The sequence below is a fragment of the Aquamicrobium sp. genome (assembly GCF_023954335.1).
In the GTDB taxonomy this organism is placed as follows: Bacteria; Pseudomonadota; Alphaproteobacteria; order Rhizobiales; family Rhizobiaceae; genus Aerobium.
Window position 1 is genome coordinate 110,301 of record NZ_JAMLIE010000004.1, and the last position, 57,671, is coordinate 167,971.

The 57,671-nt window shown below is 69.2% G+C and carries 49 protein-coding genes (2 of these 49 cut by a window edge); 29 read left to right on the plus strand and 20 right to left on the minus strand.

Going from position 1 to position 57,671, the window contains the following annotated elements; genetic code table 11:
- Positions 1-143, minus strand: the 5' end (the start) of a protein-coding gene (locus tag M9945_RS20155) for a nucleoside deaminase (RefSeq protein ID WP_367945953.1). Its footprint begins 304 nt before the window's first position; the window shows 143 of its 447 coding nt (coding positions 1-143); it begins with the start codon at positions 141-143; the stop codon falls past the left edge of the window.
- A gap of 78 nt (positions 144-221) precedes the next feature.
- Here M9945_RS20155 and M9945_RS20160 point away from each other — a divergent pair, with 78 nt between their 5' ends.
- The 12 genes from M9945_RS20160 to lpxK all read left to right on the plus strand — a co-directional run bounded on the left by M9945_RS20160 (position 222) and on the right by lpxK (position 12,639).
- Complete coding sequence (locus M9945_RS20160; RefSeq protein WP_367945954.1) at positions 222-2,159, plus strand: pseudouridine synthase; 1,938 nt, start codon at positions 222-224, stop codon at positions 2,157-2,159.
- Complete coding sequence (rsmD, locus tag M9945_RS20165) at positions 2,159-2,713, plus strand: 16S rRNA (guanine(966)-N(2))-methyltransferase RsmD (protein ID WP_367945955.1); 555 nt, start codon at positions 2,159-2,161, stop codon at positions 2,711-2,713. Before M9945_RS20160 ends, rsmD begins: the two co-directional genes overlap by 1 nt.
- Before the next feature lie 164 nt (positions 2,714-2,877).
- Positions 2,878-4,239 (plus strand): M16 family metallopeptidase, encoded by a 1,362-nt coding sequence (locus M9945_RS20170; protein ID WP_367945956.1) that lies wholly within the window; start codon positions 2,878-2,880, stop codon positions 4,237-4,239.
- An 8-nt stretch (positions 4,240-4,247) separates the two neighbouring features.
- The gene (locus M9945_RS20175; RefSeq protein ID WP_367945957.1) at positions 4,248-5,618 is read left to right on the plus strand and encodes a M16 family metallopeptidase; all 1,371 of its coding nucleotides are present in this window, start codon (positions 4,248-4,250) and stop codon (positions 5,616-5,618) included.
- Positions 5,619-5,631: 13 nt separating this feature from the next.
- On the plus strand, positions 5,632-6,522 hold the full coding sequence (locus tag M9945_RS20180; RefSeq protein WP_367945958.1) for a patatin-like phospholipase family protein: 891 nt from the start codon (positions 5,632-5,634) through the stop codon (positions 6,520-6,522).
- Positions 6,523-6,615: 93 nt separating this feature from the next.
- Positions 6,616-6,819, plus strand: coding sequence for a hypothetical protein (locus tag M9945_RS20185; protein WP_367928732.1), 204 nt, complete (start codon positions 6,616-6,618; stop codon positions 6,817-6,819).
- A 119-nt stretch (positions 6,820-6,938) separates the two neighbouring features.
- A complete protein-coding gene (locus tag M9945_RS20190; RefSeq protein WP_367945959.1) occupies positions 6,939-8,282 on the plus strand; it encodes a TldD/PmbA family protein in 1,344 nt (447 codons plus the stop codon).
- 4 nt (positions 8,283-8,286) lie between these two features.
- The gene (locus M9945_RS20195) at positions 8,287-9,132 is read left to right on the plus strand and encodes a 3'(2'),5'-bisphosphate nucleotidase CysQ (protein ID WP_367946027.1); all 846 of its coding nucleotides are present in this window, start codon (positions 8,287-8,289) and stop codon (positions 9,130-9,132) included.
- Positions 9,133-9,210: 78 nt separating this feature from the next.
- On the plus strand, positions 9,211-9,447 hold the full coding sequence (locus tag M9945_RS20200) for a DUF4170 domain-containing protein (protein ID WP_367928729.1): 237 nt from the start codon (positions 9,211-9,213) through the stop codon (positions 9,445-9,447).
- A 114-nt stretch (positions 9,448-9,561) separates the two neighbouring features.
- Positions 9,562-10,284 carry a lysophospholipid acyltransferase family protein gene (locus tag M9945_RS20205; RefSeq protein ID WP_367946028.1) on the plus strand — a complete coding sequence of 241 codons (723 nt, stop codon included), beginning with the start codon at positions 9,562-9,564 and terminating at the stop codon, positions 10,282-10,284.
- Entirely contained in the window at positions 10,281-11,603 is a 1,323-nt protein-coding gene (gene waaA, locus M9945_RS20210; RefSeq protein ID WP_367945960.1) for a lipid IV(A) 3-deoxy-D-manno-octulosonic acid transferase, read from the plus strand. Before M9945_RS20205 ends, waaA begins: the two co-directional genes overlap by 4 nt.
- A 4-nt stretch (positions 11,604-11,607) precedes the next feature.
- Positions 11,608-12,639, plus strand: coding sequence for a tetraacyldisaccharide 4'-kinase (lpxK, locus tag M9945_RS20215; protein WP_367945961.1), 1,032 nt, complete (start codon positions 11,608-11,610; stop codon positions 12,637-12,639).
- 63 nt (positions 12,640-12,702) lie between these two features.
- Here the strand turns inward: lpxK and M9945_RS20220 are convergent, their stop codons facing one another.
- The 3 genes from M9945_RS20220 to mutL all read right to left on the minus strand — a co-directional run bounded on the left by M9945_RS20220 (position 12,703) and on the right by mutL (position 15,785).
- A complete protein-coding gene (locus M9945_RS20220) occupies positions 12,703-12,930 on the minus strand; it encodes a DUF2093 domain-containing protein (protein ID WP_367945962.1) in 228 nt (75 codons plus the stop codon).
- A 96-nt stretch (positions 12,931-13,026) separates the two neighbouring features.
- The gene (locus tag M9945_RS20225; RefSeq protein WP_367945963.1) at positions 13,027-13,896 is read right to left on the minus strand and encodes a hypothetical protein; all 870 of its coding nucleotides are present in this window, start codon (positions 13,894-13,896) and stop codon (positions 13,027-13,029) included.
- A 68-nt stretch (positions 13,897-13,964) separates the two neighbouring features.
- A complete protein-coding gene (gene mutL, locus M9945_RS20230; RefSeq protein WP_367945964.1) occupies positions 13,965-15,785 on the minus strand; it encodes a DNA mismatch repair endonuclease MutL in 1,821 nt (606 codons plus the stop codon).
- Positions 15,786-15,960: 175 nt separating this feature from the next.
- On the opposite strand from mutL, the gene M9945_RS20235 reads away from it, so the two are divergent.
- From M9945_RS20235 to M9945_RS20255, 5 genes are all read left to right on the plus strand, one after another.
- A complete protein-coding gene (locus M9945_RS20235) occupies positions 15,961-18,033 on the plus strand; it encodes a putative bifunctional diguanylate cyclase/phosphodiesterase (protein WP_367945965.1) in 2,073 nt (690 codons plus the stop codon).
- A 99-nt stretch (positions 18,034-18,132) separates the two neighbouring features.
- Positions 18,133-18,432 (plus strand): hypothetical protein, encoded by a 300-nt coding sequence (locus tag M9945_RS20240; RefSeq protein WP_367945966.1) that lies wholly within the window; start codon positions 18,133-18,135, stop codon positions 18,430-18,432.
- 90 nt (positions 18,433-18,522) lie between these two features.
- A complete protein-coding gene (locus tag M9945_RS20245; RefSeq protein WP_367945967.1) occupies positions 18,523-19,575 on the plus strand; it encodes a TRAP transporter substrate-binding protein in 1,053 nt (350 codons plus the stop codon).
- 39 nt (positions 19,576-19,614) lie between these two features.
- The gene (locus M9945_RS20250) at positions 19,615-20,133 is read left to right on the plus strand and encodes a TRAP transporter small permease (protein WP_367945968.1); all 519 of its coding nucleotides are present in this window, start codon (positions 19,615-19,617) and stop codon (positions 20,131-20,133) included.
- A complete protein-coding gene (locus tag M9945_RS20255; RefSeq protein WP_367945969.1) occupies positions 20,130-21,452 on the plus strand; it encodes a TRAP transporter large permease in 1,323 nt (440 codons plus the stop codon). Before M9945_RS20250 ends, M9945_RS20255 begins: the two co-directional genes overlap by 4 nt.
- Before the next feature lie 7 nt (positions 21,453-21,459).
- Here the strand turns inward: M9945_RS20255 and M9945_RS20260 are convergent, their stop codons facing one another.
- From M9945_RS20260 to M9945_RS20285, 6 genes are all read right to left on the minus strand, one after another.
- Complete coding sequence (locus M9945_RS20260; protein ID WP_367928718.1) at positions 21,460-21,795, minus strand: TIGR01244 family sulfur transferase; 336 nt, start codon at positions 21,793-21,795, stop codon at positions 21,460-21,462.
- Between the two features lie 90 nt (positions 21,796-21,885).
- Complete coding sequence (locus M9945_RS20265) at positions 21,886-23,037, minus strand: acyl-CoA dehydrogenase family protein (protein ID WP_367945970.1); 1,152 nt, start codon at positions 23,035-23,037, stop codon at positions 21,886-21,888.
- Positions 23,038-23,039: 2 nt separating this feature from the next.
- Positions 23,040-24,242: a pimeloyl-CoA dehydrogenase large subunit gene (pimC, locus tag M9945_RS20270; RefSeq protein ID WP_367945971.1), complete on the minus strand. Its 1,203-nt coding sequence runs from the start codon at positions 24,240-24,242 to the stop codon at positions 23,040-23,042.
- A gap of 10 nt (positions 24,243-24,252) precedes the next feature.
- Positions 24,253-25,434 carry an acetyl-CoA C-acyltransferase gene (locus M9945_RS20275; protein ID WP_367945972.1) on the minus strand — a complete coding sequence of 394 codons (1,182 nt, stop codon included), beginning with the start codon at positions 25,432-25,434 and terminating at the stop codon, positions 24,253-24,255.
- A gap of 29 nt (positions 25,435-25,463) precedes the next feature.
- Positions 25,464-27,554, minus strand: a complete 2,091-nt coding sequence (locus M9945_RS20280) for a 3-hydroxyacyl-CoA dehydrogenase NAD-binding domain-containing protein (RefSeq protein WP_367945973.1) — start codon at positions 27,552-27,554, stop codon at positions 25,464-25,466.
- A gap of 293 nt (positions 27,555-27,847) precedes the next feature.
- On the minus strand, positions 27,848-28,924 hold the full coding sequence (locus tag M9945_RS20285; RefSeq protein WP_367945974.1) for an enoyl-CoA hydratase/isomerase family protein: 1,077 nt from the start codon (positions 28,922-28,924) through the stop codon (positions 27,848-27,850).
- A 224-nt stretch (positions 28,925-29,148) separates the two neighbouring features.
- On the opposite strand from M9945_RS20285, the gene M9945_RS20290 reads away from it, so the two are divergent.
- From M9945_RS20290 to M9945_RS20310, 5 genes are all read left to right on the plus strand, one after another.
- Complete coding sequence (locus M9945_RS20290) at positions 29,149-29,997, plus strand: TIGR01459 family HAD-type hydrolase (protein WP_367945975.1); 849 nt, start codon at positions 29,149-29,151, stop codon at positions 29,995-29,997.
- A gap of 9 nt (positions 29,998-30,006) precedes the next feature.
- Positions 30,007-30,999, plus strand: coding sequence for a bifunctional riboflavin kinase/FAD synthetase (locus M9945_RS20295; RefSeq protein ID WP_367945976.1), 993 nt, complete (start codon positions 30,007-30,009; stop codon positions 30,997-30,999).
- 92 nt (positions 31,000-31,091) lie between these two features.
- Complete coding sequence (locus M9945_RS20300) at positions 31,092-31,892, plus strand: MipA/OmpV family protein (RefSeq protein WP_367945977.1); 801 nt, start codon at positions 31,092-31,094, stop codon at positions 31,890-31,892.
- Positions 31,893-32,169: 277 nt separating this feature from the next.
- The gene (gene ileS, locus M9945_RS20305; protein WP_367945978.1) at positions 32,170-35,082 is read left to right on the plus strand and encodes an isoleucine--tRNA ligase; all 2,913 of its coding nucleotides are present in this window, start codon (positions 32,170-32,172) and stop codon (positions 35,080-35,082) included.
- 188 nt (positions 35,083-35,270) lie between these two features.
- On the plus strand, positions 35,271-35,864 hold the full coding sequence (locus tag M9945_RS20310) for a hypothetical protein (RefSeq protein ID WP_367928708.1): 594 nt from the start codon (positions 35,271-35,273) through the stop codon (positions 35,862-35,864).
- 35 nt (positions 35,865-35,899) lie between these two features.
- Here M9945_RS20310 and M9945_RS20315 read toward each other — a convergent pair whose 3' ends face one another.
- Positions 35,900-36,376: an Lrp/AsnC family transcriptional regulator gene (locus M9945_RS20315; protein ID WP_367945979.1), complete on the minus strand. Its 477-nt coding sequence runs from the start codon at positions 36,374-36,376 to the stop codon at positions 35,900-35,902.
- 150 nt (positions 36,377-36,526) lie between these two features.
- On the opposite strand from M9945_RS20315, the gene M9945_RS20320 reads away from it, so the two are divergent.
- Entirely contained in the window at positions 36,527-37,546 is a 1,020-nt protein-coding gene (locus tag M9945_RS20320; protein WP_367945980.1) for a 1-aminocyclopropane-1-carboxylate deaminase, read from the plus strand.
- 194 nt (positions 37,547-37,740) lie between these two features.
- Here M9945_RS20320 and M9945_RS20325 read toward each other — a convergent pair whose 3' ends face one another.
- From M9945_RS20325 to M9945_RS20355, 7 genes are all read right to left on the minus strand, one after another.
- Positions 37,741-40,077 carry a Tex family protein gene (locus M9945_RS20325; protein WP_367945981.1) on the minus strand — a complete coding sequence of 779 codons (2,337 nt, stop codon included), beginning with the start codon at positions 40,075-40,077 and terminating at the stop codon, positions 37,741-37,743.
- 55 nt (positions 40,078-40,132) lie between these two features.
- Positions 40,133-41,818 carry an ABC transporter permease subunit gene (locus M9945_RS20330; protein WP_367945982.1) on the minus strand — a complete coding sequence of 562 codons (1,686 nt, stop codon included), beginning with the start codon at positions 41,816-41,818 and terminating at the stop codon, positions 40,133-40,135.
- Complete coding sequence (locus M9945_RS20335; protein WP_367945983.1) at positions 41,815-42,843, minus strand: ABC transporter ATP-binding protein; 1,029 nt, start codon at positions 42,841-42,843, stop codon at positions 41,815-41,817. Before M9945_RS20335 ends, M9945_RS20330 begins: the two co-directional genes overlap by 4 nt.
- An 86-nt stretch (positions 42,844-42,929) precedes the next feature.
- Positions 42,930-43,964 (minus strand): ABC transporter substrate-binding protein, encoded by a 1,035-nt coding sequence (locus M9945_RS20340; RefSeq protein ID WP_367945984.1) that lies wholly within the window; start codon positions 43,962-43,964, stop codon positions 42,930-42,932.
- Positions 43,965-44,141: 177 nt separating this feature from the next.
- Positions 44,142-46,106 carry a MacB family efflux pump subunit gene (locus M9945_RS20345; protein ID WP_367945985.1) on the minus strand — a complete coding sequence of 655 codons (1,965 nt, stop codon included), beginning with the start codon at positions 46,104-46,106 and terminating at the stop codon, positions 44,142-44,144.
- 2 nt (positions 46,107-46,108) lie between these two features.
- Positions 46,109-47,317 carry an efflux RND transporter periplasmic adaptor subunit gene (locus M9945_RS20350; protein ID WP_367945986.1) on the minus strand — a complete coding sequence of 403 codons (1,209 nt, stop codon included), beginning with the start codon at positions 47,315-47,317 and terminating at the stop codon, positions 46,109-46,111.
- 216 nt (positions 47,318-47,533) lie between these two features.
- On the minus strand, positions 47,534-48,517 hold the full coding sequence (locus M9945_RS20355; RefSeq protein WP_367945987.1) for an NAD-dependent epimerase/dehydratase family protein: 984 nt from the start codon (positions 48,515-48,517) through the stop codon (positions 47,534-47,536).
- 126 nt (positions 48,518-48,643) lie between these two features.
- On the opposite strand from M9945_RS20355, the gene M9945_RS20360 reads away from it, so the two are divergent.
- The 6 genes from M9945_RS20360 (at position 48,644) to M9945_RS20385 (ending at position 54,899) form a co-directional block, all read left to right on the plus strand.
- Entirely contained in the window at positions 48,644-49,543 is a 900-nt protein-coding gene (locus tag M9945_RS20360; protein WP_367945988.1) for a LysR family transcriptional regulator, read from the plus strand.
- A gap of 390 nt (positions 49,544-49,933) precedes the next feature.
- Positions 49,934-50,554, plus strand: a complete 621-nt coding sequence (locus M9945_RS20365; RefSeq protein ID WP_367945989.1) for a TRAP transporter small permease — start codon at positions 49,934-49,936, stop codon at positions 50,552-50,554.
- A complete protein-coding gene (locus tag M9945_RS20370; protein WP_367945990.1) occupies positions 50,554-51,819 on the plus strand; it encodes a TRAP transporter large permease in 1,266 nt (421 codons plus the stop codon). Before M9945_RS20365 ends, M9945_RS20370 begins: the two co-directional genes overlap by 1 nt.
- Before the next feature lie 28 nt (positions 51,820-51,847).
- Positions 51,848-52,843: a TRAP transporter substrate-binding protein gene (locus tag M9945_RS20375; protein WP_367928696.1), complete on the plus strand. Its 996-nt coding sequence runs from the start codon at positions 51,848-51,850 to the stop codon at positions 52,841-52,843.
- Between the two features lie 157 nt (positions 52,844-53,000).
- Complete coding sequence (locus tag M9945_RS20380) at positions 53,001-54,020, plus strand: Ldh family oxidoreductase (RefSeq protein WP_367945991.1); 1,020 nt, start codon at positions 53,001-53,003, stop codon at positions 54,018-54,020.
- 189 nt (positions 54,021-54,209) lie between these two features.
- Complete coding sequence (locus tag M9945_RS20385; protein ID WP_367945992.1) at positions 54,210-54,899, plus strand: GntR family transcriptional regulator; 690 nt, start codon at positions 54,210-54,212, stop codon at positions 54,897-54,899.
- A 27-nt stretch (positions 54,900-54,926) separates the two neighbouring features.
- Here the strand turns inward: M9945_RS20385 and M9945_RS20390 are convergent, their stop codons facing one another.
- Positions 54,927-55,955, minus strand: coding sequence for a proline racemase family protein (locus tag M9945_RS20390; RefSeq protein ID WP_367945993.1), 1,029 nt, complete (start codon positions 55,953-55,955; stop codon positions 54,927-54,929).
- A 99-nt stretch (positions 55,956-56,054) separates the two neighbouring features.
- Positions 56,055-57,671 carry the 3' portion of an aconitase X gene (locus M9945_RS20395; protein WP_367945994.1) on the minus strand. 84 nt of this gene lie beyond the right edge of the window, so the window shows 1,617 of its 1,701 coding nt (coding positions 85-1,701); its start codon lies beyond the right edge, outside the window; it ends in the stop codon at positions 56,055-56,057.

Here is a 57,671-nt window from a genome sequence, read left to right on the forward strand (position 1 = left end):
TCGTTGAGCTCGCGGGTGCGGTTGCCGGCGCGGGCGAGGATTTCGCCGCCGGCGACCACGATCGCGCCGATCGGCACCTCGCCGCGCCGCGCCGCCGCTTCCGCTTCCGCGAAGGCCGCCTCCATGAAGGGGGATGGTTTCATGCGTCCGCCGCCGATGACATTTCACTCGCAAGGCCATAAAGGCTCTGATAGTTACCCGCGCTGAAAGGCGAGCGCCATATGAACGACGACAGAAAAAAGCCTGCCCGCGGGGGCGGTAATGGCCGCGGCGGCGCTGGCGACGGCGGCAAGCCGCGCTTCGCAAAGCCCGGCGGCGACAAGCCGCGCACAGGCCCACGCACAGGCAAGCCCGGCGCGGGCAAGTGGAAGCCCCGCGAACAGACCGAGGCCGCGGGCGAGGAGCGCCGCCCGCGCAAGCCCTATGCGCCGCGCGATGGCGACGGGCCGAAATTCGACAAGCCGCGTGGCGACAAGCCCCGTTTCGACGGTCCCCGCCAGCCGCGCGAGGATGGCGGCGAGGCGAAAAAGACCTTCCAGCGTCAGGACGGCATGAAGCGCGCCTCCGCCAAGACCGCGGACGGCAGGCCGATGAAGCCGCGCCCCGGCAAGTGGGTGCGCCGCGAGGCGGCGGCGGAAGCCGGAGACGGCGAGCGCCGTGCGCGAAAACCCTATGCCCCGCGCGACGGCGACAAGCCCGCCTATGACAAGCCGCGCTTCGCCAAGCCCGGCGACAAGCCTCGTTTCGACGGCCCACGCAAGCCGCGTGACGGCGAGGCGAAACCCTTCCGCCGGCAGGACGGCGAGAAGCGCGCTTTCGTCAAGCGCGACGACAAGGACGCCGCCCCCCGCCTCGGCCGGCGCGAGCGCGAGGACGCGCAAGGGGCGGAGCAGGAAGAAGGCGGCGAGGAGCGCATCGCCCGCCGGCTGGCGCGCGCCGGCGTCGCCTCGCGCCGCGACGCCGAGGAGATGATCGCCGCCGGGCGCGTCACGCTGAACGGCAAGGTGCTCGACACGCCGGCCGTCAATGTCGGCGCGCGCGACCGCATCGAGATCGACGGCAAGCCAATCCCCGACATCGAGCGTACGCGGCTGTTCCTGTTCCACAAGCCGGCCGGCGTGGTGACGACCAGCCGCGACCCCGAAGGCCGGCGCACCGTGTTCGACGTGCTGCCCAAGGGCCTGCCACGGCTGATGACCGTCGGCCGCCTCGACATCAACACCCAAGGGCTGCTGCTCCTGACCAACGACGGCGGCCTGTCGCGCGTGCTGGAATTGCCGGCGACCGGCTGGCTGCGCCGCTACCGCGTGCGCGTCCACGGCAAGGTCGAGCCGGGGGCGCTCGAAGGACTGAAGGAAGGCATCGCCGTCGACGGCGTGTTCTACGGCGCGGTCGAGGCGACGCTCGACCGCGAGCAGGGCTCCAACGCCTGGCTGACCATCGGCCTGCGCGAGGGCAAGAACCGGGAAGTGAAGAACATCCTCGGCGCGCTCGGGCTCGACGTGACGCGGCTGATCCGCGTCTCCTACGGGCCGTTCCAGCTCGGCGACCTGCCCGAGGGCGAGCTGCGCGAACTGAAGGGCAAGTATCTGCGCGACCAGCTCGGCGAGCGGCTGATCGAGGAATCGGGCGCGAATTTCGACGCCCCGATCCTCAATGCCTTTTCCAGCAAGGACGAGGCGGCAGGCCCCGCACGCAAGGACAAGCCGCGGCCCCACCGTGGCGAGGACGCCCGCGAGGCACGGCGCGAGGACGCGCTCGGCCGGCTCGATACCCGCAAGCCCGCATTCGGAAAGCCGGGCGGCAAACCCGGCGGCAAACGGGATGACCGCGACGGGCGTCCCGCGCCGAAGGGCCGCTTCGGCAAGCCGGACTTCCGCGAGGACCGCAAGGAGGAGCGGCCGCGCTCCCGCACCGCCAATGTGTGGATGGCCCCGGGCGCCAAGCCGATGGGCGAGAAGAAGAAGGCCGCCCTCGCCGAGCGCACAGAAGGCCGCCGCTATGCCGGCAAGCCGCGCCCCGAGGGCAGGCCCGGCGCGAAGGCGGGCGACAAGCCGCGCTTCGGGAGCAAACCGGGGGGGGGCAAGCCCGGTGGAAGCAAGCCCGGCGGCAGGCCCGGGGGCCGTGGCGGCCCGCGCAAGCCGCGCGGCGAGGATTGATGCGCATCGTCGGCGGGAGCCTGCGCGGCCGGCCGCTGGCGGCGCCGCGCTCGGATTCGATCCGTCCGACCAGCGACCGCACCCGCGAGGCGGTGTTCAACGTCATCGCCCACACATGGCCGGAACGGCTGGACGGCGCGCGCGTCCTCGACCTTTTCTCCGGCACCGGCGCGCTCGGTCTTGAGGCGCTGTCGCGCGGCGCGGCGCAGTGCCTGTTCATCGAGGAGTCGGCCGAGGGGCGCGGCCTGATCCGCACCAATATCGAGGAATTCGGCCTTCAGGGCCGCGCGAAAATCTTCCGCCGCGATGCGGCGCGGCTCGGCGAGGTCGGCACCATCGCCCCCTTCGATCTCGTCTTCGCCGACCCGCCCTACGGCAAGGGGCTGGCCGAGCGCGCGCTGCAATCGGCGCTGGCCGGCGGCTGGCTGACGGCGGACGCGCTCGTCATCGTCGAGGAAGCTGCGGCCTCCCCCTTCCAGCCGGTCGAGGGGCTGGCGCTCATCGAACGGCGCGAATGGGGCGACACGAGCGTGACATTCAGCGCCCGTACCTGAATTCGGCCACTGTTGCGAGGGACAGAATCGCCGCGGCCGTTCGCGCGGATACGCATGACTGGCCAGCGCCTTGCGCGCGGGGGTTTGTCAGCGCCTTATGCGCGGTGGTTTGCTTGCGCGGCATCAGGCGCTATCTGTGCGGGCCAGGGAAGAAGGATGTGCTCATGGATGTGATTCGCTCTCAAGGACCGGCAGCCGCCCTGCGCGCCGCGCTCGCCGCCGGCCTCATCGCCCTGACGCCGGTCGGCGCCGTCGCCGAGGGCGCGCCGCTGATCGAGAATTTCGCCCTCGACAACGGGCTCGAGGTCGTCGTCATTCCCGACCACCGCGCCCCGGTCGTCACCCACATGCTGTGGTACAAGGTCGGCTCGGCCGACGAGGACCCCGGCAAGTCGGGCATCGCCCATTTCTTCGAGCACCTGATGTTCAAGGGCACGGCCGAATACGGGCCGGGCGTGTTCTCGGCCCGCATCGCCGATGTCGGCGGCCGCGAGAACGCCTTCACCTCCTATGATTACACCGCCTACTACCAGCAGGTCGCGCCCGACATGCTGCCCGAGATGATGGCGATGGAAGCCGACCGGATGACCAACCTCGTCCTGACCGACGACGTGATCGGGCCCGAGCGCGACGTGGTCATCGAGGAGCGCAACTCGCGGGTGGAGAACGACCCGCGCTCGCTGCTCTCGGAGGAGGTGAGCGCGACGCTCTACCAGAATCATCCCTACCGCATCCCGGTCATCGGCTGGATGCACGAGATCGAGAAGCTGAACCGCGAGGACGCCATCGATTTCTACCGCCGCTACTACGCGCCCAACAACGCCATCCTGGTGGTGGCGGGCGACGTCGACGCCGCGACCGTTCGCAGGCTGGCGCAGGACACCTACGGCAAGATCGCGCGCGGGCCGGACCTGCCGCCGCGCCTGCGCCCGACCGAGCCGGAGCAGAACACCCGCCGCACCGTGACGCTCAGCGACGAGCGCGTCGGCGTGCCGAGCTATTCCGAGCGATGGCTGGTCCCCTCCTACACCACGGCGGAAGAGGGTCAGGCCGAGGCGCTCGACATCCTGTCCGAGGTGCTCGGCGGCGGCGTGCGCTCACGCCTCTATCAGGAGCTGGTGGTCAGGCAGGGCATCGCCTCGTCGGCGATGGCCTACTACCAGGGCACCTCCCTCGACGACACGATGTTCATGGTGCTCGGCTCGCCGCGCGGCGAGGCGACCCTTGAGGACGTCGAGAAGGCCATCGACGCCGAGATCGCGAAGATCGTCGCCGACGGCGTCACCGAGGAGGAAGTGGAGAAGGCCAAGATGCGCTTCGTCCGCTCGATGATCTTCGCCCGCGACGAGCAGGACGGCATGGCGCGCATCTATGGCTCGACGCTGGCGACCGGCGGAACGGTCGAGGACATCACCAGTTGGCCCGATCGCATCCGCGCCGTCACGGCCGAGGACGTCAAGGACGCAGCCGCGCACTGGCTCGACGAGCGCCGCGCCGTCGCCGCCTATCTCTTGCCCAAGGAGTGAGACCGACCATGAGAAACGTGGAAAAGGCCAATCGCTTCGCCGCCCATCGCTTCACGGGCGCGCTGACGGTCCTCCTGCTCGCCGTCGTCTTCCTCACCTTCCCGGCGCTGGCGCCCGCCCGCGCCGAGGTCGATATACAGGAAGTGAAATCCCCCGGCGGCATCACCGCATGGCTGGTCGAGGACTACACCGTCCCCATCGTCACCGTGAACTTCGCCTTCAAGGGCGGCAGCGTGCAGGACCCGGCCGGCAAGGACGGGCTCTCCAACCTGATGGCGGGCCTGTTCGACGAGGGCGCCGGCGACCTCGACGCCGACGCCTTCCAGGAACGGCTCGACGATGTCGGCGCGGAGATGAGCTTCGACGCGCGGCGCGACGCGGTCTACGGCACGATGCGCATGCTGGCCGAGGAACGCGAGTCCGCGTTCGAGCTGCTGCGGCTTGCGGTCAACCAGCCGCGCTTCGATGCCGAGCCGGTCGAGCGCATCCGCGCCCAGATCCTCACCGGCATCCAGCGCGACATGCGTGACCCCAACGCGCTCGGCCGCGAGGAGTTCGCGCGCGCGCTCTATGGTGACCACCCCTATGCCCGCCGCGCCGAGGGCACGGTCGAAACGCTCGCCACCATCACTGCCGACGATCTTCATGCGCTGCATGGCCGCACCTTCGCCCGCTCCGGCCTCAACGTCGCCGTGGTCGGCGCCATCGACGCCGAGACGCTGAAGGCAGAGCTTGACCGGGTGTTCGGCGGCCTGCCGGCCGAGCAGGGCCTCGAGTCGGTCGGCAAGGCGCAGATCAGGTTCGACCAGCGGGTCAACTACGTCTACGCCCTGCCGCAGGCGTCGCTCCAGCTCGTCTATCCCGGCGTCGAGCGCGAGGACCCGACCTTCTTCGCCGCCTTCCTGATGAACCATGTGCTCGGCGGCGGCACCTTCTCCTCGCGCCTGTTCGACGAGGTGCGCGAGAAGCGCGGGCTCGCCTACGGCGTCGGCTCGTCGCTCATCACCAGCGACCTTGCCGACATGCTTATGATCGGCACGTCGACGCGCGCCGACCGGGCGCAGGAAGCCCTCGGCGTCATCCGCGACGTGATCAGGGACGTCGCCGAGAACGGCGTCACCGAGCAGGAGCTCGCCAAGGCCAAGACGTATCTGGTCGGCGCCTACCCGATCAACAACCTCGATTCGTCGACCGCGGTCGCCCGCACCCTGCTCGAACTGCAGAAGGACGGGCGCGGCATCGACTATATCGAGCGCCGCGTCGAGCTGATCGAGGCGGTCACGCTCGACGAGGTCAGGGAAGCCGCCGCGAAGCTGCTGACGGCGGAGCCGGCCGTGCTGGTGATCGGCCCGGAGGCGAATAACGGCGACGGCGGCTGAGGCGAGAAGCCCGATGGGCGAGGCCATGCCGGAAACGATACCGGGAACGGACCATGCCCCGCCGCCCGGCCCGACCTTCGCCGTCGCCTTCGGCGGCGGTGGCGCGCGCGGGCTGGCGCATATCCACGTCATCCGCGCGCTCGACGAGCTGGGCATCCGCCCCGTCGCCATCGCCGGCTCGTCCATCGGCGCGATGATGGGCGCGGCCATGGCAGCCGGCATGCGCGGCAGCGACATCGAGGACCACGCCCGCGCCGTGCTGTCCAACCGCGGCGAGGCGATGACCCGCATGTGGCGCAGCCTGCCGCGCAGCGTCGGCGAGCTGGTGGCCGGCGGCATCCGCCTCGGCCAGTTCGACATCGGGCGCATCCTGCGTGCCTTCATGCCCGAGCCCGTTCCCCAGCGCATCGAGGACATGGAAATCCCGCTCCAGGTCACGGCAACCGATTTCTACGGCCATGACGAGCATGTGTTCGCCGAGGGCGATCTGTTCACAGCGCTCGCCGCCTCGGCGGCGCTGCCGGCGATCTTCCGCCCGGTGAGCCACGAGGGACGCCTGCTGATCGACGGCGGCATCACCAACCCGGTGCCGTTCGACCTGCTGCACGGCAAGGCCGACATCGTCATCGGCGTCGATGTCGTCGGCGGGCCGATGGGCGACGCACGCGGCCGCCCCTCCTCGCTCGATCTCCTGATGGGCGCGAGCCAGATCATGATGGAGGCGATCGTCGAATTGAAGCTGCGCCAGACCCAGCCGCACATCCTGCTGCGCCCGCCGGTCGCGCATTTCGGCGTCCTCGACTTCCTCAAGGTCGAGCGCGTGCTCGGCGAGACGAGCCCGATCCGCGACGAGCTGAAGCGCGAGATCGACAGGGCGAGCGAGCGCCACCTGCGCCGGCTGTGACGGGATCGCGCAATATTACACGCCTTCAGGCGCCGTGACCGAACATTGCCACAATCGTCCCCGATCAATGGACGGGTACGGGAGGTGATGGTCATGAAACGTGAAATTTCCGAAGCGGCGCTTCCCGGGCGGACGGTCGACCTGTGGACCCCGTGGGGCATCCTGCGCCTGACCGACCCGGACGACGCGGCGAGGCCGGAGCGCAAGCCGCGTCCCCGCCTCTGGATGCGCCCCGCCGGCGAAAGGCCGGTCCACGAGCGGCCCACCCGCGAACGGGACATCGAGACGCGCGCCTGACAGCCGCCTGACCGGCATCACGCCCGGCATCACGCATTGCATCAGGGCCGCGGGAACCATAGATGGGAGGCGAAGCCGCAAGGCGCACCGCCAAGCCCCGTGAAGGAACCCGCCGTCCCATGAGCCAGCCCATCGATTCCGCGAGCCTCGTCGATCTCGTCGCGCGGCTGGTCGAGACAGCGCGCCGGGCGGGCGCCGACGCTGCCGACGCGGTCGCCGTGCGCTCCCGCTCGACCGGCGTTTCCGTCAGGCTCGGCAAGGTGGAGAACACCAGCGCGGCGGAAAGCGACGACATCGCGCTGCGCGTCTTCTCGGGCCGCCGCGTCGCCAGCGTCTCGGCCAACGCCCTTTCCGACATCGACGCGCTGGCCGAGCGCGCGGTGGCGATGGCCAGGGTCTCGCCCGAGGACCCCTACCAGCGGCTCGCCGACCCGGCGCTGCTGGCGCGCGAGCCGGCCGATCTCGACCTCTTCGACGCCACGGAGATCTCGCCCGAGCGCCTGCGCGAGGACGCGCTGACGATGGAGGCGGCGGCGCTCGCGGTTCCCGGCGTCACCAACTCGGCCGGCGCCGGCGCGTCGGCCGGCATGGGCGGGCTGGTGCTCGCTACCTCCGACGGCTTCGTCGGGCAGTACATGGCGACGCGGTTCTCCCGCTCCGCCAGCGCGCTGGCCGGCGCGGGAACCGCTATGGAACGCGACCACGACTTCTCCTCGCGCCTGCATTTCTCCGAGCTCGATCCGGCCGACGGGATCGGCCGCAAGGCCGGCGAGCGTGCAGTCAGGCGGCTGAACCCGCGCAAGGCGAAGACAGGCCCGGTCACCGTGGTGTTCGACCCGCGTGTCGCGCGCGGCATCGCCGGCCATCTTGCCGGCGCGATCAACGGCGCGTCCGTCGCCCGTAAGACGAGCTTCCTGCGCGACTACATGGGCCGGCAGGTCGCGTCCGCCGGCATCACCGTCACCGACGAGCCGCTGAAGGTGCGCGGCCAGTCCTCGCGCCCGTTCGACGGCGAGGGCGTGGCCGGGGAGCGCCTCGTCATGATCGAGGACGGCGCGCTCGCCCACTGGTTCCTCTCGACCTCGGTCGCCGGCGAGCTCGGGCTCCGCACCAACGGCCGCGGCGTGCGCGCCGCCTCCTCGGTGGTGCCGTCCTCGACCAACCTCGCCATCGAGCCCGGCGCGCGGAGCCCGCGCGACATGATCGGCGCGCTGAAATCCGGCTTCTACGTCACCGAGGTCTTCGGCCAGGGCGTCGACATGGTGACGGGCGACTATTCGCGCGGCGCGTCCGGCTTCTGGATCGAGAACGGAGAGCTTGCCTACCCCGTCTCGGAGGTGACGATCGCCGGGAACCTGAAGGACATGTTCATGGCCATGGTGCCGGCCGACGATCTCGACCGCAATTTCGGCACGGCCGCGCCGACGCTCCTGATCGAGGGGATGACCCTTGCCGGCGAATGACACGATGAACGACGCGCTCGCCGCCGACCTTTCGCTGATTCGCGACGCCGCCCGCGAGGCCGGCGAGATCGCCATGCGCCATTTCCGCAACGATCCCGACGTGTGGATGAAGGAAGGCGCCTCCCCTGTCAGCGCCGCCGACATCGCCGTCGATACCTTCCTGCGCCGGACCTTGTCCGCCGCCCGGCCCGACTATGGCTGGCTCTCGGAGGAGACCGTCGACACCCCCGAGCGGCTTGGCGCGCGCCGGACCTTCGTCGTCGATCCGATCGACGGCACCCGCGCCTTCATCCAGGGGCGGCGCACCTGGTGCGTGTCGATCGCCGTCGTCGAGGCGGGCGCGCCGCTCGCCGGCGTGCTCGAATGCCCGGCCAAGGGCGAGTTCTACGAGGCGCAGGGCGACGGCCCGGCGCTGCTCAACGGCGCGCCGATAGCGGTCGCGCCCACCCATGCCGACCCGCGCGTCGCCGGGCCGAAGGCGATGCTGCAACAGGCCCCGTCCTGGATGCGCGGCGGGCCTGAGATTCCTTACATCCCCTCCCTCGCCTACCGCATCGCCATGGTCGCCAGCGGTGCGCTCGACGCCACCTTCGTCAAGCCGAACTCGCACGACTGGGACCTCGCCGCCGCCGACCTTATCCTGCGTCGCGCCGGCGGCGGGCTGGTCGAGCGCGACGGCGCGGCGCCCGCCTATGCCGGCGCGAACCCGCGTCACGGCGCGCTGGCAGCAGGCAGCGGCAGGCTGCTGACCGAGATGAGAACCGTGATCGCCGGCCTCGACGGCGATCACGGCGGCAGGACCGAGGCCGGCGGCGGGGAAACCGCATCACGCCACGGTTTCAAAACGTAACGAATTCCTCTAAAGCGGGTCCGTCGCGCCGCCTGCCCTTGCCGCGACGCAGGACCATGATCGAACAGGCGACCGGATATGCCCGAGGAAACCGAAAAGAAGCAGCTTCTCCATCTCGTGTTCGGCGGCGAGCTGAAATCGCTCCACGGAACCGAGTTCAGGGATCTCGACGCGCTCGACATCGTCGGGATCTATCCCGACTATAAATCCGCCGAACTTGCGTGGAAAGCGAAGGCGCAGGCGACGGTGGACAATGCGCATATGCGCTATTTCATTGCCCACCTGCATCGCCTGCTCGAGCCGGACGCGAAGTAGGCCGTCGCCCGCAGCATGGACCAGGAGGCCGCTTCACCCTTGCCCAAGACGCGCTCGCCCCAGACGCGCTCGCCCAGGAGGCGCAGGGATGCCGTCCGCTCCCGGCACAGTCCGCTGAAGCGCCTGTGGATCAAGGTGCGCGGGCCGCTCGCCCGCTCGCGCGCGGCGAATGCGATCCTGGCCAGCCTGCTCACCAGCGCGATCCGCTTCGTCCATCGCACCACCCGCCTCGCCGAGGGCTCGGACGACATCGCGCGCGCCATCGATGCCCACACGCCGGCGATCGCCGCCCTCTGGCACGGCCAGCACCTGCTCGCGCCGGCCATCAACCCGCGCGGCCACAGGATGGCCGCGCTGTTCTCGCGCAGCGCCGACGCCGAGCTCAACGCGCGGGTGGCCGAGCGCCTCGGCTTCGACGTCGTCCGCGGCTCCGGCGGGCGCGAGGGCCGGCACCGGGCCCAGAAGGGCGGCGCGCGGGCGCTGATCGCATTGAAGAAGACGCTCGACGCCGGCACCAACGTCGCCATGATTGCCGACATTCCCCACGGCACCCCGCGCGAGGCAGGGCTCGGCATCGTCACGCTGGCCAAGGTTTCCGGCCGGCCGGTCGTGCCCATCGCCGTCGCCACCAGCCGCCGCAAGGTGCTGGAGAAGACGTGGGACAAGACCACCATCAACCTGCCCTTCGGCCGGCGCGCCCTGGCCATCGGCGAGGCGATCCACGTCGCCGCCGATGCGACGCCGCAGGAGCTGGAGGAGAAGCGGCGCGAGGTGACGGACGCGCTCAACGCGGCGACGCGGCGCGCCTACCGTCTCGTGGATGGCGAGGACCGATGAGCGAACGCTGGGCACGCGCCATGCTGGCCGCCTATCGCTGGGCCGGGGCCAGCGTCTACCCGGTGATCGGCGGCTATGTCGCCTGGCGCGCCAGCAAGGGCAAGGAGGAGCACAGCCGCCGCCGCGAGCGATACGGCCGCGCCGGCCAGCCGCGCCCCGCCGGCCCGCTGATCTGGATGCACGCCGCCAGCGTCGGCGAGACCATCGCGGTCGTGCCGCTGATCGAGCAGCTTCTCGGCAGCGGCATCAACATCGTCCTGACCACCGGCACCGTCACCTCGGCGCAGGTCGCGCACGAGCGGCTGGGGACCCGCATCATCCACCAGTATGTGCCGCTCGATCTCAAGCCGGCGGTGAGCCGCTTCCTCGACCACTGGTCGCCGGACCTCGCCATCATGGCCGAGTCGGAAATCTGGCCGATGACCATCCTCGAGCTCGGCGCGCGGCGGGTGCCGCAGGTTCTGGTCAACGGCCGCCTGTCCGATCGCTCCTTCGCCAGCTGGTCTAAGCGCAGCTATCTCGCCGAGGCGCTGTTCGAGAACCTCGCCCATGTCATCGCCCAGTCGGAGACGGACGCCGAGCGGTTCCGCCACCTCGGCGCGCGGCCGGTTACGGTTTCCGGCAATCTGAAGGGCGACACGGTCGAGCCGCCGGTGAACGCCGCCGAGCTCGCGCGCCTCAAAAGCGAGATCGGCCGGCGCAGGACCTGGGCGGCGATCTCGACGCATGACGGCGAGGAGGCGGCCGCCCTCGACGTCCACCGGCTGTTGCGCCCGCGCCATCCCGATCTCCTGACGATCATCGTCCCGCGCCATCCCGAGCGCGCCGACGACATCGCCGCCGCCTGCGCGGCCGCCGGCCTTTCCGTCGCCCGGCGCAGCGCCGGCGACCGCATCGCGCCGGGCACCGACATCTTCCTCGGCGACACGATCGGCGAGATGGGGCTTTATCTTCGGCTGACCGAGATCGCCTTCGTCGGCCGCTCGCTGACGGCCAAGGGCGGGCAGAACCCGCTGGAGCCGGCCATGCTCGACACCGCGGTGCTGTCCGGCCGCAACGTCCAGAATTTCCGCGACGCCTACCAGAAGCTCGCGGCCAGCGGCGCGGCGCGCTTCGTGCGCGACAAGGAGACCCTCGCCGGCGCGGTGAACTACCTGCTGACCAACGACGCCGAGCGCCACAAGATGATGGAGGCCGGCCGGCGCACCGTCGACGGCATGCGCGGCGCGCTGACGCGCACGCTCCATACGCTCGAGCCCTACGTCAACCCGCTGATCGTCCAGGCACGGCTGGACGCCTCGGCGGGCGGCAAGCGCTGAGGCGATGGTCAGCGAGGCGCCGCCCTTCTGGTGGGGCAAGGCCGACTGGCGCGCCTTCGCGCTGTGGCCGTTCGCGGCCGCTTACGGCGCGGTCGCGGCGAAGCGGATGCGCACCGCGCCGCGCGAGAAGATCCCCGCCCCGGTCCTTTGCGTCGGCAACCTGACGGTCGGCGGCTCCGGCAAGACTCCGGTGGCGATCGCACTTGCCCGGCAGGCCGCGGCGATGGGGCTGACGCCCGGCATCCTCTCGCGCGGCCATGGCGGCTCGGTCTCCGGCCACCCGCATCTCGTCGATCCCGACCACGATAGCGCCCGCCATGTTGGCGACGAGCCGATGCTTCTGGCCCGCGCCGCCCCCGTCGCCGTCTCGGCCGACCGCGCGGCCGGCGCGCGGGCACTTATCGCGCAAGGCTGCGACTTCCTCATCATGGATGACGGCTTCCAGAGCGCGCGCATCCATATCGACTACGCCCTGATCGTGGTCGACGCCCGGCGCGGCGTCGGCAACGGCCATGTCATCCCCGCCGGCCCGATGCGCGCCGGCCTGACAGAGCAGATGCGCTTCACCGACGCCGTGCTGAAGGTCGGCGAGGGCGACGGCGCCAACCGCGTGCTGCGCCAGGCCGCGCGCGCCGGCCGCGCCTTCTTCGAGGCGCATGTGCTCGCGCGCCCGCCGCAGGGCATCGCCGGCGCGCGCTGCCTCGCCTTCGCCGGCATCGGCGATCCGGGCAAGTTCTTCGACACGGTGGCGGCGGTGGGCGGTGAGGTGGCGGTGGCCAGGAGCTTCGGCGACCACCATTTCTACAGCGCGTTCGATGCCGAGGACCTTCTCGCCACGGCCGAGGCGCAGGGGCTGACGATCGTCACCACCGCCAAGGACGCGGTGCGCCTCGACCACGGCGGCGAGGCGATCGCCGCGCTGAAGCGGCAGGCAAAAGTGATCGAGATCGAGGCCGTGTTCGACATCGCCAGCGCCCCGCGCGCCATCGTCTCGGAGACGCTGGAGGCGTGGAGGCGGCGCCGGCTGGAAAAATGATCGACATTCTTGGCGCAATTCCAGACGGAAAAGTGCTTCACACTTTTCCTGGAATTGCTCCGGTCAGCGCCTGCGCAGGTCGGGGTTCAGCTCCAGCTCGCGGGCGAGCGAGATCGCGGCGCTGACATAGGGCTCCTGCCGCGCCACGCTCCAGTATTTCAGGTCGTCGAGCGGGATGGTGTCGCCGGTGACGGCGCAGCGCACGAAAGCGCCGGGCGACAGCACCTGAAAATCCCCGTCGAGATAACGGATGCGCGCTTCCCTGCCGCCGGGTCCTTCGAAACGGTTCATGTCGTCACGCCTTCTGGAGCAGGTCCGTCGGAAGCCGAGATGGCTTCCGGCCCGGAACTGCGATTTTCCCGGTTCCGCCACAAAAGCGCGGCGAGGTCAAGCATCCGCGCCCTGCCCCGTCTCCCAGCCCTCGACAAAGATGACATTCTCCGGCCCGAGGATTTCTTTCAGCGCCTCTGCGATGGCCAGCCCTTCGGCGCGCCACGCCGCCTCGGCTTCCGGCGAGGCGAAATCCGGCCCCTGCGGCACGTCCTCGAGCGTGAACGCCTCCTGAAACACGTCGTCCCAGTCCTCGATACGGAAGCCGAGCGTGCCGTCGTACCAGTACATGTGGCTGAAGCGCTGCCCGGTATCGGCGTCGATCAAGGGATAGAAGCCCTGTCTCGGCGAAATCACGATGCGCGCCGGCGCGGGCACGTCCTCCACATCGTCGTTTGGATCGAAGACGCCGGGCGAGGCCGCCTTCCATGCCATGTGGTAGACGAACCAGAGCCCGAGCCCCGCGGCGGTGAGCGCGGTTCCGACGACGCCGAACGGCTCGTCCCACGGCAGGAGGCGGCCAGTGCCCCACAGCCAGACGACGCCGAGCGCGACCGCGCCATAGAGGATGGCGGCGTTGCGGACCTGCCTGCGCCCGGCCTCGTCGTCGTCCTCCGGCGCGATGAAGAAGCGCCGCGCGCCGCCGATCCAGATCGCCTGGCTCGCCGCGCAGAAGACGAAGAGCGGCAGCGCCCAGCTGCTCATCGTCAGAAGCGCCGCGCCGCTCGCGCCGATCAGCACGGTCGACGCGCCGAGGATCCAGCGCCGCCGCGTCTCGGACGGATCCTCCTTGCCGGCGGACAGGGCGGCCAGCGCCTTGTCGAGCACCGAATCCATCAGGATGGCACGCAGGCCGAGCCAGCCGGCGAACACGTAGAAAGCGCCGATCAGGCGAAAGACGACGTCGATGGCATCCATTGTTCCCATGCCCCATTGCCCGAACCTGCGCTTGACGCGCCATTGCGGCCGGAGCGTGGCGGGTGTCACTCCCCTGCTCAGCGCCGGCCGAACAGCCGCTCGATATCAGACAGCTTGAGCTCGATATAGGTCGGCCGGCCATGGTTGCAGGTGCCGGAGCCGGGCGTCGCCTCCATCTGGCGCAGCAGCGCGTTCATCTCGTCGGGCCGCAGCCGCCGGCCCGAGCGCACCGAGCCGTGGCAGGCCATGGTGGCGGCGATGGCGTCGAGCCGCTCCTTCAGCGTCTCCACCGTGTCGCTCTCGGCGATCTCGTCGGCGAGGTCGCGCACCATCTTCTGCACGTCGACCTCGCCCAGCATCGACGGCGTCGCCCGCACCGCGACCGCGCCCGGCCCGAAGCGCTCGAGCGCCAGCCCGAACCGCGACAGGAGTTCGCCATGGCCGGCGAGCCGCTCGGCGTCGTCCTCGGCGAGGTCGACGATCTCCGGCAGCAGCAGCATCTGCGACGGCACCGGCCGCGCGGCCAGCGCCTCCTTCAGCGCCTCGTAGACCAGCCGCTCATGCGCGGCGTGCTGGTCGACGATGACGAGCGAATCGTCGGTCTGGGCGACGATGTAGTTCTCGTGCACCTGCGCCCGCGCCGCGCCGAGCGGGCGCGCCGTCAGTTCAGGCGCGGCGTCCTGAATGCCTGCGCGGGCGTCGGCGCTCGGCGCGTGATAGGGCGCGGCCGCCTCACTGAGCCCGAGCGGACGCTGGAACGAGGAGCCGGCGTCGAAGGCGGGCGCGGAAGGGCGGGCCGGCTGCCAGCCGCCATGGGATGCCGAGCCTCCACCCGTCCCGGCATAATCATGGGCGCCATTGCCGCCGGGGCGGAAGGCCGAGAGCATCGCCCCGGCTCCGGTGGTCGCCGCGCGGATGCCGGAGCGCGCCAGCGCCTCGCGGATCGAGCCGACGATCAGCCCGCGCACCAGCCCCGGATCGCGGAAGCGCACATCCGCCTTGGCCGGGTGGACGTTGACGTCGACCAGCGCCGGGTCGAGTTCGACGAACAGCGCCGCGACGGCGTGGCGGTCGCGCGGCAGCACGTCGGCATAGGCCCCGCGCAGCGCCCCGGCCAGCCAGCGGTCGCGCACCGGCCTTCCGTTGACGTAGAGATACTGGTGGAGCGAGTTCGCCCGGCTGTAGGACGGGATCGAGGCGAAGCCGGTCAGCCGCACGCCCTCGCGCACCGCCTCGATCTCGAGCGCGTTGTCGGCGAACTCGCGGCCGAGGACCTGGGCGACGCGCTCGCCGTGGCCGCCGCAGGCCGCGAGGTCGAGCACCGTGCGGTCGGAGCCGGATAGCGTGAAGCGCACCGCCGGGAAGGCGACGGCGATGCGCCGCACCACCTCGGTGATCGCCGATGCCTCGGCGCGCTCGCCCTTCATGAACTTCAGCCGCGCCGGCGTGGCGAAGAACAGGTCCCGCACCTCGACCAGCGTGCCGCGATTGGCGGCGACCGGGCGCACCGGCGACACCCTGCCGCCGGTGACGGCGATCTCGTGGCCGGCATCGGCGCCGTCGGTGCGCGAGCGGATCGACAGCTTGCCGACCGAGCCGATCGACGGCAGCGCCTCGCCGCGGAAGCCGAGCGAGCGGATATCGTCGATGTCGTCGGTGAGCTTGGAGGTGCAATGGCGCTCGACGCTCATCGCGAGATCGCGCGCGTCCATGCCCGTGCCGTCGTCACCGACGCGGATAAAGGCGAGCCCGCCGCCAGCCGTCGCCACCTCGACGCGCGAGGCCCCGGCGTCGAGCGCGTTCTCGACCAGCTCCTTGACGACGCTGGCGGGACGCTCGATCACCTCGCCGGCGGCGATGCGGTTGATGACGGTTTCGGAAAGATGACGGATGGCCATGGCCGATCATAACGGGATTCGTCCGGCCGCGTCAGGGGATGGCGCGGCCGCGCAACCCTTCCCTAACCATGAAGGCGACGCGGGCTCGCCGCGCGCGCGCCGCCGCCCCACTTCTTAACCTCTCCATGGTGGAGTGGCACCACGAACACATGCCATTGAAGGGGGGACGGAGTTGATGGCATCGGTCGAATCCCAGGCAATGGGAGCCCGCAGGCTGATCCTGTTCATCAGGACCGCCTACTGGGTTGCGTTGCTGATCGTCGGCGCGATGGCGCTGGCGACCTATATCCTGCTCCAGCACATGATGGCGGCGCACCAGCGCGACGACGCGCTGATGGCGCAGGTCGACACCCAGAAGACGCTGTCGCAGCGCATCGTCTTCCTGTCGAACGCCGCCCGGCAGGCCAACCCCGAGGCGCAGAAGACCCTGATCGCCTCGCTGCGCGACTCGATCCGCCAGTTCGAGGAAAACTACGACTACGTCATCACCGCGACCGAGATCGACGGCTCCTCCCCCTCCTCGGCAACGGTGAGGATGATCCTGTTCAGCGGCCCGCACCATCTCGACCATTTCGCCTCGAACCTCATCGCCAACGGCCTGCGCCTCGCCTCGGCGCTGGAGACCAGCTCCGGCCTCAGCATTCCCGGCGGCGGCTATCAGGGCAGCGCCGAGCGGGCGCTGCTAGACGACACGGTCGCCGGGGCCGCGCTCGCCGGCTACACCGCGCTCGGCGAGCACCTCGCGGCCAACTCGCAGGCCCTGCTCGACCGGATGCTCTCCGTCCATCGCATGCTGTTCTACGCCATGATCGGCGTTCTCGGCTTCGTCGCCCTCTTCATCTTCCGGCCGATGACGGAGATGATCCGCCGCCGGACGAGCGAGCTGGTCGACGCCCGCAATGCCATGGCCTTCATCGCCGCCCATGACGGCCTGACCGGGCTGAACAACCGCAGCTTCCTGCGCGCCAGCTTCGAGACGCTGCTGGCGGCGGCGGCGCGCAAGGGCGAGCGGCTGGCGGTGATCCAGATCGACCTCGACCGCTTCAAGCAGATCAACGATTCGCTCGGCCACGCCGCCGGCGACTTCGTGCTGGTCACCACCGCCCAGCGCATGCGCACCTGCTGCCGCCCCGCCGACGTGTGCGTGCGCCTCGGCGGCGACGAGTTCGTCATGGTGCTGCCGGATGCCGGCGACGACGGCGAGATCGAGGAAATCGTCCGCCGCACCCTGGCGCGGATCAACGAGCCGATGGTCTACGAGGGAACGCCGATCGAATGCGGCGCCAGCGCCGGCATCGCCATCTACCCGGCCGACGCCGACAACAGCGCCGACCTGATCGTTCATGCCGATCTCGCCCTCTACGCCGCGAAGAAGGAGGGCGGCGGCTCGTTCGCCTTCTTCTCGGGCGAGCTGCGCCAGGACATGGAGCATCGCAAGCAGCTCGAACGCGACCTTAGCGAGGCGATCGCCGCGCAGGAGTTCACCGTGCACTTCCAGCCGCAGGTCTCGCTGTCGCAGGGCAACATCGTCGGGGTCGAGGCACTGATACGCTGGCCGCACGCGCGGCGCGGCATGGTGCGGCCGGACGCGTTCATCCCCGTCGCCGAGAAGGCCGGCTTCATGCCGGCGATCGGGCGCATCGCCATGCGCAAGGCCATCCTCGAGGCGGCAAAATGGCACCGCGAGGGCATCGAGTTCGGGCGCCTCGCGCTCAACGTCTCCGGCACCGAGCTGCGCGAGGCCGATTTCATCGATTTCCTCTCCGGGACTCTGGAGGAGGCCGACCTGCCGACGGGCAAGCTGTCGCTGGAGATCGTCGAATCGGTGATCCTCGACGACGACAAGACCGGAATCACCGGCACGCTGTCGCAGGTGCGCGCGGCTGGCGTGCATCTCGAGCTCGACGATTTCGGCACCGGCTACGCCTCGCTCAGCCATGTCAGCCCGAGCGAGATCGACCGTCTGAAGATCGACCGCCGTTTCGTGCAGAACATCGACCGGGGCGGCGAGAACGCCAAGATCGTCCGCGCCATCACCGATCTGGCGCAGGGTCTCGACATCGAGATCGTCGCCGAGGGCGCGGAGACCGAGGCGGAGCTGTCGTCGCTGATGGCGCTGGGCTGCGACCAGGTGCAGGGCTATGCCGTCGCCTTCCCGATGCCGCAGGACGAGGCGCGCGCGTGGCTGGAGCTCCATGCCCTGAAGGGCGGCAAGGCCGGCGCGGAGCCGATGAAGGCGGCGGGCTGAGCCTCGTTTCACCCGTTGGCGACAAGGGCATCCCGGCGTAGAGTGCGCCTCCGTTCCGGCCGACCCTGACGGTGGCGGATCGGCTGTGCGGGGTGGCGAATGGAAGCGGAAGTCACGAGATCCGTCTTTTTCTGGCTGAGCGCGCTGTGGGGCCTCGCCAGCATCGCGCTGCTGATCTCGGCGACGCGGCTGTGCTACCGCATCGAGGCCCGCTCGGGCCGGCCGCTGCTCAAGCACGGCTTGCCGGGCTACGCCAACGTCATCCCCGTGGCGTTGAATGTCCGCGTCGCGCAGGACGAGGAAACGCAGGCGATGCGCTGGCGGATGAACGGGCGCCTGATCGCCATTGTCGCCGGTTTCGCCCTTCTCCACCTTTTCCGATGGGCCGGCGCCGTGTAAGCCAGCGGCAGCATGCGCGAGACTCGAAGGCTGGAACTGACGTTCCCCGCCGGCGGGCTCGTAAACCGTTCTTCGTTCCAGGAGGATGAAATGAAGTTTCCGGCCCCGCGCGTCCTGCTCCGCGCCGCTTCCGCGGCCGTTCTCGGCTGGCTCGCCGCCACGTTCCCCGCAAGCGCACAGGAGGTGACGCTCAGGCTGCACCAGTTCCTGCCGGCGCAGGCCAACGTGCCGACCAACCTGCTGCACCCATGGGCTGACCGCGTGGAAGCCGCATCGGGCGGTCGCATCAGGATCGAGCGCTATCCGGCGATGCAGCTCGGCGGCACGCCGCCGCAGCTCATCGACCAGGCGCAGGACGGCACCGTCGACATCGTCTGGACCCTGCCGGGCTACACACCCGGGCGCTTCCCCACCACCGAGGTGTTCGAGCTTCCCTTCATCATGACCAACGCCAAGGCCGCCTCGATGGCCTATTGGGACATGTTCGAGGAGCATATGAAGGACGGCGAGTTCGCCGACGTCCACATGATCGCGACATGGACGCACGGGCCGGGCGTGATCCATTCCCGCCAGAAGGTGGAAAAGCTCGATGACCTCAAGGGCATGAAGCTGCGCGCGCCGAGCCGCATCGTCAACACGCTGCTCGGCCATCTCGGCGCGACGCCGGTGGGCATGCCGGTCCCGGCCGTCACCGAGGCGCTGTCGCGCGGCGTCATCGACGGCGCGGTGGTGCCGTGGGAGGTCGCGCCCTCGGTCAAGATCGAGGAGCTGGTCGGCCACCACACCGAGTTCGCGGAGGGACAGGCGCTCTATACCGCGACCTTCGTCCTCGCCATGAACAAGGCGCGCTACGAGGCCCTGCCGGATGACCTGAAGAAGGTGATCGACGACAATTCCGGGCGCGAGCTTTCCGGCCTGTTCGGCTGGACGCAGGAGCACTATGACGGCCCCGCGCGCCAGCTCGCTGTCGATCGCGGCAACAGCATCGTCCGGCTGGACGCCGAGGCCACCGCAGCATGGAAAGAAGCCTCGCAGCCGGTGATCGACGGCTGGATCGAGGAGATGAACGGCCGCGGCTTCGACGGGCAGGCGCTCGTCGACGGGGCGCGGGCGCTGATCGCCAAGTACACGCAGGAACAATAGCGCACCGCACATCGCATGGGTCGAGGCAGGAAAGAGGGCGTGGACAGGATTTCGGCAATCGTCGAACGGCTCGCCCGCCTGCTCGCCATCCTCGGCGGACTGGTCCTCGTCGCCGTGACGGTGCTGACCGTCGCCTCCATCACCGGCCGCGCCTTCACGCGGCAGGGGCTGGGGCCGGTGCCCGGCGATTTCGAGCTGGTCGAGGCGCTGACCGCCTTCGCCGTCTTCGCCTTCCTGCCGTGGTGCCAGCTCCGGCGCGGCCACGCCACGGTCGACGTCTTCACCCGCCTGTTCCCTGAGCGCGCCAACCGCCTGATCGATCTCGTCTGCGAGATCCTGATGACGGCGGTCGTCGTCCTGATCGCCTGGCGGCTGTGGCACGGCGTCGCCGACAAGCTGCGCTACCACGAAACGACGTTCATCCTGCAATTCCCGCTCTGGTGGAGCTACGCCGCGGCCTTCGTCGCGGCGGCGGCGGGCGTCGTCGTCTCCGTCTACGCGGTCCTCCAGCGCCTGCGCGAATTCCTAGCGCCCGCCGAGGCAGGGGACGCGCCTTGAGCAACCTCGAGCTCGGCTTCTGGTCGTTTCCGGCGCTGCTCGCGCTGATCTTCCTGCGCGTGCCCATCGGCCTCGCCATGCTCCTGTGCGGGCTCGTCGGCACGTGGCTCGTCATGGGCACGACCGCGCCGATCCTGTCGCGGCTGAAGGTCGAGACCTACTCGACCTTCTCAAGCTACTCGCTGTCCATCGTGCCTTTGTTCCTGCTGATGGGCCAGTTCGCCTCGCTCGGCGGCATGTCGCAATCGCTGTTCAGGGCCGCCAACGCCTTTCTCGGCCACCGGCGCGGCGGCGTCGCCATGTCGGCCATCGGCGCCTGCGCCGGCTTCGGCGCCATCTGCGGCTCCTCGCTCGCCACCGCCGCCACCATGTCGCAGGTGGCGCTGCCGGAGCTGCGCCGCTACGGCTATTCCGGCGCGCTCGCCACCGGCACGCTCGCCGCCGGCGGCACGCTCGGCGTCCTGATCCCGCCCTCGGTGGTGCTGGTCATCTACGCCGTCCTTGCCGAGCAGAACGTCGCCAAGCTGTTCGTCGCCGCCTTCGTGCCGGGCGTGCTCGCCGCCATCGGCTACATGATCGCCATCGCGCTCTATGTGCGGCTCTATCCTGAATCCGCCGGGTCGAGCCCGCGCCAGCCGTGGCACGAGCGCCTTTCGGCGCTCGCCGAGGTCTGGCCGGTTGCCGCCGTCTTCCTCGCCGTCGTCGGCGGCATCTATGCCGGCTGGTTCACCCCGACGGAAGGCGCGGCCGTCGGCGCGGCCGGCACCGGGCTGATCGCGTTCGTCAACGGCGGACTGACGCGGCGCACGCTCGTCGAGGCGATCCTCGCCACCGCGACCTCGACGGCGATGATCTTCTTCATCGTCTTCGGCGCGGCGATGTACAACAGCTTCCTCGCCCTTTCCCAGCTTCCGGCAGCGGCCGCCGCCTTTATCGCCGGGCAGGGGCTCGACCCGTGGACGGTGCTGGTCGGCATCCTGATCTTCTACCTCGTCCTCGGCTGCTTCATGGATTCGCTCTCCATGATCCTGCTCACCGTGCCGATCTTCTTCCCGCTGGTCAGCGGCCTCGACTTCGGCATGGGGGCCGAGGAGTTCGCGATCTGGTTCGGGATCCTCGTGCTGGTCGTGGTCGAGGTCGGGCTGATCACGCCGCCGGTGGGCATGAACCTCTTCGTCATCAACTCGATGGCCAAGGACGTGCCCGTCCTCGCCACCTATCGCGGCGTGACGCCCTTCGTCCTGTCCGACATCGCGCGCACGGTTCTCCTCATCGCCTTCCCGGCGATCTCGCTGTTCATGGTCAGGTGGCTCTACTGAGCCCGCGTCAGCCGTTCTGCTGGCGCACCAGCATGTAGAGGTTGGTGCAGCGCGCGCCCGAGCGGCAATAGGCGAGGACCGGCTTCGGCAGCTCGTCGAGCGCCCTCGCCTGCGCATCGACGTTCTCCTGCGTCAGCGAACCGCTGACCACGGGGATGTAGCGGAACTCCAGCCCGGCCGCGCGCACCGCCGCCTCGACCTCGCCATGCGGCACCGCGCCGTCCTCGGCATCCGGGCGGTTGGAGATCACGCTCCTGAACCCCGCCTCCCTGATCGCGGCGATGTCGTCAACCGCGATCTGCGGCGCGACGAAATAGTCTTCGGTGATCTGGCGGATTTCCATGGCGCGTTTCCCGGTTGCGGGAAAATCATCTAGGCGTTCGGCCGCGCTTTGCCAAGACATGCGGCCAAAGGCAGGCGCGGCCGGATTCTCTCACGCCGCCCGGAACAGGCCGCCCTTGGCCGCCAGCGCGCGCAGATGATGGTCGGCATCGCCGAACGTCGCGTCGATCATGGTCACGCGCTTGAAGTAGTGGCCGACGGCATATTCCTCGGTCATGCCGACGCCGCCATGGAGCTGGATGGCATTCTCGCCGCAAAGCCGGCCGCCGCGCCCGATCTCCGCCTTGGCGGCATGGATGGCGGCCGCCCGCTCGGCCGCGTCGTCGCTGTCGGCCATCGAGGTGGCGTAGAACGCCATCGAGCGCGCCTGCTCGATGGCGACGAACATGTCCACCGCCTTGTGCTGCAATACCTGGAACTGGCCGATCGGCACGCCGAACTGCTTGCGCACCTTGAGGTAGTCGACGGTCAGCGCGTGCATCGCTCCCATCGCGCCGATCGCCTCGGCGCAGAGCGCGGCGATGCCGGCGTCGACCGCGCGACGCGCCAGCCCGAGCCCGCCTTCGGGGTCGCCGAACGCGGCGTCCGCGCCGACGGCGACATTGTCGAACGTCACCTCCGCGCCGCGCTGGCCGTCCTGCGTGCGGTAGCCGCGCACCGAAACGCCGTCCGCGCCAGCATCGACGAGGAAGACGCCGATGCCGCCCTCGTCGCGCGCCGAGCCCGCCGTGCGGGCGGTGACGAACAGCCTGTCGGCGCTGTCGCCGCCGAGCACCACGAATTTCCGGCCCGAGATGCGCCAGCCGGCGCCGTCCTTCGTCGCCGTCGTCTCGACATGGTGAAGGTCGTAGCGCGAATTGCGCTCGCCCTGCGCGAAGGCGAGCTTCAGCGACCCTTCGGCCACCGCCGGCACCAGCTCGGCCCGCTGGGCGTCGTCGCCGCCGAAGCGGATCAGCGCGCCGCCGAGCACCACGGTCGGCAGATAGGGCTCGAGCGCCAGCGCCTTGCCGAAGGCCTCCATCACCAGCATGGTCTCGACCGGCGTGCCGCCGAGGCCGCCGTCTTCCTCGGCGAAGGGCAGCGCCATCAGCCCCATCTCGGCATAGCGGCCCCACATCTCGCCGCTCCAACCCTCCGGCGAGGCCATGATGCGGCGGCGCTCCTCGAAGCCGTAATGCTCGGCGAGCAGCCGGTCGAGCGAATCCTTGAGGATGGACTGTTCTTCTGTCAGGTCGAAATCCATGGTCAGAACCCCAGTACGGCCTTGGCGATGATGTTCTTCTGGATCTCGTTCGAGCCGCCGTAGATCGAGACCTTGCGGTAGTTGAAATAGTGCGGCGCGGCCGGCCCGGCGTAGTCCGGCTCGATCGGCGGCTCGTTGGAGCCGTCGAGATCGTGGGGATGGTAAGGCAGCGCATGCGGCCCCATCACCTGCATCAGCAGATGCGTGGTCGCCTGCTGGATCTCCGAGCCCTTGATCTTGAGGATCGAGGAGGCCGGGTCCGGCCTGCCGGTGCTGCCGCGCCTGGCGTCGGCGGCGACGACGCGAAGCTGCGTCAGCTCCAGCGCCTTCAGCTCGACCTCGATCGCGGCCAGCTTCTCGCGGAACCGCTCGTCCTCGATCAGCGGCCGGCCGCCGGAGAATTCCAGCGCCGCCAGCTCGCGGATGCGGGCGATGCGCTGCTTGGACATGCCGACGCGGGCGATGTTGGTGCGCTCGTTGCCGAGGAGGAACTTGGCATAGTCCCAGCCCTTGTTCTCCTCGCCGACGAGGTTCTCGACCGGCACGCGCACGTCGGTCAGGAACACCTCGTTGATCTCGCGCCCGCCGTCGATGGTGACGATGGGGCGCACCTCGATGCCGGGCGTCTTCATGTCGATCAGCAGGAAGGAGATGCCCTGCTGCTTCTTGGCCTCGGGATCGGTGCGCACGAGGCAGAAGATCCAGTCGGCGTACTGCGCCAGCGTCGTCCACGTCTTCTGGCCGTTGACGATGTAGTGGTCGCCGTCGCGCACCGCGCGCGTCCTGAGCGAGGCGAGGTCGGAGCCGGCGCCTGGCTCGGAGAAGCCCTGGCACCACCAGTCGTCGAGATTGGCGATGCGCGGCAGGTAGTGCGCCTTCTGCGCCGCGTTGCCGAAGGCGCAGATGACCGGGCCGACCATGTTGACGCCGAAGGCGAGCGGCTGCGGCGCCGGCCATTTCTGCGTTTCCTCGAGGAAGATGTATTGCCGCATCGGGTCCCAGCCGGTGCCGCCATATTCCTTCGGCCAGTGCGGCACGGCCCAGCCCTTCGCGTTGAGGATGCGCGACCACAGGACGAGGTCTTCCTTGTTGCCGTAGTCGCCGTCGATCATCCGGCGGCGGATGTCCTCCGGCAGATTGTCGGCGAGGAAGGCACGCACCTCGTCGCGGAAGGCGAGTTCTTCCGGTGAATAGCGAAGGTCCATCGTCGTTCCCTCAGGCGATCTCGAACAGGCCGGCAGCGCCCATGCCGCCGCCGATGCACATCGTCACCACGGCGTATTTCACGCCGCGGCGCTTGCCCTCGATCAGCGCGTGGCCGGCGAGGCGCGAGCCCGACATGCCGTAGGGATGGCCGAGCGCGATGGCTCCGCCGTTGACGTTGAGCTTTTCCGGGTCGATGCCGAGCCGGTCGCGGCAATAAAGGACCTGCACGGCGAAGGCCTCGTTCAGCTCCCACAGGCCGATGTCGTCGACCTTGAGCCCATGGCGCTCCAGCAGGCGCGGCACGGCGAAGACCGGGCCGATGCCCATCTCGTCCGGCTCGCAGCCGGCAACGGCGAAGCCGCGGAAGATGCCGAGCGGCGTGAGGCCGCGCTTCTCGGCCTCCTTCGCGTTCATCATCACGTTGGCCGAGGCGCCGTCGGAAAGCTGGCTGGCGTTGCCGGCGGTGATGGTGCCGCCCTCGCGCACCGGCTTCAGCGCCGCGAGCCCCTCGGGGGTGGTGTCGGCGCGCGGGCCTTCGTCCGCGGCGACCTCGACGTCGCGGTGGCTGACCGCCTTCGTCTCCTTGTCGATCACCGCCATGCGCGTCCTGATCGGCGCGATCTCGGCATCGAACAGGCCGGCCGCGCGCGCGGCCGCGACGCGGCGCTGGCTTTCCAGCCCGTATTCGTCCTGCCGCTCGCGGCTGATGCCGTAGCGCTTGGCCACCACCTCGGCTGTGTCGATCATCGGCATGTAGACGTCGGCGGCCGGGCCGCTCAGCGTCTCGTCGAACAGGCGGAAAGTGTTGCGGTGGTCGTTCTGGACGAGGCTGATCGATTCCAGCCCGCCGGCAATGCCGGCGACGACGCCGTCGTTGCGGATGGCGTTGGCGAGCAGCGCCATGGATTGCAGGCCCGACGAGCACTGGCGGTCGATGGTGGTGCCGGCGACCGTCACCGGCAGGCCGGCGGCGAGCAGCGCCCGGCGCGCGACGTTCAGACCCGTCGTGCCCTCCTGCATGGCGCAGCCCATGACCACGTCCTCGATCTCGCCGCCGTCGAGGCCCGAGCGCGCCAGCGCCTGAGCAATGGCATGGCCGCCGAGCCGGTGGCCCGGCGTGTCGTTCAGCCCGCCGCGATAGGCCTTGCCGACCGGGGTTCTCGCTGTCGAGACGATTACGGCTTCCGTCATTGTCGTTCTCCCTTCAGGTCGGTTCGGTTTCAGGCCGGGCGCGCGGAAAAGCTGCCGCCGGTGTCGGCGAGGCGGCGCAGCGACGCCGCCGGCTCGAACACCTTCTTGCCGGTGCGCGCGTGCCAGTGGTCGAGGCGCTCGACGATGGTCTTAAGCCCCTCCAGATCGGCCCAGAACATCGGGCCGCCCTTGCCGATGGGGAAGCCGTAGCCGTTCACCCAGACGATATCGATGTCGGACGGCCGCGACGCGATCTTCTCCTCGAGGATGAGCGCGGCCTCGTTGATCATCGGGTAGAGCGTGCGCTCGATAATCTCCTGGTCGGAGATGGCGCGGCGCTCGATGCCGCGCTCGGCCGCCTTGTCCTCGATCAGCTTGGCCACCTCGGGGTCGGGCGTGGGCGTGCGCGAGCCGTTCTCGTAGAGATACATGCCCTTGCCGGTCTTCTGGCCGAAGCGGCCGCGCTCGCACAGCGCATCGCCGATCACTGCGGTCTTGCCGAGCGACTTGCGGTTACGCCAGCCGACGTCGAGGCCGGCGAGATCCCACATCGCGAACGGCCCCATGACGAAGCCGAAATCGGTGAACACGCGGTCGATCTGCTCGGGCGCGGCGCCTTCGAGCAGCAGCGGCTCGAGGTCGTCGCCGCGCGCGCCGAGCATGCGGTTGCCGACAAAGCCGTGGCAGACGCCGACGACGACCGGCACCTTGCCGATGCGCTTGCCCACGGTGAGCACGGTCGCCAGCACATCCGGCGCGGTCTTTTCCCCGCGCACGATCTCGAGGAGCTTCATGACGTTGGCGGGTGAGAAGAAGTGCAGGCCGACCACGTCCTGCGGCCGCGCGGTGAAGGAAGCGATCCGGTTGACGTCGAGATAGGAGGTGTTGGTGGCGAGGATCGCGCCGGGCTTGGCGACCTTGTCGAGCTTGCCGAACACATCCTGCTTGACCGACATCTCCTCGAACACCGCCTCGATGATCAGGTCGGCGTCGGCGAGGTCGGCATAGTCGGTGGTGCGCGAGAAGCGCGCGAGCCGCTTGGCCTTGTCTTCCTCCGACAGCGAGCCACGCTGGACGGAAATGGCGTAGTTCTTCTCGATGGTGGCGAAGCCGCGGTCGAGCGCCTCCTCGCTCGCCTCCAGCATCGTGACCGGGTAGCCGCCATTGGCGAAGGCCATGGCGATGCCGCCGCCCATGGTGCCTGCGCCGATGATGCCGACCTTCCTGATCTCGCGCGGCGTCACGTCCTTGCCGACGCCGGGGATCTTGGCCGCCTCGCGCTCGGCGAAGAACAGGTGCCGCTGCGCCCGCGACTGCACGCCGGAGACGAGGCGGGTGAACAGCTCGCGCTCCTTGTTCAGCGCCTCGTCGAAGGAAAGCTCGACCGCGTTGCGCACGGCTTCAGCGCAGGCGAGCGGGGCTTCCAGCCCGCGCGTCTTGGCGGTCGCCTGCTTCACCGCCGCCTCGAAGGCGGCCGGGTCGGCGTGGGTGGCCTCGATCTTCTCGTTGCGGGCGCGCACCGGCAGATGCGGCCCGCCTTCCGCGACCTTCTTCCGGGCGAAGGCGACCGCCGCGCCCGTCAGGTCGCCCTCCGCGATCTCGTCGACGATGCCGGAAGCCAGCGCGTCGGCCGCGCCAATCGGGCTGCCCGAGACGATCATCTTGACCGCCTTCTCCGGCCCGGCGACGCGCGGCAGGCGCACGGTGCCGCCGGCGCCCGGCAGGATGCCGAGCTTGACCTCGGGCAGGCCGACCTTGGCTTGCCTGTCGGCGACGCGGTAATGGCAGGCGAGCGCAAGCTCCAGCCCGCCGCCGAGCGCGGTGCCGTGGATCGCTGCAACCGCCGGCTTCTCCAGCGATTCCAGCAGCGCGCACAGTTCGGGCAGGCTCGGGGTCGCCCGTGCCCTGTCGGTGCCGAACTCGGAAATGTCGGCCCCAGATACGAAGGTGCGGCCGGCGCAGGCGATGACCAGCCCCTTCACGCCCGCATCGTCGCGCGCCGCTTCGATGGCGGCGAAGAGAGGCTGGCGCAGATGCAGGCTCAGAGCGTTGACCGGGGGATTGTCGAGCGTGATGATCGCAATCCCGTCTTCATGGGTGACTGTCACATAATCGGTCATTTTCCTGGCTTCCCTGATCGCTTTTCTCGTCAATCGAATGTCGACCCGCATTGCCCGGTCGGGGCGCGGTCCGTCAATGCCCGCCGCGCCTTATGGGATCGCCGGCGGAACCGGTGTCCGGAAATAGATGAGAGGATAAAATCGGGACGCGCGCAGCCCGGCGCCAGCGCGGTGGCCATGCCGACACTCCCCCTCGCCCGCCTCCGCGTGCGCCATCCCGGCTCCTCCCTCGCAAAACATACTACCGAGTATGTTGCAAAGTCGGACCGAGGTCAATTCCGCTCAGCGAAGATTCATCCCGCGTCGAGCGCGGCAAGGTCGAGCTCGGCAAGGTCAAGTTCATTGGCGAGCGGGGCGAAATAGGCGTCGATGGCGGCGTCGGCGACGTCCTCCAGCCTGTCCGGCCGCCATTTCGGCGCGTTGTCCTTGTCGATGATGACGGCGCGCACGCCCTCGTAGAAATCGACGCCCGCCGGAATGCGGCTGACGATGCGATATTCGGTGCGCATGCAGTCCTCGAACGAGGCGGCCGCCCCTTCCCGCATCTGGCGCAGCGCGATCTTCAGGCTCGTCGGCGATTTCTGGCGGATCGCCGCTGCCTGTTTCGCCGCCCATTCGCCGTCTTCGGCGTCGAGCCGCGCGAGGATGCCTTCCACCGTGTCGGCCGAGAAGCAGCGGTCGATGACGGGCAGCAGCACCTCGGCCGGGGCATCGCTGGCCGGCCTCGTGAACGCGGCAAGGGTCACGTCCGGGTCGCCCTTTTCGGCCAGCGCGTCGACCACCGCGCCGAGATCGGCGGAGGCGACGGCATGGGTGGCGAAGCCGCTCCACAGCGCGTCGGCCTGCCCGAGGCGCGCGGCGGTCAGCGCAAGCCAGGTGCCGGTCCGACCCGGCATGCGCGGCAGGAAGAAGGTGCCGCCGACATCGGGGAAGAAGCCGATGCCGGTTTCCGGCATGGCGAACATCAGCCGCTCACCGGCGACGCGGTGGCTGCCATGGGCCGACAGGCCGACCCCGCCGCCCATGACGATGCCGTCGACCACGGCGACATAGGGCTTGGGATAGCGCTTGATGAAGGCGTTGAGCCGGTATTCCTCGTGGTAGAATTCCAGCATCGCCGGATCGCCCGCCTTGCCCCAGTCGTGGAGCTGGCGGATGTCGCCGCCGGCGCAGAACGCCTTCTCACCCGCGCCGCGCACGACGACCAGCTCGACCGAGGGGTCGGACGCCCAGGCGACAAGCTGCGGATGGATCAGCCGCACCATGGCGCTGTTCAGCGCGTTGAGCGCCTTCGGCCGGTTGAGCGTGACGATGCCGGCGCGCCCGCGCTTTTCGAACAGGACTTCCGCTTCCGTCGCCTGCGTGGTCATGCCTTTGAACCCTCCCTGATCGCCTCGCGCCGCACCATAGCGGCAAACGGACGGACCGGAACATCAAATTCCGCACAACGGCCTTGTCGGGGCATTGCCGGCCGCCGACGGCGACCCCGCTGCCGGGGTAAAAGCTGATGACAGGGGGGAACGCTTCGGCTAAGCCCGGTCGCGGCCGCATCCGGCCGCGACCGGGACTGCGACGAGGATTGGACGGACCGCCGATGGCGAATATGATCGAAACGCTTGCCCAGATCAGCGAAGGCTACGCCGTCGTCCTGTGCGACGTGTGGGGCGTGCTGCACAACGGCATGCGCGCCTTTCCCGACGCCGTCGCCGCGCTGCGCGCCGCGCGGGCCCGGGGGCAGGCCGTGGTGCTCGTCACCAACTCGCCGCGGCCGCGCGCCGGCGTCGCCGACCAGCTCGCGCTCCTCGACGTGCCGACCGACTGCTACGATGCGATCGTCTCGTCGGGCGACGTGACGCGCCGGCTGATCGAGAACGGCCCGCGCCGCGTCTTCCATCTCGGCCCCGACCGCGACTTCGCGCTCTATGACGGCATCGACGTTGAGCTGACCGAGGAGTTCGAGGCTCAAGGCGTCGTCTGCACCGGCATGTTCGACGACGACGAGACGCCGGAAGACTACGCCGAAATGCTGGAGCGCTTCCGCGCCCGCAACCTGCCTTTCATCTGCGCCAATCCCGACATCGTCGTCGAGCGCGGCGACGAGCTGATCTGGTGCGCGGGCGCGCTCGCCCGCGACTATGCAAGGCTCGGCGGCCGCACCGAGATCGCCGGCAAGCCGCACCGGCCGATCTACGAGGCGGCGCTCGCCGCGGCATCCGAAATCCTCGGCCGCGAGGCGGCGAGGAGCGAGGCGCTCGCCATCGGCGACGGCATCCTCACCGACATCAAGGGCGCGGCCGATAACGGCATCGACGTGCTGTTCGTCTCGGGCGGCATCCATGCCGGCGAATACGGCCCGGCCCACGCACCGGACCCGGCCGGCATCGCCGCTTTTCTCGAAAAACACGGCTATTCCCCCGTCGCCGCCATCCCGCGTCTGAGATAAGACAGGTCCATGACCGCCCACACCATCCGGCGCATTCCCCTTTCGGCCGCGCTGCCCGCCCCGTTCCGCGGCGGGGTGGTGGCGATCGGCAATTTCGACGGGGTGCATCGCGGCCACCAGGCCGTGCTGGACTGCGCGCTCGACAAGGCGCGGGCGCTCGGCGTGCCGGCGCTGGTGCTGACCTTCGAGCCGCATCCGCGCCAGCTCTTCCGCCCCGACGTGCCGCTGTTCCGCATCACGCCCGCGCCGATGCGCGCGCGCCTGCTCGGCGCGATGGGGTTCGGCGCGGTGGTGGAGCAGCCCTTCGACCGCGATTTCTCCTGCCTGCCGGCCGAGGAGTTCGTCGCCCGCATCCTCGTCGCCGATCTCGGCATCGCCCATGTCGTTACCGGCTACGACTTCCATTTCGGCAAGGACCGGCAGGGCACGCCGCAATTCCTGATCGAGGCGGGCGAACGCCTCGGCTTCGGGGTCAGCCGCGTCGAGGCGTTCTGCGACGAGGGCGCTGACGCCGTCTCGTCGAGCCGCATCCGCAGTCTTCTGGCCGAGGGCGACATTGCCGCGGCCGCGGGCCTCCTCGACTATCGCTATACGGTCGAGGCCGAAATCTCCCACGGCCAGAAGCTCGGCCGCACGCTCGGCTTTCCCACCGCCAACATGGCCCTGCCGGAGGGGACGGATCTCGCCCACGGCATCTATGCGGTCCGGCTGCGCCGGGAGAACGGGGCGCTGCATGACGGGGTGGCGAGCTTCGGCCGCCGGCCGACCGTGACCGAGAACGGCGCGCCGCTGCTCGAGACCTATCTGTTCGATTTCTCCGGCGACCTCTATGGCGAGACCGCCTGCGTCTCCTTCTTCGGCTTCCTGCGCGGGGAAGAAAAATTCGACGGGCTCGACGCCCTCGTCGCCCGGATGCGGCAGGACGAGGCCGAGGCGCGCGCGTTGCTTGCCGGCGTCAGGCCGCTTTCGCCGCTCGACGCCGCCATCGCCTTCGCCGGCTGAGCGGTCTTTTCGCGGCATTTAATTCAAATTTTACCCAAAAGGCCCACAGCCTGAGGCGTAAAGCCTCTCCTGTATCCGCGTGGGCACCTGACATGAAAATTGCAAGACGGATTGGCGCCGCGATGGCGCTGGTCGCGATGGGCGCGGCCCCTGCCGCCGCCGAAAGCTGGTTTTCCGGCGACTGGTATATCAAGGTCGGCGGCGCGGTGCTGAACGCGCCGAAATTCGAGGGCGCGTCGGGGCGGGTGTTTTCCTTCCAGCCGATGATCTCGATCGGCAAGGCCGGGCCGTCGGCGCGCTTCTCCTCGCGCAACGACAACATTTCCTGGGCGTTCGTCGACAACGGCACCTTCCGGGCGGGCGCGGCCGGCAAGCTGATCTGGGGCCGCGACGACGACACCCACCGCGCTGTCAGGGGCTTGTCCGAGGTACGGTTCGGCGGCGAGGCCGGAATCTTCGCCGAGATCTACCCCACCGATTTCATGCGCCTGCGCGGCGAGGTGCGCCATGGCATCCGCTCGCATGACGGCGTGGTCGTCGACCTGGCCGCCGACGCCTTCATGGACGTGACCGACACCATCCAGATTTCCGGCGGCCCGCGCGCCTCGTGGGCGTCCGCCGGCTATTACGACGCGTACTACGGCGTCGATGCGGACGAGGCGCTCGCCTCCGGCCTTGGGCGCTACGATCCGGGCAGCGGCATGAAATCGTGGGGCGTCGGCGGCGCGGTGACGTGGAAGACCACCGATCAGCTCACCACCAGCGTCTTCGCCGAGTACCAGCGTCTCACCGGCCCGGCCGCCGATTCCAGCCTGGTGCGCCAGCGCGGCTCGAGGGACCAGCTGCTTATCGGCGCCTCGGCCAGCTACCGCTTCGATTTCTCGCTGCGATGAGGCGCGGCGCGGCGCCACGCATTCATCTCTTTATTCCGGCGCCTCTTTATTCCAGCCGCGCCCTCGGATAAAAGCCCCGATCATGACCAAGGGCATGAAACGGCGCGCCGCGTTCCACGCGACCTCGATACGAATTATTGGCCCGGCCTTCCGGGCGGCCTGAGCGGCTGCCGGAAGGTCCGGGTTCCTGCGCGCGTTTTTCGGCGCGCCCCTTCGCCTGAACGAACGAAGCCTCGCCCGGCGGGTCAGCCGACCGGGCCGACGATGCGACGAGACCATGACCGACACCGCCGACAAGATCGACTATTCCAAGACGCTCTATCTGCCGCAGACCGAATTCCCGATGCGCGCCGGGCTGCCCGAGAAGGAGCCGGCGCTGGTCAAGCGCTGGCAGGAGATGAAGCTTTACAGGAAGCTGCGCGAAAGCGCCGCAGGGCGCCCGCTCTACGTGCTGCATGACGGGCCGCCCTATGCCAACGGCAACATCCATATCGGCCACGCGCTGAACAAGATCCTGAAAGACGTCATCACCCGCTCGTTCCAGATGCGCGGCTTCGACTCCAACTACGTGCCGGGCTGGGACTGCCACGGCCTGCCGATCGAGTGGAAGATCGAGGAGCAGTACCGCGCCAGGGGCAAGAACAAGGACGAGGTGCCGGTCAACGAGTTCCGCAGGGAATGCCGCGACTTCGCCCAGCACTGGATCAGGGTCCAGACCGAGGAGTTCCAGCGCCTCGGCGTCGAGGGCGATTTCGACAATCCCTACACGACGATGGCCTTCCACGCCGAGGCGCGCATCGCCGGCGAGCTGATGAAGTTCGCCATGTCCGGCCAGCTCTATCGCGGCTCGAAGCCCGTGATGTGGTCGGTGGTCGAGCGCACGGCGCTGGCCGAGGCCGAGGTCGAATACCACGACTACGAGAGCGACACGATCTGGGTGAAGTTCCCGGTGCTCGGCGCGTCCGGCGATCTGGCCGACGCGCATGTCGTCATCTGGACGACGACGCCGTGGACGATCCCCGGCAATCGCGCCGTCGCCTGGTCGCCGCGCATCGCCTACGGACTTTTCGAGGTGACGGAGGCGCAGAACGAATTCGGCCCGCAGGCCGGCGAGAAGCTGATCTTCGCCGACGCGCTCGCGGAAGACTCCTTCGCCAAGGCCAAGCTCGCCTACAGGCGCCTGCGCGACGTGAAGGCCGACGAGCTTGCCGCGCTCGCGCTTTCCCACCCGTTGAAGGGTTTTGGCGGCGGCTACGGCTTCACCGTGCCGATGCTGGCGGGCGATCACGTCACCGACGACGCCGGCACCGGCTTCGTCCACACCGCGCCCGGCCACGGCCGCGAGGACTTCGATGCGTGGATGGACGCCGGCCGCGACCTTGCCGCGCGCGGCATCGACACGGCGATCCCCTTCACCGTCGACGACGCCGGCTTCCTGACGAAGGACGCGCCCGGCTTCGGCCCGGACCGCGAGGGCGGGGCCGCGCGCGTCATCGACGACAACGGCAAGAAGGGCGATGCCAACAAGGCCGTCATCGACGCGCTGATCGAAAAGAACGCGCTGTTCGCGCGCTGCAGGCTCAAGCACCAGTACCCGCATTCCTGGCGCTCGAAGAAGCCGGTGATCTTCCGCAACACGCCGCAATGGTTCGTCTACATGGACAAGGAGCTGGGCGACGGCACGACGCTGCGCAGCCGCGCGCTCAAGGCCATCGACGACACCCGCTTCGTGCCGTCCGCCGGGCAGACGCGCCTGCGCGCCATGATCGAGGACCGGCCCGACTGGGTGCTTTCCCGCCAGAGGGCGTGGGGCGTGCCCATCGCCGTCTTCGTCGACGAGGACGGCGAGGTGCTGAAGGACGAGGCGGTCAACACCCGCATCCTCGAGGCCTTCGAGGAAGAGGGCGCCGACGCCTGGTTCGCGGACGGCGCGCGCGAACGCTTCCTCGGCGGCCGCGCCAACGAGCCGTGGAAAATGGTCACGGACATCCTCGACGTGTGGTTCGATTCCGGCTCCACCCACACCTTCACGCTGGAGGACCGGCCGGACCTGAAATGGCCGGCCGACGTCTACCTCGAAGGCACGGACCAGCATCGCGGCTGGTTCCATTCGTCGCTGCTGGAAAGCTGCGGCACGCGCGGGCGCGCGCCCTACGACGCCGTCATCACCCATGGCTTCACCATGGACGAGGACGGCCGCAAGATGTCGAAGTCGCTCGGCAACGTTGTGGTGCCGCAGGAGGTGATGGCCAAATCCGGCGCCGACATATTGCGCCTGTGGGTGATGACGACCGACTACTGGGAGGACCAGCGGCTCGGCAAGAACATCCTCCAGACCAACATCGACGCCTACCGCAAGCTGCGCAACACCATCCGCTGGATGCTCGGCACGCTCGCCCATGACGAGGGCGAGGAGGTCGCGCTCTCCGAGATGCCGGAGCTGGAGCGGCTGATGCTGCACCGTCTCGCCGAGCTCGACGAGGTGGTGCGCAGGGGCTACGACGCCTTCGACTTCAAGCGCGTCACCCGCACGCTGATCGACTTCATGGTGGTCGAGTTGTCGGCGTTCTACTTCGACGTACGCAAGGACGCGCTCTACTGCGACGCGCCGTCGAGCCTGAAGCGCAAGGCCGCGCTCGTCGTCGTGCGCCGCCTGTTCGACAACCTCGTCAAGTGGCTGGCGCCGATGCTGCCCTTCACCACCGAGGAAGCCTGGCTCGACCGCTACCCGGAGGCGGTCTCGGTGCATCTCGAGCAGTTTTCCGACATCCCGGCCGAGTGGCGCGACGAGGCGCTCGCCGCCAAGTGGCGCAAGGTCCGCGCCGTGCGCCGCGTCGTCACCGGGGCGCTGGAGATCGAGCGGCGCGAGAAGCGCATCGGCTCGTCGCTGGAGGCCGCTCCGGTTGTTCACATCGCCGACGCCGCGCTGCGCGAGGCCGTCGCCGATGTCGACATGGCCGAGATCTGCATCACCAGCGGTATCTCGATCCAGGGCACGGCCGCGCCGCAGGGCGCGTTCGCGCTCGACGACGTGAAGGGCGTGGCCGTCGTGCCGGCGCCGGCCTCGGGCCGCAAATGCGCCCGGTCTTGGCGTTATACAGACGATGTCGGCTCTGATCCCGAGTTCCCGGAGGTCTCCGCGCGCGACGCGGCGGCGCTGCGTGAATTGCGGGCGCTGGGCCGCCTTTAGGCCGACATTGCCCGGAACGGCCGTTTGCGGTAAAAGCGCGGCGGCCGGATGCCATGATGCCGCCGGCCATCTTGTCGCCGGAATGTCCGGCGACAAGAAATGCGTTCGGCGCGTTGTCGCCCGATTGTGAGAGGCAGTTCGCAGTGAAGACAGATCGCAGTTTGCCGCGTGGCCGTGCGCCGCTTTTCGTGGGCGTATCCGCCGTCTGCGCCGCCGCGCTCTTGTCCGGCTGCATGAGCTCGCCCACCTACGGCACCGACAAGACCGCCGGCCAGCAGCTTTTCGAGGACGTCACCGGCGTCGTCTCCACCGAGGGGCTTACCGGCCGCGGCCGCGAATCGGAGATCGCCTACAAGCCGAGGCCGGAGCTGGTGCGCCCCGCCTCGCTGGAAGTCCTGCCCGAGCCGCAGCGCGACCTCGTCACCGCCGACAATTCAGCCTGGCCGGAATCGCCCGAGCAGCGCCGCGCGCGCCTGCGCGCCGAGGCCACCGCCAACCAGGACAACCCGAATTACCGCTCGCCGATCGTCATGAGCGGCATCGTCACCAGCCAGACCCCCGAGATGACCAAGGAGCAGCGTCAGGAGTTCCTGCGCCGCAAGCGCGAGGCCAACCAGGGCAGCGCCAACGAGCGCAAGTACCTGTCCGAGCCGCCGGTCGAGTACCGCGTGCCGAACGCCACCGCCGCGGCCGACGATCTCGGCGAGGACGAGTGGAAGAAGCAGAAGCGCGGCCAGAAGGCCGCCGGCAAGTCGTCCTGGCGCGACCTCCTGCCCTGGTGACGTGACAAAAGCGTAGCCGCGGGGCGTAACCCCGGTCAGAACGACAGCGGCTCGTTCTCCTTGACTTCCTTGATGACGAAGAAGGTGCGGATCTGGCGCACGCCGGGCAGCGCGATGAGCTGGCGTGTGTGCAGCCGGTTGAAATCCGCCATGTCGCGCACGCGCACCTTGATGAGATAGTCGAAATCACCGGCGACGAGGTTGCAGTCCAGCACCTCCTTCATCCCGGCCACCGCGCCCTCGAACGCGCCGAAGCTTTCCGGCGTCGAGCGGTCGAGCACCACACCGACCATGACCAGCGCGCCGAGCCCAACCGCCGCCGGCGCGACCTGCGCCTTGACCCCGGTGATGAACCCCTCGTCGAACAGGCGCTGCGTGCGGCGGTGGCAGGTGGCCGGGCTGACATTGACCCGCGCCGCCAGCTCGGCATTGGTCAGCCGGCCGTCGCCCTGCAGGGCGCGCAGGATTTTAAGGTCCGTGCGGTCCAGAGCCTGCGCGGAAGAATCTTTCACGATTTCCATTTTTCCTACCTTCAGAACACCGCTCTGCCCGATCATACGTGGAGTTCGAAAGCTTTGCAGGCCGAATTCGAGAGCACCTTTCATCGAAATTCTCCTATCGTTGCGACTGGATAACCAGCCACTCACGGGAGAAATCGGCCGATGTCGCTGCTCGAAAAATTCGAACGCTACCCCCTCACCTTCGGCGTCACGCCGATCGAGCACCTGCCGCGCCTTTCGGCCGCGCTCGGTGGCAAGGTCGAGATCTACGCCAAGCGCGACGACTGCAATTCCGGCCTCGCCATGGGCGGCAACAAGCTGCGCAAGCTCGAATACATCGTGCCCGACGCCATCGCGTCGGGAGCCGACACGCTGGTCTCCATCGGCGGCGTCCAGTCCAACCACACCCGCATGGTCGCGGCGACCGCCGCCAAGATCGGCATGAAGTGCGTCGTCATCCAGGAGAAATGGGTGCCGCATTACGACGCCGTCTACGACCGCGTCGGCAACATCCTGATGACCCGGCTGATGGGCGCGGATTCGCGCCTCGTCGACGACGGCTTCGACATCGGCATCCGCAAGAGCTGGGAAGACGCGATCCAGTCGGTCAAGGACGCGGGCGGCAAGCCCTATCCGATCCCCGCCGGCGCCTCGGTCCACAAATATGGCGCGCTCGGCTATGTCGGCTTCGCCGAGGAAGTGGCTGAGCAGGAAGAAGAACTCGGCTTCAGGTTCGACTACATCGTCGTCTGCGTCGTCACCGGCTCGACGCAGGGCGGCATGATCGTCGGCTTCGCCGCGCAGAACCGCGCCGACCGGGTGATAGGCATCGACGCCTCCGGCACGCTCGACCAGACGCGGGCGCAGGTGCGCCAGATCGTCGACAACACCGCCGAGCTGGTCGGCCTCGGCCGCAAGGTGCGCGAAGACGAGATCGTCATCAATCCCGACTATGCCTATCCGGCCTATGGCGTGCCGTCGGAGGAGACCAACGAGGCGATCCGCCTCGCCGCCCGCACCGAGGCGATGATCACGGACCCGGTCTATGAGGGGAAGTCGATGCAGGGGCTGATCGACCTGACGAAGAAGGGCTTCTTCCCCGAGGGCTCGCGCGTGCTCTACGCCCATCTCGGCGGCGCGCCGGCGCTCAACGGCTACAGCTACTATTATCGCGAGGGGTGAGGTTTGCCGGGGGCGGCATACTCGCACCCCTTTGGCGCCGCCCCTCACCTGCCTGCCGGCATCCTCTCCCCGCAAGCGGGGAGAGGAGAGACTGCCGTGACCTTGCCGCTTCTTCCTTCTCCCCCTTCACGGGGAGAAGGTGGCCCGAAGGGCCGGATGAGGGCGGCGCGGAAGGCTGCGGGTTCTCGCTCCGTCTATTTCGTCTTCATCGCCGCCGCGAGCGCCGCACCCAGCGCGCCCTGCCCGCCGCCGTCGCGCGGCTGGCCCGTGCGGCTCTGCGCCCCCCGGTTGCCGGGCGCGGCATGCGCAGGCTTGTTGCCGCCGGGACGCTCGCCCTGCCTCGGTGCTGGCGCGCCGTCCTTGCGCATCGACAGGCCGATGCGTTTGCGCTTCACGTCGACCTCGACCACGCGCACCTTGACCACGTCGCCGGCCTTGACCACCTCGTGCGCGTCCTTGACGAAGCGGTCGGCGAGTTGCGAGACGTGGACGAGCCCGTCCTGATGCACCCCGATGTCGACGAACGCGCCGAAGGCGGCGACGTTGGTCACGGTGCCTTCGAGCAGCATGCCGGGCTTCAGGTCCTTGATGTCGTCGATGCCGTCGGCGAAGGTCGCGGTGCGGAAGGCCGGGCGCGGGTCGCGGCCGGGCTTGTCCAGCTCGGCGATGATGTCGCGCACGGTCGGCAGGCCGAACCGCTCGTCGGCGAAGACGCGCGGGTCGAGCGCCTTCAGCGCCGCGCTGTCGCCCATCAGCGTGCGCACGTCGCGGCCGCAGGCGGCGACGATCCGGCGCGCCACGCCGTAGGCTTCGGGGTGGACGGCCGAGGCGTCGAGCGGCTCGTCTCCGTCGCGGATGCGCAGGAAGCCGGCGCTTTGCTCGAAGGTGCGCTGGCCGAGCCGGGCCACCTCCAGAAGCGCCTTGCGGCTCCTGAACGGGCCGTTCAGGTCGCGATGGGCGACGATGGCCTCGGCCAGCGACGCGCCGAGGCCCGACACGCGCGCCAGCAACGGCGCGGAGGCGGTGTTCAGGTCGACGCCGACCGCATTGACCGCGTCCTCGACCACAGCGTCGAGCGCGCGGGCGAGGCGATACTGGTCGACGTCGTGCTGGTACTGGCCGACGCCGATCGACTTCGGCTCGATCTTGACCAGCTCGGCCAGCGGGTCCTGCAGGCGCCGCGCGATGGAGACGGCCCCGCGCAGCGACACGTCGAGGCCGGGAAACTCGGCCGCCGCCGTCTCCGACGCCGAATAGACCGACGCGCCGGCCTCCGAGACGATCACCTTCAGCGGCTTGGGTCGTGACTGATCATTCGGCATGTCGGACAACATGTCAGCCACCAGCCGCTCCGTCTCGCGGCTGCCGGTGCCGTTGCCGATGGCGACGAGCTCGACGCGGTGCCTGGCGATCAGCATGGCGAGCTCGCCCTGCGCGCCGCGCACGTCGTTGCGCGGCGGGAAAGGATAGACCGTGGTCGTCGCGAGGAGCTTGCCGGTGCCGTCGACCACCGCGACCTTGACGCCGGTGCGGATGCCGGGATCGAGCCCCATGGTCGGGCGCGAGCCGGCCGGGGCGGCGAGCAAGAGGTCCTTCAGGTTGCGGGCGAAAACGTCGATCGCCTCCTCGTCGGCGCGCTCGCGCAGGTCGCGCATCAGGTCGAGCGACAGGTGGAGCGACAGCTTCACCCGCCACGCCCAGCCGGCCACCTCCATCAGCCAGCGGTCGCCCGGCAGGCTCGCGCCGATCCCGTAGGCGGCGGCGATCGTCCGCACCACCGGCTTGACCGGCGAGGTGTCGTCGGCGTCGACCTCCAGCTCCAGCGCCAGCACGTCCTCGTTGCGGCCGCGCAGCATGGCGAGGGCGCGATGGCTCGGCACGCTCGCCCAACGCTCGGTGTGGTCGAAATAGTCGGAGAACTTCGCGCCGGCCTCCTCTTTGCCGTCGAGCACGCGGGCGCGCAGCACGGCGCGCTCCTTCATATGGGCGCGCAGCCGGCCGATCAGCTCGGCGTTCTCGGCGAACCGCTCGGCGAGGATGTCGCGCGCGCCTTCCAGCGCCGCCTTCGCGTCCGGCACCTCCCCGGCCACATAGGCGGCGGCCAGCTCGGCCGGGTCGGCGGCGCGGGTCGCAAGGATGGCTTCGGCCAGCGGCTCGAGGCCGCGCTCGATGGCGATCTGCGCCTTGGTCCGGCGCTTCGGCTTGTAGGGCAGGTAGATGTCCTCGAGCTCGGCCTTGGTCGGGGCGCTCGCGATCGAGGCTTCCAGCTCCGGCGTCAGCTTGCCCTGCTCGCGGATGGAGTTGAGGATCGTGTCGCGCCGCGCCTCCAGCTCGCGCAGATAGGCGAGCCGCTCGGAGAGCAGGCGAAGCTGGGTGTCGTCGAGCCCGCCCGTCACCTCCTTGCGGTAGCGGGCGATGAACGGCACGGTCGAGCCTTCGTCGAGAAGCCCGATCGCGGCCTTTGCCTGCTGCGGCTTCGCGCCGATCTCCTCGGCGATGCGGGTGGCGAGATGTTCGATGTCTGCGGCCATGGTTCTCACGGAATCGGGACGGGGCCGGCACCATAGGGCGTTTGCGCCGGCGTTCCTACCGGATCAGCGACACGTTCCTGTGGCCCATGGCGTTGAGGAGCAGCCGCACCGCGAGCAGCACGACCATGATGGTGGCGATGATGCAGACCGAGAAGGCCGCCGCCTGGTTGGTCGCGCCGCGATCCTGGAGATAGAGCACGGAAACGGCCGCCATCTGCGTGTTCGGCGTGATCAGGAAGATCACCGCCGACAGCGTCACCATCGAGCGCATGAAGAAGAACACCGCGATGCCGATCAGCGTCGGGAACAGCAGCGGCAGCGTCACCTTGGCGAAGGTCTGCGCCCGGCTGCCGCCCAGCGTGGCCGAGGCCTCGTCGAAGCGGCCGCTGATCTGCTTCATCGAGGTTCCCGAGATCAGGAAGCCGTGGGCGTGGTAGTAGTAGACGTTGGCGACGGCGATGATCACCAGCGTGCCGTAGATGGCGTAGACCGGGTTCGCGGGATTGTTGAAGGCGAGGATGTAGCCGAGCCCGAGCACCATGCCCGGCACCGCCGCCGGCAGGATCGACAGGAAGTAGAGCGCGCGCGTCGCCGGCGACGGGAACTTCTCGATCACATAGGCCGCCGCCGTCACCGCGGCGACGCCGATCCCCGCCGCCATCACCGAGACGTAGATCGAGTTCCACAGCGGCTGGATGCCGTTCTGGACGTCGAAGGCGTAGTGGCGCAGCGAGAAGGTCATCCGGTACGGCCACAGATGCACGAAGGAGGCGAAGACGACGACGAACACGATCGACAGGATCGCCGCCGAGATCAGCACCGCCACGGTGAGCAGCGCGCGGTCGCGCAGCCGGTCCTTCTGCGGGATCAGCGGCTTGGAATGCTCGTTGATCAGCGAGAACTGCTTGGCGCTGACGCGCTTCTCGACGATGGCGGCGAGCGCCGCCGGGATGAGCAGCACCATGCCGATCACGGTGCCCATCTCGAAATTGGCCTGGCCGATGACCTGGTTGTAGACCTCGGAGGCGAGCACCGTGTAGTCGCCGCCGATGACCATCGGGTTGCCGAAATCGGTGATGACGAGGGTGAAGCAGACGAAGATCGCCGCGGCGAGGCCGTAGCGCGTCGCCGGCAGCGTCACCGTGCGGAAGGCGCGCCACTTCGAGGCGCCGAGCATCTCCGCGCTCTCGTAGATGCGCGCGTCGGCGACGGCGAGCGCGGCCGACAGGATCAGGAAGGCGTAGGGGAAGACGTAGAGCACCGAGGCGATGACGATGCCCCAGTAGCCGTAGAGGTCGATGCCGAGGCCGAAAGTGCGGTTGATGAGGCCGTTGCGGCCGAACAGCAGCACGAGGCCCTGCGCCTGCACCAGCGACGGCGCGAACAGCGGCAGCACCGCGATCAGCCGGAAGAGGTTGCGCAGCGGCATGGTCGAGCGCTGGACGGCGTAAGCGAAGGCATAGGCGAAGACGATGGCCAAGCCCGCGCTGACGAAGGTGACGGCGAACGAGTTCCAGGTGATGCGCAGGAACCGCTCATTGCCGAGCATCGCCGCATAGTTGGCGAGGCCGAACCCGGACGGCGTCGAGAACGAGCGCCCGAGGATGTGGGCCAGCGGATAGAGCACGAACAGGATGAGCGGGATGCCGACGATGACGGCCGGCAGCATCCGCGCCAGCCCGCCGCGATTCTTCCTTCGACGGCCTGCCGCGACCGTCCGGTCTGCGGTGGCGACGCTCATTCGAGCACTTTGATGGTTTCGCGCGGCAGCTCGACCGCGATCTGCGGGGCGTTGGCCAGCTCGCGGAAGGCGTGGCCGGGAATCTCGGCGACGATGTCGTTGTCCGCGCCCTCGACGTCGAGCACCAGATGGGCGAGGTTGCCGAGATAGATGATGTTGCGCAGCCTGGCCGGCAGGAAGCCGTCGCCGGCCGCCGCAGCGCCGGCATGGAGGCGCACGTCCTCCGGCCGGATGCCGATCAGTTTCACGCCCTGCCGCTCCTCGGGGAGCGCGACCGGACGGCCGGCGAACCGGCCGCCGTCGAGCGGCAGCACGTTCATGCGGCCGATGAACTCGGCGACGAATTTCGAGGCCGGGCGGTCGTAGAGCTCGCGCGCGGTGCCGACCTGGGCGATGTGGCCGGTGTCCATGACCACGATGCGGTCGGCCATGGTCAGCGCCTCCTCCTGGTCGTGCGTCACCATGATCGTGGTGATGCCGAGCCGCTTCTGGAGGTCGCGGATCTCGAGGCGCAGGCTCTCGCGCACCTTGGCGTCGAGCGCCGACAGCGGCTCGTCGAGCAGCAGCACGTCCGGGTCGGGCGCCAGCGCGCGGGCCAGCGCGACGCGCTGCTGCTGGCCGCCGGAAAGCTGCGACGGCAGCTTGTGGGCATGGTCGGACAGGGCGACGATGCGCAGCATCTCGGCGGCGCGCGCCTCGATCTCGGCGCGCGGGCGCTTGCGGCATTCGAGGCCGTAGCCGACATTGCGCGCCGCCGTCATGTTGGGGAACAGCGAATAGGACTGGAAGACGACGCCGAAATTGCGGTTGCGCGCCGGCGTCTCGGAAAGGTCGCGCCCGTCGAGCGTGACCGTGCCCTCCTCGGCCAGCTCTAGGCCGGCGACGATGCGCAGGAGCGTGGTCTTGCCGCAGCCGGACGGCCCGAGGAAGCAGATGAACTCGCCGCGTTCGACGGTCAGCGAAATGTCGTCGAGCGCAACCGTGTTGCCGAAGCGCTTCGTCACATGGGTCAGAGCGAGCGTCACACCATTTTCCCGGGGGCTGCCTGTAAGAGAACGGCCGGACGCGGCGGCAAGCGCCGCATCCGGCCTGTTTGTCGGAACGTCGGAGCCTAGCGCTCGAGCTCGCGCTGCCAGCGCTCCAGCACCGGGCCGCGGTTCTCGGCCGACCAGGCGAAGTCCATGTTCCACATCACCGAGGCGATGTCCTCCGGCAGGCCGGCGGCCTTGAACTTCTCCGGCATCGCGCCGCCCTTGGCGGTGACGATTTCCTTCCAGTTGTAGTACTCGTTCACCGCGTTCTCGGACACGGTCCAGTCGAGGAAGCGCTTGGCGGCGTCCTTGTTCTTGGAGCCGGCCATCAGCGCGTTGGCCTCCAGCTCGTTGCCGGCGCCCTCGGCGGGGATGACCATGGTGATCGGATATCCCTCGTCGATGTTCTTGATCGCGCGCAGCGCGAACGAGGCGCCGATGGCGAACTCGCCCTCGCTCGCCGCGTTGCAGGGGCGCGAGCCGCTCTTGATGTACTGGGCGATGTTGCCGTCGAGGTCCTTCAGGTACTGCCAGCCCTTCTCCTCGCCCATCATCTGGATGATAGAGGCGATCATCAGGTAGCCGGTGCCCGAGGACGCCGGGTTCGGCATCACCACCTCGCCCTTGTAGACCGGGTTGGTGAGGTCGGCCCAGGAGGTCGGCATCGGCAGGTTCTTGTTGGCCAAAACCTCGTTGTTGACGCAGAAGGCGGCCATGTAGCCGGTCGTGGCGAACCACTTGCCGTCCTTGTCGCGGAACTGCTCGGCGATGCGGTCGATCCCGGCCGGCTGGTACGCTTCCAGCAGCTCGCCGATGCGCGGATCGATCATCGAGGTGACGGCCCAGCCCCAGATCACGTCATGCTGCGGGTTGGAGGCCTCGGCGAGGATGCGCGCGTGCAGGTCGCCGGTCGACAGGCGCAGCACGTTGACGTCGAGGTCGGGCAGGTCCGCCTTGGCCTTGTCGAGGAAGGCCGCGATCTCGTCCTCCTCGTAGGAGGTGTAGACCGTGATGGCATCGGCATGGGCGGCGGAAAGGCCGATGGCCGTGGAAAAGGCCAGTCCGGCCAGCGCGGCGCGCACCATGCTGCGGGCGGAATTCTTGGTGTCGGTCATGAATGGCTCCCTGTGCCCCTGATTGTTTACCGGATCGTCCGAGGGCGGACGCCGGCCTTCTCCCGTTTTCCGGTAACGGTTTTATGACACTCTATGTCATGCAGGGAAAGCCGGACAAGCCGGTGGCGCGCAAAATCCGGTGCGATGCCGGCTAAGGACATGCCTGCCGGGCGCGCGCTAGCCCTTGGACAGCGCCACGACCGGGTCGAGCTGGGAGGCGCTGCGGGCGGGCAGGAAGCCGAAGCCGACGCCGATCAGGCTGGAGCACAGGACCGCGGCCACGATCGATGCCGTCGAGTAGACGAGGCTGAAGGACGAGCCGAAGGCGGTGAAGACGACGCCGAAGGCGAGCGCGGCGGTGACGCCGAGGATGCCGCCGATCAGGCACACCAGCACCGCCTCGATCAGGAACTGCTGCATGATGTCGGACTGGCGCGCGCCGACCGCCATGCGCACGCCGATCTCCGCCACGCGCTCGGACACCGAGACCAGCATGATGTTCATCACCCCGATGCCGCCGACGATCAGCGAGATGACGGCGATGGCCGAGATCAGGAGCCGCATGGTCTGGGTCGTCGAGGTGATGGTCTGGCGGATGTCATCGGTGTTGACGATGAAGAAGTCCTTGACCCCGTGGCGTTGGGTCAGGAAGTCGGTGACGGCCTGCTCGGCAAGGCCCGTGTCGACGTCGTCGGCGACGCGGACCGTGATCGAGCGCAGCGACATCGAGCCGAGGAAGCGCGCCTGCACCGTGGTGTAGGGCGCGTGGATGGTGAGGTTCTGTCCCCCGCCGCCCGGACCGCCCTGGCTGGCCCGGACGACGCCGACGATGCGCAGCGGCACGGTGCCGGCGAGCACGGCCTGCCCGAGCGGCCGGGCGGCGGAATCGGGGAACAGCGTGTTGCGCGTGTTCTCGTCGATCACCGCATCCTGCGCCATCGCGCGCACCGCCTCGGCGTCGAAGAAGCGGCCCTCGAGAAGCGTGACGCCGGCCGCGTCGAAATACTGCTCGCCGACGCCGTTGACCTGGGCGTTGGCCTCGATGGCGCCGAAGCGCGCGACGGTCGACGTCTGCACCGTCGGCGTGACGGCGGCGACGTAGGACTGGCGCGCCAGCGCCTCGGCGTCGCCGACGACGAGCGTGGTGATGCGCCCGGAGCGGGTGTCGCCGAAGCTGGTGCCGGCGAAGATCTGCAGCGTGTTGGTGCCGAGATTGGAGATGTTCTCCAGGACCCGCTGGCGCGAGCCCTCGCCCAGCGCCACCACCGACACCACCGAGGCGATGCCGATGATGATGCCGAGCATGGTCAGGAACGTGCGCAGCCGGTGCGCGGCCATGGCGACCAGCGCCATGCGGAAGGATTCGCGGAAGCGGTTGCCGAAGCCCGCGAAGAACCCCTGCCGCCCGGCCGCCTCGGAGTGGTCGTCCGGCGCAGCCGCGGGCGCGGGCGCGCGTTCGTTTCGCGTGTCGGAGACGATGACGCCGTCGCTGATCTCGATGATGCGCCCGGCGCGCGAGGCGATCTTCATGTCGTGGGTGACGATGACGACGGTGCGCCCCTCGGCGTGCAGCTCGTCGAGGATGCGCAGCACCTCCTCGCCGCTGTGGCTGTCGAGCGCGCCGGTCGGCTCGTCGGCCAGGATGACGTGGGCGTCGTTCATCAGCGCCCGGGCGATGGAGACGCGCTGCTGCTGGCCGCCGGAGAGCTGGCCCGGCCGGTGATGGGTGCGGTCGCTCATGCCGAGCCGGCCGAGGAGCGCGGCGGCGCGCTCGCGGCGGGTGGCCGGCGTGCGCCCGGCATAGACGGCCGGGATCTCGACATTGGCGAGCGCGGACAGCTCGGCGAGAAGGTTGTAGCGCTGGAAGATGAAGCCGAACCGCTCGCGCCTCAGCGCGGCCAGCTCGTCGGCGTCGAGCTCGGCCGTCTCCTGCCCGTCGATGCGGTAGCTGCCCGAGGTCGGCCGGTCGAGGCAGCCGATAATGTTCATCAGCGTCGACTTGCCGGAGCCCGAGGCGCCGACGATGGCGACCATCTCGCCGGCGCCGATGGCGAGGTCGATATCCTTGAGCACGGCGATGGTGCCCTCGCCCGAAGGATATTCGCGCCTGATGTCCTTCAGCGCGATCAGCGGCGAAGCCATCGTCAGAAACCCATCGGCCCGAAGCGGCGGCCCGAACCGCCGCCGCCGGACGCGCGCCCCTCGGCGGCCTGCCCGGTGACGACCGTGTCGCCTTCGGAAAGGCCCTCGAGCACCTCGGCCGTGACCTTGTCGTTCAGCCCGATCCTGACCTTGCGCCGCGCCACCAGCCCGCCGGGCTCCAGCACCCGCACGCTGTGAAGCCCTTCGCCGTCGCGCTGGCCGAGCGCGGCGGCGGGTATGGTCAGGACGCCCTGCACGCGGCCGAGGACGATGTTGACCTGCGCCGTCATGTAGGTGCGCAGGCGCCCGTCCGGGTTCGGCACGTCGAAGATGCCGTTGTAGTAGATCGCCGAGGTCGAGGACGAGGACGACGTCGCGGTCGCCGCGATCGAGCTGTCGGAACGCACCGATTCCGGCGCCGGCTCGATGGATTGCAGCACCGCCTCGTAGCGCGTCTGCGGCTCGCCGAGGATGGTGAACCAGAGGTCCTGCCCCTCGCGCACCTTGACGATGTCGGCCTCGGATATCTCGGCCTGCACGGTCATGGTGTCGAGCTGGCCGAGGATGACGATGGTCGGCGTCGACTGGTTGGCGTTGACCGTCTGCCCCTCCTGGCTGACGATCGACAGGACGGTACCGTCGATGGGGGCGGTGATGCGGGTGTAATCGAGATTGGCTTGGGCCGTGCGGATGCCGACCTCGCCCTGCGCGATCTGGGCGTCGAGCGCGTCGATCTGCGCCCGCGTGACGGCGACGGCGGCGGCCACGCTGTCATACTCGGCCTGCGAGACGGCCCGGCGCGCCAGCATCTGGCGGTAGCGCTCCAGCGACTGCTCGTTGAGCGCCAGCGTCGCCTCGCGCTCGCGCTTCTGCGCCTGCGTGCTGGCGAGCGCGGCCTCGGCGATCTTCAGCGCGTTCTCCTGTGACACCGAATCGATCTCGGCGATCAGGTCGCCGGCCTTGCCCCTCTGGCCGAGCGAGACCCCGACGGAGGTGATGCGGCCGGACACCTGCGCACCGACCGCCACCAGCCGCGACGGCTTGAGGATGCCGCTCGCCAGCACCGTCTCCTCGACGTCGCCGCGCGCGACCGTTGCGGTCAGCAGCGTGGGAGGCTGGACGGCGAAGAAGTGCTGCCAGGCATAGTAGCCGCCGGCGGCGGCGAGGGCGAGCGCGACGAGCGCCGCGAGGATCCGCAAGAGCCTACCCACGCCCTGCGTTTCCCGACCCGACGATGGACGATCCGATGCGCATGTCTTTCTCCTGTCGGCCTGTCGGTCGGGAAGCAACCAGCCTCAGATAGGCGGTGCCACCCCGGCAGGCACGGGTGAAGCGGTGCGGCGAACCGTCCTCCCCCGCAGGCCTCGCCGAAGCGGCCCTGCGACCGGAAAGCGCCAGCGCGCCTTATAGGCGCAAACATGGTCGCATCATGTCGGCCCGCCCGATTCGAGGCATCCCATATAAACAAGGGCTTGCCTGACCGCCACATCGAGATCGGTGCGCGGCTCGGAACCGATCAGGCTGACGAGCCTGCTGTTGTCGAAGCGCATGGGATAGTGCCAGAACGGGGCGATCTCCGCCGCCTCGCGCGGGAAGCCGCCGAACGGCGAGAGCAGCCGCATCAGCCACCACGGAAAGCGCCATTCCGGCAGATCGCGCCCGGCGGCGCGGCGCAGGGCGTCGGTCAGCATCGTGCCGGTCTCGTCGTAGAGCCCCTCGAACTGGAGGCGCTCGAACGGCGCGAGCCGCTCCTCAGCGTCCATCAGTCGCGCGAAGGCCTCGGCGAGGTCGGGAAGATAGGCCCAGCTATGGCCGCCGCCGCGCGTCAGCCGCACGATCCGCCGCACCGGCCTGCCGCGCGCGATCATCGCCTGCGTGAACCAGCTCGAGCGCGCGCCGGGACCGAAGAAATCCCCGGCGCGCAGGATGAGCGAGGGCACCTCGGGCGCGGCGCGCTCCAGACGCCGCTCGAGCTCGACCCGGACCGCGCCCTTGCGGCTCGTCGGCTCCTGCGGCGTCGTCTCGTCGACGAGCGGCGCGCGCGCCGGATCGTAATTGTAGACGGTGCCGGGCAGCACCACGCGCGCGGCCCTGCCGCCGGGATTCGCCGCGCGGGCCGCGGCGATCGTATTGTCGATCATCGGCAGGACCAGCGTCTGCCAGTTGCGGTAGCCGGGCGGGTTGACGGCATGGACGATGGCCCGCACGCCCGACGCGGCGCGCATGACGTCGTCGCGGTTCATCGCGTCGCCCGCCACCCATTCCAGCGCCGCCGGGTTTTCCCGGCGTGCCTTCTCGACATCGCGCGCCATGGCGCGCACCGTCCAGCCGTGGCGCAGCAGGGCGTCAGTGATGGCGCCGCCGACCCCGCCGCTCGCGCCAAGGACAAGGGCCAGTCTCTCGCTCTCCATCGGGCATCTCCTTGCGGTTCCGAAAGGGTGATCGCAAACCGGCGTCGCCGGTCCATGGCCTCACCCTGCACCCGCACCGCTTGCAAGGAAATTGCAAGAATTCCCCTATCTGCTAGGAGATAATCTATGAGCAGAGCGATCTCGTGGGATGGCCAGCGCGCTTTTCTCGCCGTGTTGGAGGAAGGCAGCCTTGCCGGCGCGGCGCGGCGGCTGGGCGTCTCGCACGCCACGGTGCGCAGCCGCGTCGAGGCGCTCGAAGCCGCGCTCGGCGCGACGCTGTTCACGCGCTCGGTCAACGGCCTGACCCCGACCGACGCCGCGCGGGCACTGCACGACCCCGCGCACCGGATGGCGCTCGCCTCCGAGCAGTTCATCCGCCAGGCCGTCGCCGCGCCGGACGAGGCCGCCGGCATCGTGCGCGTCAGCGTGCCGGAGTTCATGGGCATCGAGGTGATCCCGCCGATGCTGGCGCGGCTGCGCGCCACCTTTCCCGCCATCCGCGTCGAGCTCGTCCTCAGCAACGCCCCGGCGGACCTCATCTCGCAGGAGGTCGACGTCGCGGTGAGGATGATCGCGCCGGCGCAAGGGGCGCTGGTGGCAAAGAAGGTGGCGGCGATCCCGCTCGGCCTGTTCGCCTCGGTCGATTATCTCGACGGGCGCGGCATGCCGCAGGTGCCGGACGACCTCGCCCGCCACGACCTGATCGGACCGGACCGCAACCGCAGCGATCTCGCGCTGGCGGAAAGGTTCGGCGCGATGTTCCGCCGCGACCGCCTCGTCATCCGCACCGACAGCCACCCGGCCCAGATCGCCGCCGCGCGCGCCGGGCTCGGCATCGCCGTGATCCAGGTTCCCGCGGGCGAGCGCGACCCGCGCCTGCGCCGCGTCCTGCCCGACCTCGTCATCGACACGCTCGACACCTGGATCGTCGCGCATGAGAACCTGCGGCGGGTTCCGAGGATACGCGCGGTGTTCGACACGCTCGTCGCCTCCTTCGCCGAAATGGGCGGGAAGACGGGCCGCTGAGATCGGCACCAGCACAGCATGAGAGTTCCCACCGGATGACGCAAGCAAACGACGCACCCGCGCCGGGAGGAGCGGCAATTGCCGCCTCTCCGCGCAAGGTGATCCCCGGTAAAATTCCGCTTTCGCCAACCAATTGAAAAACCTGAAAAGTCCGATTTTCCATCTTCGGTCTCGACTGTGGAAAACGATGCTGCTCAAGCTGCTCTCGAGCGGTAAAAATTCTGGACGCAACAGCAAATCCGCAACCGCGTACCAATCCGCCGGACCATTCGGATTGACATCGTAGATTTTATACAATACACCTCAGATCAAGAAGCCGGCCAAGCAAGCAGCCCGACAGGCGCCGTCGAAGGCATCGTCAACAAGGGCGACGAGGACAGGGGGACTGGCATGCAGCAAGCCGTGACCGCGGAACCGAAACCGTTTGCCCTGTGGCGCGGGATCGTCTGGCTTTCGGAAAAGCTCCTCGTCGTGGAGCGGCGCATCGTCGCCTTCCTGATGTTCATGCTGACCGGGGCGATCCTTCTCAACGTCGTGACGCGCTATACGGGCCGGCCGATCTACTGGATCGACGAATTCGCCGTCTATTGCATGGTGTGGCTGACCTTCTTCGGCGCGTCGGTGATGACGCGGCTGCGCCTCGACTTCGCCGTGACCATGCTGACGGAGCGGCTTTCCGAGCGCACGGCGGCGGTCACCCGCGTCGTGGCGACGCTGATGGTCGTGCTGTTCGGCGTCTCGATTGCGGTGATGTGCTGGCTGTGGCTCGATCCGGTCGGCATCATGAAGGCCGGCTTCAACGCCAAGGAGTATGCGGCCGGCACCTTCAACTTCGTCTACACCGAGCGAACCCAGACGCTGAACTGGCCGACCTGGGTGCTCTACATGATCCTGCCGGTCTTCGCCGTCTCCATCACCATTCACGGCCTCGCCAACCTCATGGAGGACGCCGGCCGCGTCCGGCCCGTCACCCGCGACCTGACCATCAACGCCGAGGGGGCGGTGAACTGATGCTGACAACCGGTGCCTTCGTTCTCGTGATGCTGGTCGGCGTGCCGATCGGCCTGTGCCTGTGCATCGCGGCCATCGTCTTCGTGGTCGCCTCTGGCAACCCGATCCTGTTCCAGAGCTACCCGCTCCAGATGTTCAACGCGGTCGACAGCTACGGCCTGATCGCCATCCCTCTGTTCATCCTGATCGGCGAGATCATGAACGTCGGCGGCATCACCAGGCGCATCGTCGACATGGCCATGTCGTTCATCGGCTCGCTGCGCGCCGGCCTCGCCTACGTCAACGTCATCGCCAACATGTTCGTCGCCTCGATCCTCGGCTCGGCCACGGCGCAGGTCGCGATCATGTCGCAGATCATGGTGCCGGAGATGGAGCGCAAGGGCTACGACAAGAACTTCGCCGCCGGCCTCACCGCCTATGGCGGCATGCTCGGCCCGATCATGCCGCCCTCGGTGATGTTCGTCGTCTACAGCGTCCTCGCCCAGCTTTCGGTCAGCGACATGCTGCTCGCCGGTATCCTGCCCGGCCTCGCGCTCACCGCGCTGTTCTGCGGCGTCATCGCCGTGCTCGGCTATGTCCACCAGTTCCCCAGGAGCGAGAAGCAGACGCTGCGCCAGCGTGCGGCGACGATCTGGAATGCGCTGCCGACTTTGACGATCCCGCTCGTCATCATCGGCTCGATCTTCAGCGGGCTGGCCAGCGCCACCGAGGCGGCGGCCGTCGGCGCGGTCATCGCGCTGCTGATCGGCCGCTACTGGACCAAGCAGCTCTCCTTCTCGCAGATTCCCGACATCATGATCCGTGCCGGGCTCTATTCGGCGATCGTGCTGTTCCTCGTCGTCGCCGCCGGCGTCCTGTCGTGGATCCTGATCTTCGGCCGCGTGCCGCAGGAGGTCGCCGCCTGGATCCAGACCGTGGCCAGCTCTCCGATCGAGTTCATGCTGCTCGCCAACGTCATCCTGCTGGTCATCGGCACGGTCATCGACGGCATTCCCGGCCTGATCATGACGGTGCCGATCCTGCTGCCCATCGCCACCGATGTCTACGGCATCGACCCGCACCATTTCGGCGTCGTCGTGGTCATCAATCTGGTGCTGGGGCTTTTGTCGCCGCCGGTCGGCCTGTGCTTCTTCATCGCCGCCGCCGTCACCGGGGCGAAACCCGGCAAGATGTTCCTGGTGACGATGCCCTTCTTCCTCATCACCTGCGTCCTGCTCATACTGCTTTCGATCTTCCCGAGCCTGTCGCTGGCGCTGATCGACTGACCCTGAACCTTCAAGAGGAGAACCGAGAATGACAAAGCTTTCCCGCCGCCATTTCCTTGCCGCCGGCGCCGCCGGCGCGCTGCTGCCGCTCGCCATGCCGGCCGTTTCCCGCGCCCAGGCGCGCGAGCTGCGCCTCGGCCTGATCACCCCGGTCGGCCATTCCTGGAACGACGCGGCGCTGCGCCTCGCCGACGTGCTCAAGGAACAGACCGACGGCCGCCTGACCATGACCGTGTTCCATTCCGGCCAGCTCGGCAACGAGCCGGCGATGATGCAGCAGCTCCAGTCGGGCGCGCTCGACATGGGCATCATCCAGGCCGCCGAACTCGGCTCGCGCGTCGACCACATCGCGGCGATCAACGCGCCCTACCTCGTCAACTCGACCGAGGCGGTGGCCAAGTTCGTGCGCACGCCGCAGGTGCTGGAACTTCTCGACGTGCTGCCGGCCGAGACCGGCACCGTTGGCCTCGGCTGGCTCATCACCGGCATGCGCGCCGTGTTCTCGGCCAAGCCGATCGATTCCGTCGCCGGCCTCAACGGCATGAAGCTGCGCATCAACCCGACCCCGGTCTACCGCGACTTCTACCAGAACCTCGGCGCCGCGCCGACGCCGATCCCCACCCCGCAGGTGTTCGACGCCATGTCGAACGGCCAGGTCGACGGGCTCGAGGCCGACATCGAGTTCTCGTGGAACCAGCGTTTCGACAAGGTGGCGAAGTCGATCCTGCAGATGAACGCGCTGTTCATGCCGGCCGCTGCCATCGCCTCCGGCCGCGTCTGGGCCGGGATGCCTGACGCCGACAAGGAGCTGATCTCGGCTTCGGTCAAGACCGTGCTCGACGAGCAGATCGACAGCCTCGCCAGCGAGGAGCCGGGCCTGATCGAGAAGTTCCGCGAGACCGGCATCGCCATGCACGAGGTCCCGCAGGCAGACAAGGAGGCCAGCATCGAGGCCTTCGACAAGATCTGGCTGCCCAAGGCTCCGGTCATCGCCGAGCTGCGCAAGATCGGCGCCGAGCTCTAGCCCGAACGCTGGAGACGATGTGCGGGGAGGCGTTCCCGCACATCCCCGCGAACTGGCAGCATATACCGCCATACGCCGCAAACACCGACGCGGGGCGCGCGCCTCTGATCCGCCCCGCGGCCATGCCTGCCTACCAACGCCCTGCGAGGACGTCGCCGTGAGCGAAATCGTCATGACCCTCGACGAGATCGGCAGCCTGACGCGCCGCGTTCTCGAACGGCATGGCCTGAGTGCGCTCCAGACGGAACCGATCGCCCGCATCGTCATCGCCGCCGAGGCCGACGCCTGCCGCTCGCACGGGCTTTATCGCCTGCCGGGCTATGTCGCCCCCCTGCGCAGCGGCCGGGTCAGGCCCGACGCCGTCCCGCGGGTCGAGACGGTGACGTCCGGCATCATCCGCGTCGACGGCGACGGTGGCTTCGCTCCCGCCGCCGCCGAGGCCGGCCGGCCCGGCCTGATCGAGGCGGCCCGCGCCAACGGCATCGCCGCCATGGCGCTCACCCACTGCCACCATTTTTCCGCGCTGTGGGCCGACCTCGAGCCGCTCACCGACGCCGGCCTCGTCGCATGGGCCTTCGTCGTCGGCCAGTCGAGCGTCGCGCCGCATGGCGGCACGCGGCGGCTGATGGGCACCAACCCCGTCGCCTTCGGCTGGCCCCGCCCCGGCCGGGAGCCCTTCATCTTCGATTTCGCCACCAGCGCCGCGGCGCGCGGCGAGGTCGAGCTGAAGCGCCTCGCCGGCGAGCGCCTGCCGGACGGCTGGGCGCTCGGCCCCGACGGCGCGCCGACCACCGATCCGGCGGCGGCGCTCGCCGGCGCGCTGCTGCCCTTCGGCGGGCACAAGGGCTCGGCCCTGTCGATGATGGTCGAGCTGATCGCCGGCCCGCTGATCGGCGAGGCGACCAGCAGCCGCGTGGCAGAAATGGACATCCACGACGGCGGCCCGCCGCCCGGCGGTGAACTCTTCATCGCCATCGACCCGCAGCGCCTCGCGCCCGGGGATGGCTGGACGAGCGAGGCCGAAGCCTTCTTCGCCGAGGCGGGCGCGCAGCCGGGCTTGCGCCTTCCCTCCGCGCGCCGCCACGCCGCGCGCGCCCGCACCCGGCACGAGGGTGTCGCCGTGCCGGCGGGCCTCGTCGCCGAGGTCGAAGCCCTGCTGAACGGGATTGACGCATGATCCCGGCGAGCAGCCCGACAAGCGGCCTCGACAAAAGGGATGCACGGGCGCATTCAGCCTCGTCGGCGAGTCTTGCCCACGCGAGGGCGCGGCAAATCGCCGGTGGCCCCGTCGTTGCCGGCGGCGCAGGATCGTGGAATACCCTCGCCACAGGCCGCGTCGTGCGACGAATACGAGATTGAACGACAGATGAAACAGGATGCGATCCTCGTCGGCAAGAACATGAAGCACAAGACCATGGCGTCTGCTGCCGCCGAGGAAATCCGCAAGCGTATCCTCAACGAGACCTATCCGCCGGGCCTGCAGCTCAAGCAGGACATCCTCGCCCGCGAGTTCGGCATGAGCCGCATCCCGGTGCGCGAGGCGCTGCTGATCCTCGAGAAGGAGGGGCTGATCAAGGTGCTGCCGCATCGCGGCGCCATCGTCGCCGAGCTGACCTTCGACGAGGTCGAGGAGCTTTTCAACATGCGCATGCTGCTCGAGCCCTACCTGCTGGCGCGCTCGGCCCCGCATATCTCCGAGGAGACCTTCGTCAGGCTCTGGGTTATCCAGAACCAGTATCGCGACGCGCTCGACAATGACGACATCGCCGAGTGGAACGACCTGAACAAGCAGTTCCACATGATGCTCTACCAGCATGCCGACAGCCCGCGCATCGCCAGCACGGTGCAGAACCTGCTGATCGAGTGCGACATCCACACCCGCATCCAGCTCATCAACATCGAGGGCGACCGCGAGCGGGCGGTGGCCGAGCACTCGGCCATCCTGCGGCTCTGCGAGGAAGGGAAGTTCGCCGAGGCGACCGAACTGCTGCGCGAGCATCTCGACCATATCCGCAGCGGGCTGCTGGGGCTGGTCCGCGCCAGACGGGCACAGTAGAAGCGCCCGCCGCCCTTTCCAATTATCCTAGCGAACGCCCCACGTGTCGCTGACGCGGTAGCCTTCCGGCCACGGGTCGGACGGGTCGAGCATGTGCTGGTGGATGCCGGTGATCCAGGCGCGGCCCGAGATCTCGGGCACGATGGCCGGAATGCTGCCGACGCTGGTCGTGCCGGCGATGCAGCCGCGGAAGGTCGAGCCGATCACCGAGACCGTGGTCAGCGTGTCGTCGAGGCCCATCTGACCGCGCGCGTAAAGCACGGCCATGCGCGCAGAGAGCGCGGTGCCGGTGGGCGAGCGGTCGATCTTGCCCGGCTGGACCGTCACCGCCGAGCCGGCGCGCAACTGGTTGCCCTCGCGCTCGACCTTGCCGGCGAACATGCAGAACGAGAAATGCGTCCAGTCCGGGTTCTCCGGATGGTGGAAGCGCTTCTGCTCGTTCGCCGCGGCAGCGATGCGCACGCCGAGCCGGGCGATGTCGTGCGCCTCGTCGGCGCCGAGCTTCAATCCCAGCGCCTCGGCGTCGACGATGACGAAGCTATCGCCGCCATAGGCGGTGTCGATGGCGAGCGTGCCCAGCCCTTCGACCTCCAGCGTGGCGTCGAGCTCGGCGGCGAAGCTCGGCAGGTTCTCAACGAAGATGCGTTCGGCCTTGCCGTCGCGGCATTCGGCGCGCACCCGGACCAGTCCGCCCGGCGCTTCGAGCGTCAGCCGCGTTTCCGGCTCCTGCATGGGCACGATGCCGGAATCGAGCAGCACGGTGGAAACGCAGATCGAGTTCGAGCCCGACATCGGCGGGTTGTATTCCGGCTCGAGGATGAGGAAGCCGGCGTCGGCCTCGGGGTGCTTCGGCGGCACGAGGAAATTGACGTGGCGGAAGACGCCGCCGCGCGGCTCGTTCAGGACGAAGTTGCGCAGCACCTTGTCCTGCATCAGCCAGTTGGTCTGCTCCCACAGCGTCTCGCCCGGCGGCGGCGTCACACCGCCGACGATGACGTCGCCGACCTCGCCTTCGGCATGGGCGGAAATCACATGGATGGTCTTGGAGCTTCGCATCTTGTCCTCACGCTAAAGCATTTTGCAGTCAGACGGGATCGTCTGGCGTCGCATAAATGCGACTGAAGAAACGAGCTGGAGCAGCGGGAACGGCGTTCGTCAGAACGCCCGCTGCTCCAGCCAATGCGGGCGGCGCACCGGCGCGCGCCCGGTCAGGGTTGCGACGGTGCAGTCGGCGAGGCTGCCCAGCCGCACGGAGCGCCCGGAAAGCCCCGGCCCGTAATGGGCGTACTTGCCGGAATTGGTCATCACCGCGCGGGTGTTGACAGGAAACACCGGCTCGGGGATCGAGCACCAGCACAGGTCGGGCAGCACCTGGACGCCGCTCGCCTCCAGCCGCGCCAGCGTTCCCTCGGCCCGCGCAGCATCGATGATGGCGTGTCCGGCGGTGACGATGGCCGCGACGCCGTCGTGCCGGCGGCGGCCGGCCAGCGCGTCGGCGAAGGCGCGGCATTCGTCCAGCGAGGCGTGCGGGCTGCCGATGGCGACGAGCTCGACCTCCTCGGGGCCGTCGTTCAGCATGTCCCACGACGCGGCCATGTCGGCGGCGGTGATGGCGATCCTGTCGGCGTCGGCGGCGGCCGCGCCTTCGGCTTCCGGAGTGACGCCCTCGACATGCAGCATCGGCGCGGCCGAGGTCGTGCCGAAGGCCGCGCACAGCGCCTTCAGATCGTCGCGCGACGGCGCGGCGGCGGCCAGCCCGGCGATAAGCGGGATGCGGTCCGGCGAGGCCATGCCCGCCATGTAGCCGACCAGCGGCCAGAAGGCGTCGTCCACCCTTTCCGGCAGCGCGAAATCGAGGATGCGGGCCGCCTTGCGGTTCTCGTCGAGATAGACGCCGGCGAGCGGCGCGCGGCCGGTCAGCGCGATGCAAAGGTCGAGGAAGTCCGGGTGCTTGGCGGTGCGCGCGCCGAGCACGGAATTCGCGAAGACGACGGCGTTGGACTCGGCCCATGCGATGGCCTCGCCGGCATGCGGGGCGCTGTCGAGCAGATAGGGCGCGCAGGTGAAAGTCGGCCGGCAGCCCATGCGCACATAGGCATCGGCCAGCCGCGCCGCCGGGTCGCCGAAGCCGGGCGCGACGCCCTGCGCCCGCCAGTTGGCGTGATCGACGGAGATGGCGTTCATGGTGGTCGGCACCCTGACCTTCGCGTCCATGTCGGCCATCTTCTCGGCGAAGGTCAGGTTGGCGGGGCTGGCATAGATGCAGCCGTCGATATGGCCCTGCACCACGTCGATCAGGCGCGGCGCGCCCTGCTGGAGGGCCATGGCGCGGACGATGCGCATCGCCTGCGCCGCCGCCACGCCCTCGGCGCCGTCGAGCATCGCGAGGTCTGACGGGTCAAGCGCCAGCGCCCCGGGCGCCGGGTGCGAGACGGGGATCGACAGCCCGTCCGCCTCGATGGCGGCGGGGCCGATCCGCGCGGCGCGCGCGCGAGACAGCGCCGCGAAGGCGTCGGCGCCGAGCCGCAGCACCGGCAGCGGCCGGCCGAACATCTCGGCCGCGATGAGCGCGCCCAGCGTCAGCACGTCCTCCGCCTCGCGGAAGACCAGCGCCGCCGGCGCGCGGCCGCCGAGGATCAGGTCGAGCAGCACGCCCGAGCCGGTGCAGGAGCCGCGGCTGGTCGGCATCATCAGGATCGCGCCGGTCAGGCATGTGCCGTGCAGGGGATGGTGGACGTCGATCACGCGCCCCGTCGCCGGGTCCACCCCGCC

Coding starts and splice junctions, on each gene's coding strand:
- M9945_RS20195 (WP_367946027.1), top strand. CDS start 8,287: ATGAACGACGCGCTCGCCGCCGACCTTTCGCTGATTCGCGACGCCGCC.
- M9945_RS20330 (WP_367945982.1), bottom strand. CDS start 41,818: ATGAGCGTCGCCACCGCAGACCGGACGGTCGCGGCAGGCCGTCGAAGG.
- rsmD (WP_367945955.1), top strand. CDS start 2,159: ATGCGCATCGTCGGCGGGAGCCTGCGCGGCCGGCCGCTGGCGGCGCCG.
- lpxK (WP_367945961.1), top strand. CDS start 11,608: ATGGTCAGCGAGGCGCCGCCCTTCTGGTGGGGCAAGGCCGACTGGCGC.
- M9945_RS20235 (WP_367945965.1), top strand. CDS start 15,961: ATGGCATCGGTCGAATCCCAGGCAATGGGAGCCCGCAGGCTGATCCTG.
- M9945_RS20370 (WP_367945990.1), top strand. CDS start 50,554: ATGCTGACAACCGGTGCCTTCGTTCTCGTGATGCTGGTCGGCGTGCCG.
- M9945_RS20275 (WP_367945972.1), bottom strand. CDS start 25,434: ATGACGGAAGCCGTAATCGTCTCGACAGCGAGAACCCCGGTCGGCAAG.
- mutL (WP_367945964.1), bottom strand. CDS start 15,785: ATGGCCATCCGTCATCTTTCCGAAACCGTCATCAACCGCATCGCCGCC.
- M9945_RS20320 (WP_367945980.1), top strand. CDS start 36,527: ATGTCGCTGCTCGAAAAATTCGAACGCTACCCCCTCACCTTCGGCGTC.
- M9945_RS20160 (WP_367945954.1), top strand. CDS start 222: ATGAACGACGACAGAAAAAAGCCTGCCCGCGGGGGCGGTAATGGCCGC.
- M9945_RS20265 (WP_367945970.1), bottom strand. CDS start 23,037: ATGGATTTCGACCTGACAGAAGAACAGTCCATCCTCAAGGATTCGCTC.
- M9945_RS20225 (WP_367945963.1), bottom strand. CDS start 13,896: ATGGGAACAATGGATGCCATCGACGTCGTCTTTCGCCTGATCGGCGCT.
- M9945_RS20280 (WP_367945973.1), bottom strand. CDS start 27,554: ATGACCGATTATGTGACAGTCACCCATGAAGACGGGATTGCGATCATC.
- M9945_RS20245 (WP_367945967.1), top strand. CDS start 18,523: ATGAAGTTTCCGGCCCCGCGCGTCCTGCTCCGCGCCGCTTCCGCGGCC.
- M9945_RS20360 (WP_367945988.1), top strand. CDS start 48,644: ATGAGCAGAGCGATCTCGTGGGATGGCCAGCGCGCTTTTCTCGCCGTG.
- ileS (WP_367945978.1), top strand. CDS start 32,170: ATGACCGACACCGCCGACAAGATCGACTATTCCAAGACGCTCTATCTG.
- M9945_RS20220 (WP_367945962.1), bottom strand. CDS start 12,930: ATGAACCGTTTCGAAGGACCCGGCGGCAGGGAAGCGCGCATCCGTTAT.
- M9945_RS20390 (WP_367945993.1), bottom strand. CDS start 55,955: ATGCGAAGCTCCAAGACCATCCATGTGATTTCCGCCCATGCCGAAGGC.
- M9945_RS20170 (WP_367945956.1), top strand. CDS start 2,878: ATGGATGTGATTCGCTCTCAAGGACCGGCAGCCGCCCTGCGCGCCGCG.
- M9945_RS20355 (WP_367945987.1), bottom strand. CDS start 48,517: ATGGAGAGCGAGAGACTGGCCCTTGTCCTTGGCGCGAGCGGCGGGGTC.
- M9945_RS20190 (WP_367945959.1), top strand. CDS start 6,939: ATGAGCCAGCCCATCGATTCCGCGAGCCTCGTCGATCTCGTCGCGCGG.
- waaA (WP_367945960.1), top strand. CDS start 10,281: ATGAGCGAACGCTGGGCACGCGCCATGCTGGCCGCCTATCGCTGGGCC.
- M9945_RS20375 (WP_367928696.1), top strand. CDS start 51,848: ATGACAAAGCTTTCCCGCCGCCATTTCCTTGCCGCCGGCGCCGCCGGC.
- M9945_RS20180 (WP_367945958.1), top strand. CDS start 5,632: ATGGGCGAGGCCATGCCGGAAACGATACCGGGAACGGACCATGCCCCG.
- M9945_RS20285 (WP_367945974.1), bottom strand. CDS start 28,924: ATGACCACGCAGGCGACGGAAGCGGAAGTCCTGTTCGAAAAGCGCGGG.
- M9945_RS20260 (WP_367928718.1), bottom strand. CDS start 21,795: ATGGAAATCCGCCAGATCACCGAAGACTATTTCGTCGCGCCGCAGATC.
- M9945_RS20340 (WP_367945984.1), bottom strand. CDS start 43,964: ATGACCGACACCAAGAATTCCGCCCGCAGCATGGTGCGCGCCGCGCTG.
- M9945_RS20300 (WP_367945977.1), top strand. CDS start 31,092: ATGAAAATTGCAAGACGGATTGGCGCCGCGATGGCGCTGGTCGCGATG.
- pimC (WP_367945971.1), bottom strand. CDS start 24,242: ATGGACCTTCGCTATTCACCGGAAGAACTCGCCTTCCGCGACGAGGTG.
- M9945_RS20345 (WP_367945985.1), bottom strand. CDS start 46,106: ATGGCTTCGCCGCTGATCGCGCTGAAGGACATCAGGCGCGAATATCCT.
- M9945_RS20295 (WP_367945976.1), top strand. CDS start 30,007: ATGACCGCCCACACCATCCGGCGCATTCCCCTTTCGGCCGCGCTGCCC.
- M9945_RS20325 (WP_367945981.1), bottom strand. CDS start 40,077: ATGGCCGCAGACATCGAACATCTCGCCACCCGCATCGCCGAGGAGATC.
- M9945_RS20240 (WP_367945966.1), top strand. CDS start 18,133: ATGGAAGCGGAAGTCACGAGATCCGTCTTTTTCTGGCTGAGCGCGCTG.
- M9945_RS20385 (WP_367945992.1), top strand. CDS start 54,210: ATGAAACAGGATGCGATCCTCGTCGGCAAGAACATGAAGCACAAGACC.
- M9945_RS20185 (WP_367928732.1), top strand. CDS start 6,616: ATGAAACGTGAAATTTCCGAAGCGGCGCTTCCCGGGCGGACGGTCGAC.
- M9945_RS20175 (WP_367945957.1), top strand. CDS start 4,248: ATGAGAAACGTGGAAAAGGCCAATCGCTTCGCCGCCCATCGCTTCACG.
- M9945_RS20365 (WP_367945989.1), top strand. CDS start 49,934: ATGCAGCAAGCCGTGACCGCGGAACCGAAACCGTTTGCCCTGTGGCGC.
- M9945_RS20290 (WP_367945975.1), top strand. CDS start 29,149: ATGGCGAATATGATCGAAACGCTTGCCCAGATCAGCGAAGGCTACGCC.
- M9945_RS20200 (WP_367928729.1), top strand. CDS start 9,211: ATGCCCGAGGAAACCGAAAAGAAGCAGCTTCTCCATCTCGTGTTCGGC.